The organism is Salinispirillum marinum, assembly GCF_042650105.1.
Classification (GTDB): domain Bacteria; phylum Pseudomonadota; class Gammaproteobacteria; order Pseudomonadales; family Natronospirillaceae; genus Salinispirillum; species Salinispirillum marinum.
The window spans coordinates 115344-173014 of record NZ_JBHSAL010000002.1 but is presented as its reverse complement, the minus strand read 5'-3'; the positions used below and the strand labels follow the sequence as shown (position 1 = coordinate 173014).

General features: G+C 52.5%; 43 protein-coding genes (1 of these 43 only partly in view). 12 read left to right on the top strand and 31 right to left on the bottom strand.

Translation table 11 applies throughout. The features are described from left to right. From rfbC to ACFOSD_RS07840, 13 genes are all read right to left on the bottom strand, one after another. Positions 1 to 237, bottom strand: partial view of a dTDP-4-dehydrorhamnose 3,5-epimerase gene (gene rfbC / locus ACFOSD_RS07900; protein WP_380695262.1) — the beginning only. It extends 300 nt beyond the left edge of the window; 237 of the gene's 537 nt are visible here — the first part of the coding sequence; it begins with the start codon at positions 235 to 237; its stop codon lies beyond the left edge, outside the window. Between the two features lie 2 nt (positions 238 to 239). After that, entirely contained in the window at positions 240 to 1115 is an 876-nt protein-coding gene (rfbA, locus tag ACFOSD_RS07895) for a glucose-1-phosphate thymidylyltransferase RfbA (RefSeq protein WP_380695260.1), read from the bottom strand. Further along, on the bottom strand, positions 1112 to 2185 hold the full coding sequence (rfbB, locus tag ACFOSD_RS07890; protein ID WP_380695258.1) for a dTDP-glucose 4,6-dehydratase: 1074 nt from the start codon (positions 2183 to 2185) through the stop codon (positions 1112 to 1114). Before rfbB ends, rfbA begins: the two co-directional genes overlap by 4 nt. A gap of 52 nt (positions 2186 to 2237) precedes the next feature. After that, positions 2238 to 2561: a MarR family EPS-associated transcriptional regulator gene (locus tag ACFOSD_RS07885; RefSeq protein WP_380695257.1), complete on the bottom strand. Its 324-nt coding sequence runs from the start codon at positions 2559 to 2561 to the stop codon at positions 2238 to 2240. A 286-nt stretch (positions 2562 to 2847) separates the two neighbouring features. Beyond that, positions 2848 to 3843, bottom strand: coding sequence for an NAD-dependent epimerase (locus tag ACFOSD_RS07880; RefSeq protein ID WP_380695256.1), 996 nt, complete (start codon positions 3841 to 3843; stop codon positions 2848 to 2850). A gap of 104 nt (positions 3844 to 3947) precedes the next feature. Next, on the bottom strand, positions 3948 to 4103 hold the full coding sequence (locus ACFOSD_RS07875) for a HepT-like ribonuclease domain-containing protein (RefSeq protein ID WP_380697244.1): 156 nt from the start codon (positions 4101 to 4103) through the stop codon (positions 3948 to 3950). Positions 4104 to 4117: 14 nt separating this feature from the next. Beyond that, positions 4118 to 4507 (bottom strand): type VII toxin-antitoxin system MntA family adenylyltransferase antitoxin, encoded by a 390-nt coding sequence (gene mntA, locus ACFOSD_RS07870; RefSeq protein ID WP_380695254.1) that lies wholly within the window; start codon positions 4505 to 4507, stop codon positions 4118 to 4120. Positions 4508 to 4593: 86 nt separating this feature from the next. Continuing rightward, positions 4594 to 4923 (bottom strand): nucleotidyltransferase domain-containing protein, encoded by a 330-nt coding sequence (locus ACFOSD_RS07865; protein ID WP_380695252.1) that lies wholly within the window; start codon positions 4921 to 4923, stop codon positions 4594 to 4596. Further along, positions 4920 to 5324, bottom strand: coding sequence for a nucleotidyltransferase substrate binding protein (locus ACFOSD_RS07860; RefSeq protein WP_380695250.1), 405 nt, complete (start codon positions 5322 to 5324; stop codon positions 4920 to 4922). Before ACFOSD_RS07860 ends, ACFOSD_RS07865 begins: the two co-directional genes overlap by 4 nt. A 139-nt stretch (positions 5325 to 5463) precedes the next feature. Continuing rightward, positions 5464 to 6630: a nucleotide sugar dehydrogenase gene (locus tag ACFOSD_RS07855; RefSeq protein ID WP_380695248.1), complete on the bottom strand. Its 1167-nt coding sequence runs from the start codon at positions 6628 to 6630 to the stop codon at positions 5464 to 5466. Between the two features lie 241 nt (positions 6631 to 6871). Beyond that, positions 6872 to 8551, bottom strand: a complete 1680-nt coding sequence (locus ACFOSD_RS07850; RefSeq protein ID WP_380695246.1) for a hypothetical protein — start codon at positions 8549 to 8551, stop codon at positions 6872 to 6874. A gap of 22 nt (positions 8552 to 8573) precedes the next feature. Continuing rightward, positions 8574 to 10019, bottom strand: coding sequence for a conjugal transfer protein TraF (traF, locus tag ACFOSD_RS07845; protein ID WP_380695244.1), 1446 nt, complete (start codon positions 10017 to 10019; stop codon positions 8574 to 8576). A gap of 119 nt (positions 10020 to 10138) precedes the next feature. Further along, positions 10139 to 10789 carry a response regulator gene (locus ACFOSD_RS07840; RefSeq protein ID WP_380695242.1) on the bottom strand — a complete coding sequence of 217 codons (651 nt, stop codon included), beginning with the start codon at positions 10787 to 10789 and terminating at the stop codon, positions 10139 to 10141. 79 nt (positions 10790 to 10868) lie between these two features. On the opposite strand from ACFOSD_RS07840, the gene ACFOSD_RS07835 reads away from it, so the two are divergent. Next, positions 10869 to 12968, top strand: a complete 2100-nt coding sequence (locus ACFOSD_RS07835; RefSeq protein ID WP_380695241.1) for a sensor histidine kinase — start codon at positions 10869 to 10871, stop codon at positions 12966 to 12968. A 67-nt stretch (positions 12969 to 13035) separates the two neighbouring features. Here ACFOSD_RS07835 and ACFOSD_RS07830 read toward each other — a convergent pair whose 3' ends face one another. The 5 genes from ACFOSD_RS07830 to ACFOSD_RS07810 form a co-directional block, all read right to left on the bottom strand. Next, a complete protein-coding gene (locus tag ACFOSD_RS07830) occupies positions 13036 to 14118 on the bottom strand; it encodes a Wzz/FepE/Etk N-terminal domain-containing protein (protein ID WP_380695239.1) in 1083 nt (360 codons plus the stop codon). A gap of 80 nt (positions 14119 to 14198) precedes the next feature. After that, positions 14199 to 15590 carry a mannose-1-phosphate guanylyltransferase/mannose-6-phosphate isomerase gene (locus ACFOSD_RS07825; protein ID WP_380695237.1) on the bottom strand — a complete coding sequence of 464 codons (1392 nt, stop codon included), beginning with the start codon at positions 15588 to 15590 and terminating at the stop codon, positions 14199 to 14201. Next, positions 15587 to 16138, bottom strand: coding sequence for a transcription/translation regulatory transformer protein RfaH (rfaH, locus tag ACFOSD_RS07820; protein WP_380695235.1), 552 nt, complete (start codon positions 16136 to 16138; stop codon positions 15587 to 15589). The genes ACFOSD_RS07825 and rfaH overlap by 4 nt, the downstream gene beginning before the upstream one ends. 102 nt (positions 16139 to 16240) lie before the next feature. Next, entirely contained in the window at positions 16241 to 17794 is a 1554-nt protein-coding gene (locus ACFOSD_RS07815) for a hypothetical protein (RefSeq protein ID WP_380695233.1), read from the bottom strand. 170 nt (positions 17795 to 17964) lie between these two features. Next, complete coding sequence (locus ACFOSD_RS07810; RefSeq protein ID WP_380695231.1) at positions 17965 to 19503, bottom strand: hypothetical protein; 1539 nt, start codon at positions 19501 to 19503, stop codon at positions 17965 to 17967. 234 nt (positions 19504 to 19737) lie between these two features. Here ACFOSD_RS07810 and ACFOSD_RS07805 point away from each other — a divergent pair, with 234 nt between their 5' ends. From ACFOSD_RS07805 to ACFOSD_RS07790, 4 genes are read left to right on the top strand one after another with little or no spacing between them, the layout of a single operon-like run. Continuing rightward, positions 19738 to 21111, top strand: coding sequence for a tetratricopeptide repeat protein (locus tag ACFOSD_RS07805; protein ID WP_380695229.1), 1374 nt, complete (start codon positions 19738 to 19740; stop codon positions 21109 to 21111). Next, the gene (locus ACFOSD_RS07800) at positions 21105 to 22574 is read left to right on the top strand and encodes a FecR family protein (protein WP_380695225.1); all 1470 of its coding nucleotides are present in this window, start codon (positions 21105 to 21107) and stop codon (positions 22572 to 22574) included. Before ACFOSD_RS07805 ends, ACFOSD_RS07800 begins: the two co-directional genes overlap by 7 nt. Positions 22575 to 22576: 2 nt before the next feature. Next, entirely contained in the window at positions 22577 to 27352 is a 4776-nt protein-coding gene (locus ACFOSD_RS07795; protein ID WP_380695223.1) for a hypothetical protein, read from the top strand. An 11-nt stretch (positions 27353 to 27363) separates the two neighbouring features. After that, entirely contained in the window at positions 27364 to 34149 is a 6786-nt protein-coding gene (locus ACFOSD_RS07790; protein WP_380695221.1) for an Ig-like domain-containing protein, read from the top strand. 98 nt (positions 34150 to 34247) lie between these two features. Here the strand turns inward: ACFOSD_RS07790 and ACFOSD_RS07785 are convergent, their stop codons facing one another. Genes ACFOSD_RS07785 through ACFOSD_RS07775 form a run of 3 tightly spaced genes read right to left on the bottom strand, consistent with a single transcriptional unit; the run spans position 34248 to position 36914 of the window. After that, on the bottom strand, positions 34248 to 35156 hold the full coding sequence (locus ACFOSD_RS07785; RefSeq protein WP_380695219.1) for a pseudouridine-5'-phosphate glycosidase: 909 nt from the start codon (positions 35154 to 35156) through the stop codon (positions 34248 to 34250). Between the two features lies 1 nt (position 35157). Further along, positions 35158 to 36093 (bottom strand): PfkB family carbohydrate kinase, encoded by a 936-nt coding sequence (locus ACFOSD_RS07780; RefSeq protein WP_380695217.1) that lies wholly within the window; start codon positions 36091 to 36093, stop codon positions 35158 to 35160. Continuing rightward, the gene (locus ACFOSD_RS07775) at positions 36090 to 36914 is read right to left on the bottom strand and encodes an RluA family pseudouridine synthase (RefSeq protein ID WP_380695215.1); all 825 of its coding nucleotides are present in this window, start codon (positions 36912 to 36914) and stop codon (positions 36090 to 36092) included. Before ACFOSD_RS07775 ends, ACFOSD_RS07780 begins: the two co-directional genes overlap by 4 nt. A gap of 215 nt (positions 36915 to 37129) precedes the next feature. Between ACFOSD_RS07775 and ACFOSD_RS07770 the strand changes: the two genes are divergently transcribed. After that, positions 37130 to 38461, top strand: a complete 1332-nt coding sequence (locus ACFOSD_RS07770; RefSeq protein ID WP_380697242.1) for an efflux RND transporter periplasmic adaptor subunit — start codon at positions 37130 to 37132, stop codon at positions 38459 to 38461. Positions 38462 to 38465: 4 nt separating this feature from the next. After that, positions 38466 to 41552, top strand: coding sequence for an efflux RND transporter permease subunit (locus ACFOSD_RS07765; RefSeq protein WP_380695213.1), 3087 nt, complete (start codon positions 38466 to 38468; stop codon positions 41550 to 41552). A 149-nt stretch (positions 41553 to 41701) separates the two neighbouring features. On the opposite strand, the gene ACFOSD_RS07760 is transcribed toward ACFOSD_RS07765, so the two are convergent. The 4 genes from ACFOSD_RS07760 to ACFOSD_RS07745 form a co-directional block, all read right to left on the bottom strand. Beyond that, positions 41702 to 42211, bottom strand: a complete 510-nt coding sequence (locus tag ACFOSD_RS07760) for a DUF1850 domain-containing protein (protein WP_380695211.1) — start codon at positions 42209 to 42211, stop codon at positions 41702 to 41704. Next, a complete protein-coding gene (locus ACFOSD_RS07755; RefSeq protein ID WP_380695209.1) occupies positions 42198 to 44123 on the bottom strand; it encodes an Lnb N-terminal periplasmic domain-containing protein in 1926 nt (641 codons plus the stop codon). Before ACFOSD_RS07755 ends, ACFOSD_RS07760 begins: the two co-directional genes overlap by 14 nt. Then, a complete protein-coding gene (locus tag ACFOSD_RS07750) occupies positions 44110 to 44694 on the bottom strand; it encodes a hypothetical protein (RefSeq protein ID WP_380695207.1) in 585 nt (194 codons plus the stop codon). The genes ACFOSD_RS07755 and ACFOSD_RS07750 overlap by 14 nt, the downstream gene beginning before the upstream one ends. Positions 44695 to 44885: 191 nt before the next feature. After that, positions 44886 to 45320, bottom strand: a complete 435-nt coding sequence (locus ACFOSD_RS07745; RefSeq protein ID WP_380695205.1) for an REP-associated tyrosine transposase — start codon at positions 45318 to 45320, stop codon at positions 44886 to 44888. A gap of 443 nt (positions 45321 to 45763) precedes the next feature. Here ACFOSD_RS07745 and ACFOSD_RS07740 point away from each other — a divergent pair, with 443 nt between their 5' ends. Continuing rightward, positions 45764 to 47671, top strand: coding sequence for a propionyl-CoA synthetase (locus tag ACFOSD_RS07740; RefSeq protein ID WP_380695203.1), 1908 nt, complete (start codon positions 45764 to 45766; stop codon positions 47669 to 47671). On the opposite strand, the gene ACFOSD_RS07735 is transcribed toward ACFOSD_RS07740, so the two are convergent. After that, the gene (locus ACFOSD_RS07735; protein WP_380695201.1) at positions 47646 to 48035 is read right to left on the bottom strand and encodes a GFA family protein; all 390 of its coding nucleotides are present in this window, start codon (positions 48033 to 48035) and stop codon (positions 47646 to 47648) included. The two genes, ACFOSD_RS07740 and ACFOSD_RS07735, sit on opposite strands and share 26 nt — an antisense overlap. A 97-nt stretch (positions 48036 to 48132) precedes the next feature. On the opposite strand from ACFOSD_RS07735, the gene ACFOSD_RS07730 reads away from it, so the two are divergent. Both ACFOSD_RS07730 and ACFOSD_RS07725 read left to right on the top strand, forming a co-directional pair. Then, positions 48133 to 48753: a LysE family translocator gene (locus ACFOSD_RS07730; RefSeq protein WP_380695199.1), complete on the top strand. Its 621-nt coding sequence runs from the start codon at positions 48133 to 48135 to the stop codon at positions 48751 to 48753. 85 nt (positions 48754 to 48838) lie between these two features. Further along, positions 48839 to 49672: an ATP-grasp domain-containing protein gene (locus ACFOSD_RS07725; RefSeq protein ID WP_380695197.1), complete on the top strand. Its 834-nt coding sequence runs from the start codon at positions 48839 to 48841 to the stop codon at positions 49670 to 49672. A 105-nt stretch (positions 49673 to 49777) separates the two neighbouring features. On the opposite strand, the gene uvrC is transcribed toward ACFOSD_RS07725, so the two are convergent. The 4 genes from uvrC to ACFOSD_RS07705 all read right to left on the bottom strand — a co-directional run bounded on the left by uvrC (position 49778) and on the right by ACFOSD_RS07705 (position 54476). Next, positions 49778 to 51619, bottom strand: a complete 1842-nt coding sequence (gene uvrC / locus ACFOSD_RS07720; RefSeq protein WP_380695195.1) for an excinuclease ABC subunit UvrC — start codon at positions 51617 to 51619, stop codon at positions 49778 to 49780. Positions 51620 to 51623: 4 nt separating this feature from the next. Further along, positions 51624 to 52283, bottom strand: coding sequence for a UvrY/SirA/GacA family response regulator transcription factor (uvrY, locus tag ACFOSD_RS07715; RefSeq protein WP_380695193.1), 660 nt, complete (start codon positions 52281 to 52283; stop codon positions 51624 to 51626). Positions 52284 to 52396: 113 nt separating this feature from the next. Further along, positions 52397 to 53779: a PhoH family protein gene (locus tag ACFOSD_RS07710; RefSeq protein ID WP_380695191.1), complete on the bottom strand. Its 1383-nt coding sequence runs from the start codon at positions 53777 to 53779 to the stop codon at positions 52397 to 52399. Between the two features lie 79 nt (positions 53780 to 53858). Beyond that, positions 53859 to 54476, bottom strand: coding sequence for a hypothetical protein (locus ACFOSD_RS07705; RefSeq protein ID WP_380695189.1), 618 nt, complete (start codon positions 54474 to 54476; stop codon positions 53859 to 53861). Positions 54477 to 54756: 280 nt separating this feature from the next. On the opposite strand from ACFOSD_RS07705, the gene pabB reads away from it, so the two are divergent. Beyond that, positions 54757 to 56139, top strand: coding sequence for an aminodeoxychorismate synthase component I (gene pabB / locus ACFOSD_RS07700; RefSeq protein WP_380695187.1), 1383 nt, complete (start codon positions 54757 to 54759; stop codon positions 56137 to 56139). A gap of 17 nt (positions 56140 to 56156) precedes the next feature. Here pabB and thrH read toward each other — a convergent pair whose 3' ends face one another. Next, a complete protein-coding gene (gene thrH / locus ACFOSD_RS07695) occupies positions 56157 to 56774 on the bottom strand; it encodes a bifunctional phosphoserine phosphatase/homoserine phosphotransferase ThrH (protein WP_380695185.1) in 618 nt (205 codons plus the stop codon). Between the two features lie 175 nt (positions 56775 to 56949). Between thrH and ACFOSD_RS07690 the strand changes: the two genes are divergently transcribed. Next, positions 56950 to 57663: a phosphoadenylyl-sulfate reductase gene (locus tag ACFOSD_RS07690; RefSeq protein ID WP_380695183.1), complete on the top strand. Its 714-nt coding sequence runs from the start codon at positions 56950 to 56952 to the stop codon at positions 57661 to 57663. Positions 57664 to 57671: the final 8 nt, after the last annotated feature.

Genomic DNA, 57671 nt, shown 5'->3' with positions numbered 1-57671 from the left:
GGCACCACTCACGACGCTAACCAGCTTACCTTGTGGTTTGGTTTTTTGAAAATGCAGGCCGCGCAGTACGCCTTTGCGGGAACGCGAGTGATTGTCTTGTACAAAGGACAATTCAATACCCGCTTCATCTCGGTATCGTTGTGCACTGAACGTTTCTTTAAAGAAGCCACGCGCATCACCAAACACATTTGGTTCAATAATTTTTACGCCAGATAACGCTGTATCAATAACTTTCATGCTTATTCCTTATGCTCTTCAGCCAATCGCAGCAAGTATTGACCATAGCCGGTCTTCGCCAACTTGTTGCCTTGCTCTAGAATCGCTTCACGACTAAGCCAGCCATGGTGGAAACCAATTTCTTCTAAACAGGCAATTTTTAAACCCTGGCGATGCTCTACCGTTTGGACAAACATGCCCGCTTCCAACAAGCTTTCATGGGTTCCTGTATCCAGCCATGCGAAACCACGGCCCAACAGCTCTACATTTAAGTCGCCACGTTCTAAGTATGCTTGATTAACACTCGTGATCTCTAATTCACCACGAGAGGAAGGTTTAACGGCTTTAGCAATTTTTACAACATCATTGTCGTAAAAATATAACCCGGTCACAGCATAACTGGACTTGGGACTTGCGGGTTTTTCTTCAATACTTAATGCACGACCATTCGCATCAAATTCTACGACACCAAATCTCTCCGGGTCATTCACCAAGTAACCAAATACCGTCGCCCCGCTGGTGCGGCTCGCTGCGGTTTTGAGCTGCTGGGAAAAGTGCTGACCATAGAAAATATTATCGCCCAGTACCAAACATACAGAATCGTCACCGATAAACTCTTCACCGATAACAAAAGCTTGAGCCAAACCATCCGGTGAAGGTTGTTCGGCGTAGCTCAGTTTAATACCGTAATCATGGCCATCGCCCAGCAGCTTCCTAAAATTGGGCAAGTCTTCAGGCGTTGAAATAACGAGAATTTCCTGGATACCGGCGAGCATAAGGACCGACAACGGATAATAGATCATCGGTTTATCATAAATAGGCAGTAGCTGTTTCGATACGCCTTTGGTAATAGGGTACAACCGAGTGCCAGAACCGCCTGCTAGAATAATCCCTTTCATGCCTTTTCTCCCAATCGACCAAGTTGATAATCACCGCTCAATACACGCTGCCACCATTGTTCGTTGTCTAAATACCATTTAACGGTTTTTCGCATGCCTGTCTCGAAGGTTTCCTTTGGCTTCCAGCCCAGCTCACGTTCAATTTTGCTTGCATCGATAGCGTAACGACGATCATGTCCTGGGCGGTCTTTCACAAAGGTGATGAGGTCGCGGTAGGATTTCGACTGCGGTTTCAGCTCTTGCATGATGTCGCATAGCAGCTCTACCACTTCAATGTTCTTCTTCTCGTTGTGACCACCGATATTGTACGTTTCACCAATTTCTCCCGTGGTTATAACGTGATAGAGCGCTCTTGCGTGGTCTTCAACGTACAGCCAGTCTCGAATCTGGTCTCCCTTGCCATACACGGGCAATGGTTTGCCATGCAATGCATTAAGGATGATGTGCGGAACAAGCTTTTCTGGGAAATGATACGGACCATAGTTATTGGAGCAGTTGGTGACCAGTGTTGGTAAGCCATAGGTTCTGCGCCATGCTCTTACTAAATGGTCAGAGCTGGCTTTACTGGCGGAGTAAGGGCTGCTAGGGGCGTAGGCTGTTGTTTCTATAAAAAGGTGCTCAACCGCATCACTGCTCTCATCTGGGTGTGGTAGGTCCCCGTATACCTCATCAGTGCTAATGTGATGGAAACGGAACTGTTGTTTTTTGCTTTCTGGCAGTCCAGTCCAATAATTGCGGGCAGATTCCAACAAGGTGTAAGTACCAACAATGTTGGTTTCTATGAACGCTGCGGGGCCGTCTATAGACCGGTCTACATGACTTTCTGCAGCTAAGTGCATGACAGCATCGGGCTGGTGTTGAGCAAACACCCCATCTAGCTCTGCACGGTTACAAATGTCTACCTGCTCAAACGCATAGCGCTCATTGTTACTGACTTCTACCAGATTTTCTAAGTTACCTGCGTAGGTGAGTTTATCGACATTTACTACGCTGTCTGGGGTGTTTTGTATAATGTGACGAACTACGGCAGAGCCGATGAAGCCTGCACCGCCTGTTACAAGTATTTTCATTTATCTTCTTTCCTTTTTTGAGAGTTCATCGCCCTGCACCTCTAATAATGCTTTAACTTTGCTGAATATCGTTCTTCAAGCTTTCAATTTCAGCCTTTAGTGCATCGTACTCTTCCATCTTCCGTTTCAAAAACCGCGCCGTAACTTTGGCTTTTTCCTCAATACCAGCAGGCGTGAGCAAGTAAAGGTATTGCGTTTTTTGCTGGCTGTTTTTGAAGTTGCCGGCTTTTACCTGGCCGACGTCTATCAGGGCTTTGAGGCAAAAGTTGACTTTGCCGAGGCTGATGTCGAGTTCGCGGGCAAGCTCGCGCTGACTAATCTGAGGATTGGCATCGATGAGTTTCATGATTTTGTAGCGAAATTCGTCGGTGAGCATGCGGTCGATAGCACTCGGGCGTTAACAATGGCCTGTTGGCTCGGGCTGTTTGGAGTTGCTTGGCGCGGAGAATGAGAATAGCGATTTAAATGCGCTACCGCCCTACCTTGTAACGAGGGCATTCCCAATAGATGTGTTCAGATGTTGAACGCATGGTACGGGGAGATGTAGGGTTTCGCAAGTTTTTTTTGTGCTCAATTCGCGCAGGGGTTGCGATGGTACGAGCATGGGTTCGCGCAGAGGGCTGCGCTCCTACCGGCATGGATTCGCGCAGGGGGCTGCGCTCCTACGTATAATAATTTTTGTACCAGGTGACGGTGTTGTTCACGCCGGTGACGATGTCGGTATCCGGTTGGTAGCCAGTAGCTTGTTGCAGCCGGGTGGTGTCGGCATAGGTGATGGGGACGTCGCCGGGTTGCATGTCCATGAATATCTTTTCGGCGGGTTTACCGGCGGCCTGTTCTATGGCGGCAATGAAGTCCATGAGTTTTACGGGTTTTGAGTTGCCGATGTTGAACACTTGGTACGGTGCGGTACTGCTGGCGGGTGTGTTGGCGGCTTGTTCCGTTTTCACCGGTGGTACGTCGGCGCATTGCAGTACACCGGTGACGATGTCGTCTATGTAGGTGAAGTCCCGTTGCATGTTGCCGTGGTTGAAAACCTTGATGGGGTCGCCGTTGAGAATGGCTTTGGTGAACAGAAACGGTGCCATGTCAGGCCTTCCCCACGGGCCGTAAACGGTGAAAAACCGTAAGCCCGTGGTGGGTAAGTTATATAGATGGCTGTAGGCGTGCGCCATGACTTCGTTGGCTTTCTTGGTGGCGGCATAGAGCGAAACGGGGTGGTCTACCGGGTCATCTTCCGAGAACGGTTGTTTTTCGTTTTCGCCGTATACCGAGCTGGAGGATGCATAAACAAGGTGTTCTACCTGCTGTTGCCGGGCCAGTTCAAGAATGTTTACGAAACCGACGAGGTTGGCGTCCACGTAGGCGTTGGGGTTTTCGATGGAGTAGCGGACACCGGCTTGGGCGGCTAGGTGCAAGATGCGGCTGAACTGGTGGTTTTGTGCCAGTTCTGCCATGGCCGTACGGTCTTCTACACCCATTTTAATGAAGGTGAAGTTGCTGCGATCCTTCAGGCGTGCCAGTCGGTCTTTTTTTAACTGAACGTCATAGTAGTCGTTGAGGTTGTCAATGCCGACGACGGTGTGGCCTTCATCCGTCAGGCGCAAAGCGAGTTCGTTGCCGATAAAGCCGGCGGCGCCGGTGACGAGGATGTTCATGGGTGTTCCGTTGGTTTGTGTTGGGTTAGGGGTTCACGTAGGGGGCTGCGCTCTTGCGGGTGTGTGGGTCGGTTCGCGCAGGGGGCTGCGCTCCTACGGTGATTCTAGGTGGTTAAGTATTGAATTGCTTTGGTACTGAACTCATCTAGACGCTGATAATGAGCTTCTTTGATGATTTTTTCGAGTATCAGAAGATCAATCTTAAGGTAGTCATGCACTAGGCCATTACGTAGGCCGATAATTTTCTTCCATTCGAGCAGTTCGTCGCTTGAATTTACCCACCAGCAAGTCGTCTCTCAACCTGTTGGTACTCGAATTGGCTGTAAATTCTATCCTGCTCCCGAAACACTCTTGACGTCTCCTGACTGTACAGCACTGTGCCCGTTTCTACGATGTTGTAGGCGAGGTAGATAGGGGCGAGGTTGATGTCGACGATACTTAACGTGTCACTTGGCAAGCCTAAGCTTGTGCTCCAATCTATGGCTAGCTCGTTGGGCCGCAGGTATTTTTCGAGTGAGCTGAGCTGAAAGTTGTTAAAAGCCACGGCTACATCATAATCACTGTGTGGCTGTACATTCCCTTTAGCGCGCGAACCATAAAGCCATACGGCGGCTATGTCGTCGTTGGCAGCCGCGAGTTGGCGGATTTGTTCGAGGATGTTCATGGGTGTTCCGTTGGTTTGCGTTGGGTTATGGGTTCGCGCAGAGGGCTGTGCTCGTACGGGTAGGTTTCGCGCAGGGGGCTGTGCTCCTACGGTGATCTCAGGCGGGAGTAAATTTCGATACCTACCCTGTCTATATGCGCTTTCAAGTCTGGCTCTTGCAGTGTGTCGTAATGCAATACATCGAAAAAATACGGCATAGGTGATGTTTCATTCAGTTCAACGGCAAGTTGGACAACGCTTTCGTAGGTGACTGAAGGACCCTTTATTGCTAAGTCTACGTCTGAGCCTTTTCGAAAGTTACCTTTGGCTCGGGAGCCGAACAAAACCAAAGCTTCCAGGTTGTTAATACGCGATGCCGCATGGCTGATGTCAATTACGTCTTGCTGTTTTAGGCCAGTGTTTTGTTCGCTGATCATGCTTTTACTTTTTCGGCAAACGCTTTCTGCAATGCTTGCAGCAAGGGAAAATACTGCTGGCGGATTTTCTCCTCAACCAGTTTCGCCGTTACTTCATTATAGGTGTGCGTGGTTAAGTTGCGGTCTTCTAAGGCCTGTATCCACAAATGCCCTTCTTCCAACAACCCTGACTGAAAGGCTTGCTTGATGGCTGTGCGAGGGCTGTTGATTTCAAACCCTTCTGCCTGTTGGTAGTCTTTCAAAAGTTTCCACGCCAGTTCAAATGCCATTTCAAAAAACTGAATCAACCCGGCCCGTTCCACGACGGAGGGCTGTTGAATGGCTATGCCTTGGGTTAATAGAGCAAAGGCATTGCTGAACTGTTCGAAGCGCTGTTTCCAGCGGATATCTTGTTCTGACATTTTTCTGCCTGAGTGCTGAGTAGGGGTTCGCGCAGGGGGCTGCGCTCCTACGGATAGGTTTCGCGCAGAGGGTTGTGCTCCTACGGGTAGGGGTTCGCGCAGGGGGCTGCGCTCCTACGCGAATATAGGGTTCGTGCGGTCAATCGCTGCCGAACAGGTCGCGGGTGTACACTTTGTGCTCGACGTCACGGATAGCATCAGAAAGCCGGTTGGCGACGATGACGTCGGACATACGCTTGAATTCGTCAAGACTACGAATGACCCGCGAGTTAAAGAAGGTGTCTTCCTGGAAAACGGGTTCGTAAATCACCACTTCAACACCTTTGGCTTTCAACCGTTTCATCACACCCTGGATAGCGGACGCACGGAAGTTGTCGGAGCCGGTTTTCATGACTAGCCGGTACACCCCCACCACTTTGGGGTTACGTTTCAAAATACTGCTGGCGATGAAGTCTTTCCGGGTGGTGTTGGCGTCTACAATGGCGCGAATGATGTTACTGGGTACGTCCTGGTAGTTGGCGAGTAGCTGTTTGGTGTCTTTTGGCAGGCAGTAGCCGCCGTAGCCAAACGAGGGGTTGTTGTAGTGGCTACCAATACGTGGGTCTAGCCCTACCCCCTCGATGATTTGTTTGGTGCTGAGGCCGTGCGTTTCAGCGTATGAATCCAACTCGTTAAAATACGCGACCCGCATGGCGAGGTAGGTGTTAGAAAATAATTTTATGGCTTCGGCTTCCGTGCTGTCGGTGAACAGCGTGGGCACGTCTTGTTTGATGGCACCCTGTTTCAAGAGGTTCGCAAAAGTAGCGGCGCGCTCGGTGCGCTCACCGACAATGATGCGCGAAGGGTACAGGTTGTCGTACAGCGCTTTGCCTTCGCGCAGGAATTCGGGTGAAAACATGAGGTTTTCGGTGCCGAGTTCAGCACGCATTTCTTTGGTGTAGCCGACGGGTACGGTGGATTTTATGACCATCACCGCGTTGGGGTTAATCGCGATAACATCTTTGATGACGGCTTCTACGCTGCGGGTGTTGAAGTAGTTGGTTTCGGGGTCGTAATCGGTCGGTGTTGCGATGATGACGAAGTCTGCCCCTTTGTACGCTTCTTCCTTGTTCAGGGTGGCCCGAAAATTCAGTGCTTTGTTTTTCAGGAAGTCTTCAATTTCTGTGTCGACAATGGGTGAACGCTTATTGTTCAAGAGTTCAATTTTTTCGGGCACGATGTCCAGTGCCACCACTTCATTATGTTGGGCCAACAACATGGCGTTTGAAAGGCCGACATAGCCGGTTCCTGCAACGGCAATTTTCATGGAAGCGTTCCTGTGCGTGGTTTGCCTGAGTGGTTGAGAAGCATTGGCGAGCGCCAGAGAAGTGTTAGCGCGTTAGATGCGCTACCGCCCTACCTTGTAACGAGGGCATCCCCAAAAGTGTTCAAATGATGAACGGATGTTACGGCGACACGACAGAATTCGCAAGATTTTTTTCTGGTGTTCAGCGGGGTACAAAAAAGGCGACCCGTAGGTCGCCTTTTGGTCGATCTGCTAGGCTCTATTAGGTAGCAGCAGGGAACAATACGTTGTGTATTGCCTCACAGCCTTCGTTGTTCAAAGGCACTGTGTCTTGGTCGTTCAGGCGAGATGTCAGCGTGGTATCCAACAACACTGTTTCTTTGATGCTGCCTTCAGCGTCATCACCATCATGTGATAATTGGAAAACATCAAAGTTGCCTGTTTGTGGCGCCGTATTTCGAGCCTGATTGCCCAGATAAACCATTTGACCATCACGAGTGAATTTCGACCAAGTCAATTCAATCGCCAAGCGGGCATCTGAAATTTTGTCCCAGTTACCGCTGACAAACTGCTTGTTCAAATCAAAGTCGTTATCCGCCTCAACACCTTCTTTATAAACGACATTGAAACAGGCTCTAATCGGGCCTCCGTTTTCATCACCACCTAAATAGAAGGCGAAATAGCTGTCGTCTAAATTAATATCGTCACCATCTCCTTCTTCGATGGTTGAGCGATCTACTTCGAAGACACGCCATGTATCGTTCCATTCTGCCTCATCAGGCAATGCACTCAATGCAGCACTTTGGCGGGCAGCAGCAAAATCCGCAGTACCCAAGTTTTGTGATTTAATGGTGTCAGTAAAGCCTTGCACGTCTAAATCTTGGCCACTTCCTAAATTCCCAATTTCAGTTGTGATCGTGTTCAGTACTGTATCGTCAATTTCACCAATTCGAGTTGTTGCATCAGCATCATTGCTTACGGCTGACCGACGCGCCAGTTGAAATACAACCTCTGCAGTACGAATGCGTGCCGCCATATTGGTGCTATCCGGTGCGTCTTCAATCTTCTTCAATGCAGTACGTACAGCGTTAGCACTGGCTTGCGCTCGGGTTATTTGAGCTGAATCAACACCCGTACCGGTTAATTGATTCGTCATAAATGTATTCAATGCGGTAGGGTTATCCAGCAAGTTGTCACCTGAGGCTATACTCTGAGCTATAGCTTTAGCAACGTCTTGTTGGCGCTGAGCAGGCGTTCTATCGTCCGAACCCTCCCCTTTCACATCGTTAACCAAATTTTGTAACGACACGATGATTACAGCATTCGCGAGCATACGACGTTGATTTGCATCGCTGGCGGTCGAGAAGTCAGTTCGCAGAACATCATTTTCGTTGGCACCACTACCGGCAATAGCTTCCAATATGGCTTCACGGTCACTGGCCGATGTAACAGCATTCAACAACGTGCTGATGGGCGATATGCGCTTCATTTCAGTCGCACTCGTAGCACGGGCATCCGTTAGAGAGGTGCCTAACGCCATAGCCGCCTTTAGACGCTCACCGGTCGAAATATCGACACCACCGGTAATGATGATTTGCGCGCTGCTGCTGTTTGTTGAATATTCCAAGCAGTGACGGGTTAAGGGATCACTGTTCGGCAAAGAACAGTAATCAACAGCGGGCACGGCAGGTGTAGCTTCTGGATCACCGGGATTAAAACTGAAAAAACCTTGTGAATCTGTCCGGGCAGAAGCTTCAATCGCCGGGTCCCACTTTCCGTTCCCGTTGCGATCCACAAACACCAAGCCATTGGCGATACGACCATCCACCGCTTGGCCGTTCATATTTTGGGCTTTATTGCCGCCGCCGTCTTGTTCGGCGTTACAGGCCACCAGTGTGGCTGCAGCAATTACCATGGGTAATGTTTTCATTAAAGCGTTCATAATATTCTCCTCAATCGGCCACTTAGAACGAAACGTTCAACGCTATGTTGGTTTTGAAGCCACGCAGGGCGTTCATTTGGTCTACCGTTTCGTCGGCGAACAAGTCGCCAAAGGTAGCGGTGACCGACTGGTCTATTTGCAATACGTTAAAGAAGCTCAGGCCCAGCGCTACAGTTGTTGGGTCCATGTCTTCCAGATCTTTCGAGAAACCTAAACGGGCGCGTGGCCAGTACCAGGCATTGGGCTGCAACAAGACCGCCGCACCCACGTTCTGGCTGTTGTCACCGAATAAGTCTGTACCGGGCAATACGTCCACTGAACCACCGATGGCGATGTTGTTATTCAGGAACTGGTATCCGGCATCTACCGTTACCCGTGGTGCCATGACGTGTTCTTCCGTTGCCGCAATTTTACCGCTTGAGGTAAAGAAGTCGGCGTGGTAGCAGCCGTTTCGTTCACGCTCGGTGGGTAAATCGGCACAATCAAAACCAATGGTGTTGTAGGTGACGCTGGGCGAATTGATGTTGGCGACGGCTAGGCCAACGTGTGCATCGGCCCACTGAACGATAAGACCCGCGTCCAAACCAAAACTCATGGTCAGGTCACCTTCGGACAATCCTTCCATGGCGTCATCTTGCACCATTTGAATGTAGGCATCGACATCGCCATCGTCACTGGTGGCTTCGCTGATCAGCTCAGATAATGGGTACATCTGTTTGTGTAAGTTAGCCATGATTAGATTACCACGACCACCTATCACCAACTCGGCACCGCCGAGGTTAATGAATGGAACAGGTTGGGCATAACCCAAGCTGAAATTCCACGCGCGACCGGTTTTCATGTACAACGATGACGCGGTTGAAATGAAATCACCGGGTTCAATTTCCGCATCTGAGTCTGTTAGTGCGTCTTCGTCAATGTTGAATTCAACATTGCTGTGTAAAATGCTGCCTCGTCCACCGGCCAGGAAAGAAACACCGACCGATACCGGCCCGTCCAACCAAGGGGTATTCAACTGCAAGGGCAATAGAGGCATTGAGGCCAACAGCGCAGGGGTAAACGAGAACTGTTCTTCTAGTCGCTGGATGCCATTGTTCAGAGTAGATTCAAGATCGTCTACGGAATCCAACACCAAGTTGATGTCTGGGCTGTCATTGTTATCGTCTTGAAATTCGTCTAACCGATCTTGAAACCGGTCTACGCTGTCGCCTAAGTCCTCACCCAGTTGCAGAAAACTGCCCAGGCCACGCAAATCAAGACCACCAGTGACATCGGCCACTTGGAAACGTACGGTATTGGTGTTGATGTAAGTTGCAGCAGGGTTGTAGTAACCAGAGCTGCTGATTTTGGAATTGGACAATCCACCTACTGTGGTAGCGGGGCCACCGGGCATGTAATGTGGGTTGGATGCGAAAGCCTGACTGCATAACACGGCGACGGTAACGCCACTTAACAAGGCACGGTACATGGATTTGCTCCTTTTTTACTGGTGCTTTTACTATAGACCAATTGCATGAATTTACCAGAGCAAAAAATCGACAATTTACACCTGGTACTTGGTAAATTACTTTCTTGAAATAACAACCTCTAGCGCAACAACCCGCGCCGCATCGCTTCTGCGGTGGCTTCAGCGCGATTATTGATGTGCAACTTCCGATACACCGACTTCACATAGTCCGCCACGGTATGGGCCGATACCGCGAGCGCTTGCGCCGCTTCGCGTGCACTGTAGCCCCGGCTGATGAGAATCAGCACTTCTTCTTCACGCGGCGACAACATGTGTTGCGTCGGCTTGGGCGCAAAAGACTGCAAAATGCGTTTGGCGATGCTGGGTGACAACGGCGGTCGCCCGGCCAGAATACCTTGCAAGGCTTCGACCATGTCGGTGCCGGTGTCGTCCTTCAGAAGATAGCCTAGCGCCCCCAAACGCAGGGCCTCGAACAGGTGCTCATCGTCATCGAATAAGGTAGTAACGACCACGGTGGTCTGTTCCGGCACGCCAGGTTTGCGCAGAACTTCCGTGCCTTCACCATCCGGAAGGCCGATGTCCAGTAAGATGAGGTCGAAGGTGCTGTGGGCGCACAAGGTTTGGGCTTTTTGCAAAGTTTCAGCGGTAAGAATGTGGCATCCGGGGAAGGCGATTCGGCTGTCGGCACGTAAAGTTTGACACACCTCGGGGTGGTCTTCCACGATCAATATGTGGTGCGGGATGGCTGGCGGTGTCACAGATTCCGTCATAATTCTGCCTACTTAAGCACTGACAATGTCGGTTGGAATTGCCATTATAGGCACAATAAGAAAAACAAGGCACTGCAAGATGACCATGCGATTACGAATCCAACTCTGTTTGATGGGTGTGGTGGCCCTCGGCGGCTTTATGCTGTGGCTGGCATTATCCTTACCCATAACCCAAGCGCAGTGGCGCGCTGACCACCGGCTATTATGGCTTTCGCCCAATCAACCACCGACTGAGGTCACCGCGTTCCAGACGGACACTCAACGCTGGTTGGCCCGCCCGGAATGGGTGATAGAAGAGCCCGATTTAATGGGCACCTTTACGCGCTACAACGCACTGATTGCCGAAGTCGGCGCATTGCACGATGTACTCCAACAGACCGGTATCCGGGTAGTACTGACCTCCGGTGAAAAGGTAGAACTGGCACCCGAAACACGACAATTGACCGACCTGCCCTGGCTGTTCTGGCTGCAATGGAGTTGCGCGTTGATTGCACTGGCCATTTGTGGGGTGGTGTGGTCGGTCAAACCCAGTGACTTAGCCTTGCGGCTGTTCACTGCCACTGGCATCGGCTACGCCATGTCGGCGATTGCTGCTTCTGTCTACAGTACCCGTGAATTGTTTATCGACGGCACGCTGTGGCGCGTGCTGTCGTTCTTCAACCATACCGGGGCAATGATCTTTGTGGTGGCTTTGTCCGGGCTGTTGTGGGTCTACCCGAAACGCTTACCGAAACACACCACCATGGTTCGGGTGTTTGTGTTGATTGGTGGCCTGAGTGTGATCAACAACATCGGCCAATGGATCAATAACATTGGCATTGCCTTCCACGCATGGATTTTGCTGATTTTTACCGCGGGCTTAGTAGGCACCATCTGGCAATGGTTTCGTACGCGTCAGTCGCCCGCCGAACGCGCTATTTTGCGTTGGCTGCAACTCTCGTTGATAGCCGGTACGGTGTTTTTTACTGCTTTTATGCTGGTGCCAATGGCTTACGGTGAGACGCCAACGACATCACAGGGGTTGCTGCTCTCTACTTTTTTATTTTTGTACATCGGCGTGGCGTTTGGGGTATTGCGCTACCGGTTGTTCGCACTGGAACAGTGGAGTTTGTACTTGTGGTCATGGACGCTGGGCGGTTTGGCGGTGATCGCCCTGGACTTGGTGCTCATTTGGCTACTGTCGCTTACCCCCAGCGCTTCATTGGCGGTGTCGGCGGCGGTGATTGGCTGGTTGTATTTCCCGGCGCGCCAATGGGTGTGGCGGCGCTTGGGGCTGAATGGCGCGCAGCTAAAAGCCGACTGGATGAACAAAGCCTTGCCTGAATTGCTGCGTGCCGAAGCCCCAACCCAACTCGAACCTGCGTTAGTTGCCGCCTTGCAGCAGGTTTTTGTGCCCCTGGAGCAGCAACGGGGTGATGCGGAACTGGCGCAGGAAATCGGTGCAGCGGGCACCATCATTAAAGCATCGGGCGAGTGGCTCTGGGTGCACGATGCACGCCTAACCCAGCCTATTGGGATGCGCCTGCCCAACCGGGGTGCACGTTTGTTTAACCAGGATGACGTGCGTGCTGCGCACTATATATTGCGTTTGTTCGATTTGGTCTATCAAGCTCATGAAGCGCGTGATCATGGTGCGGCGGGTGAGCGGCAACGCATTCGGCGGGATTTACATGATGATTTAGGGGCTCGCTTGCTGACGCTATTACACGCCACCGAAGGCGAAACCCGCACGCTGGTGCGCGATACCATGCAGGACATGCGGGCACTGATTCGAGCGATGGACCCGGAACCGCATTCGCTCACTGAAAGTGCTGACGAGTGGGAACGTGAAGCCCGGCAACGCTGCCAGGAACGAGGCATTCAACTGGATTGGGTGGCTGATATGGCCGAGCATGCCATGGAGTTGTCGCCCTTGATGTACAGCCATTTAGGCCGGGTGTTGCGAGAGGCCGTGAATAATGCCTTGAAGCATGCGCAAACGCGCACGCTGGCGGTGAAGATTTCCGGCGCAGCGAAGGGCCTTGATATTCAGATAGATAATGATGGTGTGGCCGAAGCTGAAACTGAGAGAACCGGCAGAGGCTTGTCAATCATGCGCGAGCGCGTGGCGGCCTTGGGGGGCACGTTTACCGCGCAGTGTGAGGGGGATTTATGGCGGGTTCATGTCAGCGTACCGTAGGAGCTCGGCCCCCCGAGCGAATGTTCGGCCCCCCGAGCGAATGTTCGGCCAGAGGGCTGGCCTCCTACTATTGTTGTTCTGCGTATTCCCGCACGCTGCGCGCAAAGCGGGCCAACAAGGCCAGCATTAGACCAAAGAACCCACCGAGCAACGTCGAGGCCACCAATATGAGCGCTTTGTTCGATTCATTCGGACGTACCGGCTGTGCCGCATATTCCAGCACAGTGACTAAACGTTCGGTATGCGGCAAGCCTGCCATGCCCGTTCGGGCATCAAAGGTATTGGCTTCAAGGTGCTGCTGCAGTTGCTGTAGCTGGCGCAACTGTTCTTCAGTCGCAATGATGTCGCTGTTGAGCAGGCCTTCGTCAAAGTTTTCCAGTATGGACTGCCGCTCGGCGTCTAAGGCGCGATAACCCAAAAAGTAGAGCGGTAGTGAATTATTCTCTGTACCCACATTGGCATACAGCACTTCGTTTCCGGTACGTTGACGCCCGTAGTCTTGTGGTGTGGTTGGGGTTTCAATACCCAATTCCTGCGCTATTTCTATTGCCTGGATAAGGGTTTGTACACGCTCATCCCGCCGGACTCTCAATGTTGCTTGCAACAACTGTAGTTGTTCTTCTAGTCCTTGAATAGATGCGACGTTTTGCGTATTCAAGCGCTCTATGTATTGCTGCCACAAGCCTTCAGCAGTTAACGCGACGTATTGATTAACAGCGACTGCACCCTCTTCGTCTTCCCCATAGGTATAGGCTACGGACAGTTCATTGCTATCACTGGTATTACTGACTTGCCATTGTGCATTGAAATACTCTTGTGCCGTCGTATTTTCTGGCAGCGAAAAAATATCCGGGTGATCACCGACGATGGCAACAAAGTGCTGTGTGCTGGACAGCCGGTTTTTCAAATCTTGCATGACCTGTTCCGGGTCAAGCCGCATGCCTGGAATACTGTTAAGCAGTTGGTATTGTTGGCTGACGACAGGCAAAGACGAGAATTCAGCGGTATAGGATGGCTTTTGCGTGAGCAGCCAGCCAAAAGCCAAGACGATGGCAAGCACAGTGCTGCCCACCCACCAACGCCAACCTTGCAGAATGATGAGTACAAGGTGACGTAAATCAATTTCGTCCGTATCGTGCGTATTGTGCATGTATTTAAGGTTCCTGTGGTCTAACAGTGGGCTATTCTTGCATTGCCCATACGGTATTTACGCTGGCGCGTGCATCGCCCCTAAAGCCTTATGATGTCGTCTTCACCGAGGTAACTGCCGGTTTGAATCTCGATCAATTCCAGCGGCAGTTTACCGGGGTTTTCCAATGAATGAACCTGCCCCACCGGGATAAACGCCGATTCATTTTCCGTCAACAAGCGCGTTTCATGCTCGCCAATTAACTTGGCTGTACCGCGCACCACGACCCAATGCTCAGCACGATGCATGTGCTTTTGTGCACTGATGCGATGCCCCGGTTGTACCAGAATTTTATTAACGATGTGCCGGTCACCACTGGTAATTCGCTTGAACCACCCCCACGGGCGATAAAGCGTAAGGTGTTTTTCGTATTCAGGCCGGTGCTGCTGCTTCAATGCTTCGACAATCTGTTTGACGTCTTGGGTATCGTTCGTATGTGCCACCAAGATAGCATCATCGGTTTGCACCACCACCACGTCATCCATTCCCACCACGGCGGTGAGTACGCTGTCGGCATGTATGTAGGAATTTCGTGTGTTGCGTAGGATCACATCGCCATGAGTGACGTTGTGGTTTTCATCGTGCGGCAGTACGTCCTTTAACGATGACCAGCTACCCACGTCACTCCAACCGGCTGACAGGGGAATGACCCAACCGTTGTCGATATATTCCATTACCGCATAGTCAATGCTGTTCGATGGACACTGTGCCCAGATTTCAGCATCTATGCGCACAAAGTCCATATCTTGCTTGTGTTGTTGATACGCCGCTTTTACAGCGGCACTGATGTCCGGAGCGTGACGTTCGAGGGCGTTTAAATAGGCCCGCGCGGACATAACGAACAGACCGGCGTTCCACAGATACTCGCCACTGGCCAGATAAGCGGTGGCTTTCGCCGGGGTCGGCTTCTCGGTAAACGCTCCTATACGGCTACCCTCCGCGGCAAGCGGATACTCGGTTTTGATGTAACCATAGCCCGTTTCGGCACGATCCGGCGTAACACCCAAGGTAACGATATGGCCTTGCTGTGCTTTATAGATGGCGTGCTGCAACGGCTCCTTTAGCGCCTCGGGCTGCGTGAGCACATGGTCTGCCGGGCTGACCACCATAATGCTATCATCGCCCCACTCTGCGGCTACTTGAAGTGCCGCTAAAGCAATCGCCGGTGCGGTATTTTTGCCACTGGGTTCCAACAAAATGCGTCCATGGATTCCCATGTCATGCAGTTGCTGCGCCATCAGAAAACGATGTTCCTCGCCACAGACGATCACCGGTGCGGCCATATCAGCAACCGCTTGGAAACGTTGCACGGTGTTTTGAAACAGACTGGTGCTTGGTGTGACCAGCGGCAAGCACTGCTTTGGAAACTGCTCGCGCGACAGTGGCCACAGTCGTGACCCCACGCCACCGGCGAGAATAACCGGTACGATCATACCGCGGCCACGGCTTGCACAGGCACTTCAACGTATTGTGGGCGGTTGAGCATATTGAGCAACAAGACGACACGCTCATCACCTTTCGTTGCCGACACCACAGCCTTGAGGTCCTTGAAGCAGCCATCAATAATGGTCACGGTTTCACCGGGTTTGAACATAAGATCCGGTACTTCATTGTTCAAAATGGCGCATTGAAAGCGCAAGCCATGGACAATGGCGTCCGCTACCGGCGTGGGGTGCCCATTGAATGAAATGATACGTGCCACACCGCGCGTGGACCGAATGGTGACCCAGTTGACATCTTTGTGCAGACGCACGAAAACATAATAAGGAAACAGGGATTCTATCAGGACAACCGGCTTTCCACGCTGGGTTTTGCGCACCGGGTGAGTCGGGTGGAAGGTGCTGAACCCCTGGTTTTGCAGATGTTCATCGGCCCGAAAGCCATCGCGCGGTTTACACTGCAACAGATACCAGGCCATTTCTGGCTGCGCGGTTAAGTCTTTCGGATTCGCCATTTTGGACGTTGGTTTCTTTGGTTGCATCGCCTCGTACTCAATGTTCTACCGTGGCCGCTTGAGCTGCGTTTAGCAGCATACCCTCAGTAAACGTGTTTTTGAGGGTATGCTGAATCATCCATATTCCTTTCAGGCGCCAGCCATTTTGCGGCGCTTCATCATGTCCGCAATCAAACTGATGACCATGGCGGCAAACCCGGTAACAACCATCAAGGCCACCAAAATCAGCAGTGTCCGCTGCGGCAATATGCTCGGGGTGGCAATATTGAACGATCCACCTTGAGGGATGATCAACTGGCTGATATTGCCAGTCAGCTGCTCTCCAAGGCGTTCATGCAATCGACCGACCACCCGTGTATAGTCGCGCAGCGTGTTAAGAACACTGGGTAATTTTTCCTGCACTTCCTGAATGTAGAGTTCTCTTAGCTCGTTTTCCGAGTTCGCCCCAGTGTTACTTATAGCGTTTAATGTTAATTGAATCTCGGCCATTTCTTGATTGATATCAAGGGCTTCGTTTTCGTACTCTAGGACCAATTCCGTTAAGCTTTGGCGAAACTCCACATCACTGCCTTGGCGTGATACTTCTAACAATCGATCCAAGAAGCCATCACCCAGCTGTAAACTGCCCTGCCCCTGCCCGTTGCTACCGGGTTGTGACTGACTACTGTCTTGTGCGAACTGCTGCATAACCGAACGCGTTACTTCGGCTCGCTGTTCCCACAAATTCAGTTGAAGTTCCAGCTCTTGCAAGCGGCGAGTGTAATACAGACGCACCACCGCTTCATTTCGGGTTAAGCCCAATTCTTTTACCGGGTCAATCAATTGCCGCAAATCATAGTCGGCTACATCCATAATGGCTTTTTCGAGATCTTCCAAATTGTAGCCGGTTTCGTCGTCTACGATGCTGGTCGAGCCAGGCACTTCTTTCAAGGCCTCAACGTTACCGGTAATCAACGATATGTTTTCCAGCAGCAACTCAATGCCCAGCAGATAATCCAGGTTCTCAAAGCGTTGCTCGTCGAAAATACGTTCAGAATAGATAGGAATGTTAAGTTTAAGCACGCCTCGTTCATTAATGGCACGATCCGCCCACACGCTGGCAACATCCAAGAGCAATTTGCTGGCTAAGGTTTCAGATATAGCAGTTTGCTCGGGCAAACTCATGCTGATGCGGACGCCGCCACTGTTCGCTAACGACAATTCCTCGGTTAATCGGTCTTGCAGGGCCTGCAATTCCGCCGCAGAGAGGTTTTGGCTGTCCGCTTCAGCGCGATAGCGCTGCTGGATAAGAAAATATTCTGGAGAAAAAGGTTCGATGGTGAAGGCGCGACGAAACTGGTCCAGTGACATATCCTGTTGTTCAAGATTATTCCGGTTATACACCCGGGTTAACACGGTAGGACTGATGATGTCACTCAACACAAACTCTGAACCATCAGGGAATTCCCCGTCGCTCAATCCTTCAAAAGTCAGATCGAATTCTTGGCTGTAGCGCACCGTCGACGAATCACGCAAAAATGACACCGCCTGCAATACGACAAACAACGTTGCAACCACTGTTACCGAAACCAGCACTCGCCATTTGGTTGCCCACACACTGCTGATTAACTCGCCGATGTCGATTTCATCGTCCCGAACATCATGGCTATGACGAGGGTTAGACGTAATACTTTGATCTGTCACCAATCCAGCTCCTTACCATTCATTTTGCTGCGGCTGAATTAGCCCCAACGAACATTGAGCAGAAGTGTAGCGGGTGATTGTGACAATGCCTAGACCTAATACCGATGTTTGAGGGGTGGAGCAGGTTGGCTTCCCTGCTTTGCCAGCACCCCTACTCATAAACTAAATTCTCAATCCCACCGATGCAAAGCAATAGGCGCGGTATAGTTCTGCAATTGCGTAGAGCTTGAGTTCCGGTTCGCCGCCACACCCAGCAGGCTGCCATCCTGCAATGCAATCACCGCGGTTTGTGTGCGGCCGGTTTGCGAGTTGGATGCCCAAATATAGCCCGCACCAATGCTTTGCGCTTGCAGACGTTTATCCACCGGCCCGAAGGTGGTGTCTAAATCACCATTGGTCAGTAAGCGAATCATGCTGATGCCTCTGGGAGGTGGCGAGCCGGTGCCGCTGTTGGAGTGACCCACCACAACCAGCTTTCCATTCTCCTGTTCGTAAACCTTGTAGGCATAATCATTAATGGTTTGTGTTTGCACATTACTGTATCCAAAATCCACTTTCACCAAACCGGCGGTACCAAACCCTGTATCCGCAACGCCAGCACTGGTATAGCGATATATATGATAGGCCCAACCAGAATCAGCACTAAGAACATTGGTGTCTTGACCTGGACCACTACCCACCACAACTAATCGGCCCTGGCTATCGACCAGAACATCACTAATGTAAGCGTCCGTTTCCGTTATAACGGATACCACGCCATCGGTGCCGAAGGTGTCGTCAATCGTCCAATCCGACGTATTAATGCGCATAACGATGTGTTTGTCATCGTCACCTACACCCCACGCATAGAGATGGCTGCCATGCACATAGAGCCCTTGCAGAACCGTATCGTTATTGGCGCCATCAATGTTGTAGACTTTTGGCTCACTGTCCGGGTGGACTGTTGCGTCTAGTTCACCAGCTTCGGTGACCACTCGAAGTGTCCAGTTGCGGGTAACCGGATACCCACTGCCGACGGTACCTCCGATGACAATTCGGTCATCCGACAGTACCGTTAATGCGGTTGTGCGCTGCCCCGTGGACACCGCTTGCGTGGGCAGTAAGAACTGATTGCTGTTACCAAAGGTAGTGTCGATGTCGCCATTGCTGGCGTAGCGTTCTACATAAGAAGCTATTCGCTCTCCTGTGGCATTTCTCGGGTGGCTAAGAACGACCAAACGCTCTTCGCTGTCCCACGCATAGGCGCGTGAGGCGTAGTAGTCAACAAAATCGCCACCGGGCATAATTTTGACGCCGTTGTCGGCGAAGTCGGTGTCTAACCCGTTCAGTTCTTCATTGAGTTGCACCCAATGCCATTCTCGAAGAGCGTATCCCGCTTTTGTGCGATTAAAACTGGTAAGAATCATCACCCGACCATCGGCCAATTGGTGTGCTCCTGCTACGCGGAGTTGGCAGAACGTGGTTGAGGTGCAGTCAATCGACATACCGGTGATGGCAGTAGCCGTTGAGGACCGCAGAGTGCCGGTAGGCTCATCACCGGATGATGCCGTGTCATCATCGTTTGAATCTGAACTCGTTTCATCGTTCGTGGAATCATTTTGCGAACTTTCGTCATCACTGCCTGTGCTATCTTCCGTCGACTCCGCATTACACCCAACAAGGGCCAACACGAAAAAGGGCATTAACAACCATTTAAACCACGGTTTCATGAGCTAACTCCTTCCAAGCAATAACGTTAGCGACCAGTGTAAGGATTTTGGCTTTTGGCGAATCCCCCTGAACAAGGGGGTCAATCAGACTGCGCTAAATAAGAAAAACACAGGCAAACCAAGGATTCCAGCGCGAACATTGTTCGGACTGACATCATGAAAAATGTCATTTGCTTTTCCTGTACATTCAGGCTAAAAACTAACCTATAAGGATGACCAACAGCTGAGCTTTTTATGCCAACCACTTTAACGTTACCGTTCAAACGGCGTTCGACGTATTTCTTTTTTACACTGGTGTTTCTGCTTGTGCCTATGTCCGTGTGGGCGACCTCTTCATCACCCTCACCTTTGCCCATGGGCTCCTTCGACATTGCACAAATGGTCATACGTAGCGTAGAGACGGAAACCCAGTCGGCCTTGCAGCGCTTGATAGATTTGGTAGACCAACAACGCTGGGATGAAGCCTTTACCGAAGGCAATCGGTTGGCACCAGACTACGAAGGTGAACCGCTGTTTGACCTGTATTATGGCAGGGCGGCACTGCAAGTGGGTGAAACCGATCTCGGTCTGTTTGCGCTAGAACGGGTGAACTTGGTAGAGCCGCGTAACGCGGAAGCGCGGTTACTGCGTACGCAAGGCTATTTGATCAACCAAAACACCGCCTTTGCCCGTCGCCAGCTCACTTTATTAGAAGCCTACAACCTCAGTGCTGCGCAAACCGAGCGCCGCTTGCGTTTGTTGTTTGAACTTGAAGCCTTAGAAGCGGCGCAACGTACCTCCAATACCTTCACGCTGTCTGCCGAAGCGCAATTCCACACGAACATCAACACCGGGACGTATTATGACGAAATTGACCTGCCTGATGGCGGTAGTTTTGAACCCGGCAGTGAATTTCAGTCCGAAGCCGCCCCTGCGCTAGCTCTGCAAGCGGCCTATCAGCGCCGTGAACAGCGCACCCAGCAACTTACACGAACGCTGCAAGCCGGTGTGACCTCACGGTTAAGTACCTTTGGCGATGCCAACAACGTTGGCGGTGTATTGGCGGGGAACTGGCAGTATGAAGATGGTCGACGTTTTGGTGGACAACTTTTGCCGTTTATCAATGCAGATTCTTCCGGTCTAAACGCCGTTGGCTCTATTGGGCGCGCGGACATACTAGGCACCCTAGACGCCGATGCCGCACTGATTCTTAGCCTGGGCGACAGCAACTCCTACAGCTTACAAGGTGGCGTTTCAGATGTACTGAGTTTCGGCCAAGGAGCCGTTAACGTTCTATGGCAAACGGCCAGCACCTTGGCGCTGGCGGACGATTTTGCGCCATCGAGCATTAATGTCAGTGGCACATTGGTTCCGCAGTTTATGTGGGGTGAGCATTATTTGGTACAGGGTCTCTTTGGTTCACAGGTCACCTATGACTTTGAAGAAAATGCCACCTTTGGCACCAACCAACAGGCCAATTTAATCAATTCTCAACTGATGGTGTCGCGCGCTTATGGCGACATGGGCACCGTCAGTGCGCGGGTGCGAGCGTTCACTAACTTGAGCAATCAAGACCTGAACGACTATCGCGGGCTTGAACTGGCAGTGGGGTATCAACACCAATGGTAACCAAATTTCAGAAAAACAGCCTGGCATGCCTGATCGCCGCCACTAGCCTTGCCCTGACGGCGCACGCGCAAGAGAAAGAACTGGCAGGGACCGTGCTGGCCACCCGCGGCGATGTTAATGCAACGGACCTCGTGCTGTTGGAAGAACGGGCCTTGGCCCGCCGTTCGCAGGTCTTTAATGTAGACCGTGTACTCACGGGCGCAGGCGCACAAACCCAATTGAGGATGACCGACAACGCCCTACTGTCGCTCACCGAAAACAGCGAACTCGTCATCGCTGAATACCAGTTCAACCCTGCCACTGGCGAAGGCAAGGTTGCCATGGAATTGATTTCCGGCGGCTTACGTACGATCACTGGTTTGGTCTCTCCGGCCTCCGAGGGCAACGAATACGAGCTGCGCACTGGCGCGGCCACCATTGGTATTCGTGGCACCACCTATGAAGTGCGCCGTGTGGGTGGCGAAACCTTTATGGCCGTATGGGACGGCGAAATTGAAATTCGTGTGGGCAGCGACACTGGCCCCGGCTTTGTGTTGGGTGGCGAGCAAGAATTTGCCTACGCTTCGGTGAATGAAGAAGGCGAAGTAACCTTCTACGCCACAGCGCCCAGTGTTTTTGCCGACGAAGAAGACGACAGCGAAGAAGAAACCGACGAGTCGGATGAAGAGGAGTCTGAAGAAGACGAATCGGAAGAAGATTCAGAAGAAGAAAGCTCGGAAGAAGAGAGCGATGAATCCGATGAGGGAGATTCAGAAGACAGCGATTCTGAAGGGTCGGACGGAGAAGGCGATGGCTCTGAGGGGTCGGACGCCGAAGGCGATGGCTCGGAACAAGGTGCTAACGATAACAGCGGTGACGACGGCAACGACACTGGCGACAACAACAGTGAATCCGGCCAAGGCGGTACAGGACAAGGTGGCGGCCAAGGCGGTGGGCAACAAAATACCCCCACCACAGTGACGACTGCCGTTGGTGTAGACTTCAGCAATACCGTTAACACCCCAACACGCCCGGTCGTTGTGATACCAAACCCTCAGCTGGGCTTACCTACCCCGCCGGATGTCATCGCCGCGAAAACCGGCACGGTGACCTATAACAACCTATTGAACTTCAGCATAGACCAAGGCTTTGACTATGTAATGAGCCTGTCGTTTCAGGTGAATTTTACCGAAGGTACGGTGAACAGTGGTGAGTTGATTTTGGATTCCGCTGGGTCAGACAGCTATTGGCGCGCATTATTTAACGGCGGTATTGAAGGCAATATCATACAAGGCGGCAGCTTGCTGAACACACAATTGGAGTTTAATGAGGCTTTCCATTCCAACGGCAGCACAGAATTTGACGCCACCGGCCATATTACCGGCACCTTTCACGGCAATAACGCCCAGCAGGTACGTGGTGGCTTTAGCCTGACCGACAGCCAAGAAACCACGGTATCCGGCAGCTACCAAGTGGGGCAATGATCATGAACGTACGATTATTAACCTCTACCCTTCTTGCCCTTTTTTTGGTTGGCTGTAACAACACAGACCTAGGCGAAACACTGACCTCAAACCCCGATGACGTGAGCTTCTCGGTTCGTAGCATAGAACCGAAGCAAGCCGTTCAGGTAGGCGATGCCACAGCATCCGGCGAATTGTTGTACGTCGCCGACGACTACGGCATCGACAACTGGCGTTTTCGGATATCTGCGGCGCACACGGACGGGCTTCAAGACATTCAACTGCGTTTTATAGCCGGTGGCGAACTTATCGGTACGGTTTCGCTCTGTCCGGAATCCGGGTGTGCCTTCAGCGGCACTTCCGTGTCTGGCTGGGTATCCGGCATTAACCCGTATGACCAGGACTTTTATCTGGGTGAAAACACGAGTTTTACCGTGCAACTGTTGGTGCAAGGCACAGGTGGGCCAGCCACCCAGGTTGCCTCAGATACTTTTACCTACTCAGCTTTAGGTTTTTTCGGCGGCGACCTAACCACAACCTTTGTTGATGGCACGCTAACCCTTGCCTGGCCCGCACAAACTGGTGTGACAAGCTATCGTGTTATCGTTCGAGACTACGGTGGCGGTAGCCAACGTTGGACCAACCTGAATTACCGCCCCTCCGGTGCAGCCAACCTGCAATTTACGGGTGTTGACGTCGGCAGTGTCGACATCGACATCAAGGCCTACAACAGCTCCGGTGAAGTGGGTTATGCCTATGCAAGTGCGTTTAATTCAAATACGCCCGGCGAAATCATTGATGAAACACCCATTGATGGTAATACGTTCGCTGGTATCGACGCCTGCTTGTTTGTGCCTGCCCAGTTGTATTTGTCGGAAGTATCAGGGCTTGAGCCTTTTACCTGGGATATTGACCCCACCAATTCATTGTCAGGTTTAAACCTAGAGATGAATTATGTTAGTGCGAATGGAATAGATATTACGGGATTCGATACTCTCAACATTCAATCCTCAAGTACTGGCCTGTCTGGTGAAATAAACTTCACAGTGACAGATCCAGAAGATGCAAATCGTACCGCCTCGTATGGCCCCTATACGGTAGAAATTCTTGCCGATTATTACAGCGATGTTATATCCGTAGCATCCCCTACCACTTTCCGGCAAAGTCTCATCAAAGCCGATGCACTCAACCGAGTGCTAATGATGGGTGACAACCCATTTGTTTCGTCCACATCACCTACATTGTCCCTAGTTCGGCTTCTAGACAACGGTCAGCCAGACCTTACATTCGGCGACAGTGGGCGGACAGACATCAGCCTAGGCATATCTGTACCCGGTGGTAACAACAGCCGTTTGATTCCCGTTACAGCCCAACAAGTAGGGGATGACTGGCTGATCGGTGGACGGCTTGAGTTAGTTGATCTTAACGGCGATATCACACGATTCGACGCGTTCATGGTTCGTATTGACAGTTTCGGCACTGCAGTTACCGACTTCGGTACTAACGGCATTTGGAGTTTAAGCGGCAGCGTGAACAGTGGTTTTGAGATAGGAGCCATTACTGTACGCAACAACCAAGAGATTTTTGCTGCACTGAACTCGCTGAACTATGCAGACCCCAATACAGCACCGTCTACTGGCTCAAGAATTTTCAATGTGGATGTACTGGCGCCTTTTTCAACACCGTCTCCGAGTTTGATTGAATTTAATTCTCCAGCGGTTCGTATTCACGACCTCTTCGACCTGCAAAAAGACGACCAGTTCGGTGTTCTGGTGACTACATCTAATGAACTAGGCATAGGTCGCTATGTATGGCAAAACGACACCTCTTTAATTGCTGATCCAGCTTTTGATGCTGACGCGAACGGTATCGTTTATGCACCCTTTAATCCCTCTTTCCCTGCCATCGTCGATTCGCTGATTACAGAAGAAGGTGTTGTCTGGGCGACAGGTTATCTACAACCCAACGGCGGCAGCAAACAACCGTTTTATTATTTTCGGAATATAGGCAATGGCATAGCCGGCTCAGGTGGATTTTTAAGCCCAACGGCCAGCGGCACGGTAATGCCATTAGCTTTGCAGCAAGGGCTTGACCACTACGTCAATTTTATTTTTGCAGAAAACGATCAATTGTCGCATCAAGTTGTTGCCCGCACTTACCCAATTGAAATGGGACAAACTGATAAGATTCTCGCTAACTTTCTCGACGGCTTAGCCGATGCCGAAACGGGTGCAGTATCCCTCATTGGCAACCGTATCGTTCATAGCCGGGTTCATGAATCTGCGCGCCAGATGGCACAGTACCTACCCTATAGCGTCGATAGCAGCTTTGCCTTCGCAGAACAAGGCTTGAGTTGTGGCCGGGTGGAGCTGTATGAAGTGTCTAATCCCAGTAATAATACCGCGACACCCATAAGTTCTGTTACGTTATCTGGGACTGACGGTGATACCTTCATCCTTATGGAAGAAGTTGATCCCTATATGGGAGTAGCTTATTCGGACCGTAACGTAGAACGACTCATTGATAATGATCAATGGGATGCACTTAAAACATCGTTTTTCAATTTAAGTATTCTTGAAAGCTATGGCATCTATCAAGTTCTCCAAATCGCTCATGATACCTATAACAATCGAGTGATTGCTTCGGTTGAAATTGATACATTGGACATCAACCATTTTGATCTGCCCAGTACGGTTAGTTATGGCATTATTGCTATTGACACGGTTAGTCAAACCCCTCAATGGCTGTTTGCAACCAATGGTCCTGCCTATGATCTTTTATGGTCGGACTCATACCAAGCTGTTTTTGCTGTGGTAGGTGAGTTCCCGGCGGTTGAAATCTATTCGACAAGTTCTCTGACTCCCTCAACAGCCATCATTACGGCGGATATTGAGTCTTCCGTAAAAGCGACATTATTGGACAACGGAAACGGCCTTGTTATTGCTTACGACACCGTTGGCTCTGTGAGCCCCTATCACATTCCTATCGAGCGCAGGCATCCTGATACCGGTTTTGCTGTTCAAGGGAACTGGAATCTCGCATTAGAGTATAACGAACCTCGGAAAGTTGTCAGCTTGGGTACGGGTTTTGAGGTTGGTATCCTGGTTTTAACCTCTGATGATATGGGGGGAAATCTGTTGCTAGGCCGTTATACGCCCACAGGCGGTGACCCTGTTTCTACTTTCGGTACAGATGGTGTGGTTACATTGGATGCACAATGGACATCGGCTGTTAATGATCCGTTTACGACGGCCAGCAATACGCTCGTGGCAACATCGACTTTTATCTACACCCCAGTCGCCACAGCTAACGGCGTAGGAATTGTTCGTTTGAACACATTTAATGGCACCGTTGATACCGCTTGGGGCGAGAACGGTGTTTTCATGTTAGAGCAAGCGGCAGAAACCGTGTCGCATCTGCATTTCAACTCAGGTAACGGCGACTTAAAAGTGTATTGGCGTAATGAGCAATACAATGCTGTTACCCTGATTGATACATTGGGCAACGGAGCGCTTGATACGGCATTCGGCATCGCCGGTACAATACGATTTGGTGTTGGGCCTATCGAAGAACCCATACAGCTCGTTACGACGCCGAGTGGCCGTTTATTTCCTTTAGTTGAAGTTGAATATAACGATATTGAAGACGTCACTCAGACGCGCGCAGCGCTCTGGGGCTTACACCCTTCAGGTGGTAGGCTACCTAATTTTGGTAACCCTACCCCTTCTATGACGCGAGATGGTGGCTCTGTGAGCTTACCAACCAATAGCGTATTTGGCATATTCAGTAACGGCTACAACGATATTCTTGCTATTGGCGATGCCGACAGTAGTGTGGTGTCTTACCGATACAACCTCCCAGAAGGTGGTGAATCTCTATCGAACCCCAATCTATACACACTAACCGATAGGCTGTACAGCACCGGCACGAACTACAGCGATGATTTTGTGATGTCTGAATTAACAGCCGGTCGTGCCATTATTTCAGGGATTGCAAACAGCTCTGGTGACCCATTGTTACCCAACTTGCAGCCCTTTATTGCCGCGCTGGACAAGAATGGTGATCCGGCGCCGTTACCCTACAGCTCAACTACCGAGCACTTCATGACTCAATTTCCACCTTTTGGAGTAAATGGTGTTGAAGCGGTTCAAGAAGATGGTAATGGAAATGTATTTGTATTGACGCGTTTGATCGACTTTGATTACAGCTTACCTTACTGGGAATTGCATCGAGTGTCGGATGACAGTGGTTCGTCGTCGGTGGTGGCGGCCGGAGGCCCTGATATTCTGTCTGAGGCATTAATTTTTCCAGATACTTTTGCCTTAGATCATTCAGGTTACGTTTACATTGCCTCCTCACAAATTCAAAACTCCGGACTGACGTTATCAACCGTAGAGAAATATGATGCAGCAGGCAGTCTTTCTGCAATTACTTCTTGGGGCGCCAATGGGTTTTTTAACTTGTCTGACACTGGCGATGCTTTCCTTGAAATCACCAAACTACTGCCACTGTCTGATGGAAGCCTCTTAGTGGGTGGAATTACTCAAAATACCGAGCCTGTCGTCGTTCGCCTTGATGCCAATGGCAACGAACGCCAACGTTGGCAAGGTAACATGCTGGCAACGGGTGACGTTGCCGGTGTATTTGATATGAGCTTAGACCCGCGCGGCCATTTAAATGTGATGATGTCGGTGTTCAAAAATGGGCAATGGAAAACGCAGATTACTCGTTTACCAGGCGTGTACCGTGGGATATCTGGCTCCGCAGATTCAGAATATGTATACAACCCCTATCTGTAAGGAAGTATAGAATGACCCGCCGCTTGTCGTTATGTGTTGTGATGTTGTCGGCGGTTCTTACAGCCTGTTCACAGGAGCCACCGGCTTCTGCACAGGTTGACGTGGATTTGGGTACCGCTTCCTTTGCTGGGCTTGCACCAGCCAGCCGTAATTTCGTGCTGGCAGATGCTGAGGCCGACCTGGGGCTTTCCGGTGCCTTCTTATATGTGGATGCAGACGAAGAAAACACCACAGCCAACAACTGGCGGTTTCGTTTAGCCGTTACATCTACTGACCTACCGATAGAACAGGTTTATCTGGATGTTCGAAATGCCGGTGATGAAGAATCGTACGGTGTTTTCCAATTGTGTGATACCGAAACGGGCTGCAACACCAACAGCATGCAGGGCTGGGTGTCGGGCTTAAACCCTCGCACACTGGGGCTGGAAGAAGGTGCCGATTTTACCCTGCGCTTGGTGGCAGAAAACACCGAACAACAGGCCCATATCGTAGCGACTCAACCTTTAACATGGGCACCGCTCAGCCTTTCCGCCCCTGCCCTTTCACTCTCGGACACAACGCTAACAGCCGAATGGGAGGGTATTTCGCAGACGGAGCCAGACCAACTGCTGCGCTATAACCTGTTCGTGGTAGATGGCTTGTACGCGACTCGTAGCGCCGCCATTGCAGCGGAAACCAACCGCTGGCAACGTCGAGCCATTGAAGGCACCAGCACCAACCTAACGGTGGACGCAGTCGACCTTACCGCGTGGGTGACTGCCGTCAATGCCAGTGGCGAGGTGGCGTTTAGCCCAGTGGTGCAGTTGGACGTTACCCCGCCTCCGGCACCTTCCATTTCACTGAATAGTGACACCGGCAGCGTGGCGGGTGTTACCAGCAATGGCGCATTCACTGTAACCGGCCTAGAAGACGGTGCAACGCTTGAATACAGCACAGACGGCGGTGACACATGGAGTACTACCGTACCCACGGCGGTTGAAGGCATAAACAGTATCCGCGTGCGGCAGACTGACAACGCAGGCAATGTTTCAGCCAGCAACGAACTCCAATTCACACTGGATACCATCCCACCCTCGGCCACAGTTACCATCAACCCGGTTACGGCAGACAACATAATCAATGCCAATGAATCCGCTAGCAACATCGCCATTACTGGCGTGCTTTCAGGCGAAGCCTCGGAAGGCGATGAGGTGCGTGTGATCGTGAACGGCAATACCTTCACGGGCACGGTCGATAGTAGTCAAGAATTTTCCGTAACTGTGACTGGCTCCATATTAGCGGGTAGCACCTCGTTATCTGTCCAAGCCGATATAACCGATGGTGCTGGCAATACGAACACCGTATCAGCGACCAGAAATTACAACATCGACACCATAGCCCCAACAGTCACCTTCGACGCCGAAACCTTTTACGGCGGCGGCATCGCTCAAGGTGATATCGTCGTCAACCCGGTCATTTCCGGTATGGCGAGCGAAGCCAACACGACAGTGACCGTCACAGTGAATGGGCAAGATTATCCGGCCAACGTTAGCGTTATGAACTGGAGTGTGGAAATGACCGAGCCGCTCAGTAACGGTAACTTTGCAATTTCTGTTTCAGCCACCGATGTGGCCGGTAATGTGGGTGCAGGCGCGACCGCGGACCTCAGCATCAACAACGCTGACCCTGTGCTCACTTTCGACGACATGATCATCAGCGCAGCGACAACCTACCCGTTTGATTTTCCGGTGTCGCTGGACTTGGCCGAGGATGAAGTGGCCTTGTTGAATGTCATTGTGTTTCCTGGGTCAGGCGAAAACATGCGGGTCTTCAGCACGGCGACACCGATGGGCAGTGGCTTGTGGTACGTCCCTATCGATTTAACCACCCTTTCGTTATCGGACGATATCTACAGTGGGCAGGTTGAAGTCTATGTAGAAAACGTTTGGGATACTGAGTTCGCGGCGTACAGTGATTTGGTAGTAAAAACCACACCGCCCAATGCGAGCACGGTAAACATAGCTGTCGACAACATAACTGCCGATAACATCATCAATTACAGCGAAAGCTTGGATCAATTTTTAACGCTTTCCGGGACCATTACCGGCGATGTGACCATCGGCGACAACATTACGGTTTCCGTCGGCATGAACGAGCCTAAAACCACCACGCTAAATGGTGACTTTACGTTCTCTATCGATGTAGAAGCGACCGAACTCGTGGCAAACACTGAGGTAACCGTTGTCATCAGCGCCAATGACGGAATTAATCCCCCAGTGAACATAGCGCAAAACCATGCTTATACGGTCGACACCGATGCACCCATCATTACCCTAGAAACCACCACCGCGAATACACTGTCGCCCCTCATCAGTGGCACTTCGAACGAGTTTGCTGATTTAACGCTGACTTTAAATGAGGTTGAGGGCAGCGGGGTCTTCACCTTACCTACGCAAACGGTAAGTTCAGCCTGGACCTTTGATCTTTCCATGCTAGGCGTCACCCTGACCCCAGGCGACTGGGAAATATCGGCGTCGGCCATCGATGATGCCGGGAATGGTAGCAATTTGATTGAACCGGCGGTGCTTACCATCACCTTGCCGCCGGTAGTAAGCGATGACAACTATATCAGAATCTGGGACGGAGTCTCAGTAGTATCCATCAGCCCTACCAATGGCGTGCTGAGCAATGACAGTGACCCGAACGGATTGCCATTAACGGTATCTTCAATGTCGCTTTTGCAGGGCAGTGGCTCTTTAACCTATTTCACCGATGGCGCCTTTGATTACTCGCCCAGCTCAACGGACCAAGTAGTCACTTTGGAATATATTGCGTCCAATGGCATAGAAGCCAGTAGCACAGCTCAAGTGACATTAACGCTGCGCCGTGAAGATGCCAGCGAGTTGCAGGCCTGTTTATTTTTACCTGCGCAAATTGCGGCGGGTGAGGATCTCACCTGGGACCTAGACCCCTTTAATTCACTGGATTCCGGTAGCAGCCTATCGGTGTTGTCCTCACCGTCTCCGTCTGGTTTGAACTTTGCAATTTCTGGTACTCAGGCAACGTTTACGTCACCTCAAGCAGGTTTGTACAGCGGCCTCACCTTGGAAGCCACCAATGCTTATGGCGAAACCGATGTGCTTGGCCCGTACAGTATCAATGTGGAAGACCCTTATACGTCTTCCGCACATACGGCACTTAACACCAACCAAATGTCCATTAGCCATACCGCCGCCGATGCGCAAGGTCGTTTAATGGTGATGGGCGGTGCGACGAATTTTGCCGATGAAACGATTACTGAATTGCGGTTGGTGCGTTTGGATCGTAACGGCAACCTTGATGCCACGTTTGGTACCAATGGTGTGGTGACGCACGTATTACCCGCGTCCACACGCAGTGGTGTGACCGTTCAGACCGCTACCGCCAACGTCCAGACTTCTCTGCGTTTGGGCGATGAGTGGCTGATCGGTGGTTATATTCACTACACGGCAGATGCGGGTGCAACGGAATGGACGGCCGCGTTCCTACTTCGGACCAGCGCCGATGGCAGCCTGAGTCCGTTATTTGTTGATGGTCAAAATAACCCGGGGATCTGGGTGCGGGAGGGAGCAACGGAGAACTACGAAGTGGGCGCCCTGTTATTGCAGGGTACCGAGGATTTATACGTCGCCGTGAATACCCTCCTCTTTGACACGGGTCGCGTACGCCCCTCGTCATCAACCGTGTACATCACAACACCGCTGGACTGGCCCAACAGCGAATTCAGCGTGCTGTTTGGTGAAACGGACTATCGTATTCGCGTGATGGCAACCGTTCCCGACTCCAGAGATGTCATGGTGGCTGCCCAGTTTTATAGCGGTTCAGAAAACGACTACCTCCATTTCGCCCGCTACATCAACAACGCAAGTTCATGGAGTGGGGATTTATCGCTTAATAGCGATTTTAACTATTTGGCGGCTCTAGATTCAGCAGGGGATACCACCACCAACTTCCCGGACATTCGCCATGCGGTTGTCACAGAAGCAGGTCAACTCTGGATATCCGGGCAAAAAGATACCCAGTCCAGCACCAATACCACCTATTATGTTGCAGTGATTGATCTCGATTACAACTACGTTGACCCCGGCGTATTCGAGGTCGATGCGCCGGGCTTCAATAACCAGCAATACTCCCTCGGTTTGATCGCGGGTTACGATAACGCGGTATACCACCTGCGCAGTGACGTAACCAGCACCTCGATGCAGCGTTATCTAACCAACGGCTCAATAGACACCACCTACGGTATTACGGGCTCTAAATCCGTTACCGGCCTGGTGGCTGATGTGACGAGTCTGTCCCGTGCCAAAGGCTCCGCAATTATCCAGGGTACTCAACTGCTGATCGTTCAGCCCGATGCTGCAGATCTCACACAGTATCGGAGCCAACAAATCGATGTATATGAACCGAACGAGCATGCCTTCTTCGCCACGGTGGATGTGTGCGGCGTTGTCGCACGGACCAGTGAAGAGGTTTCGGGAAGCCCGATCCCAAGAGGCATGGTCGCCAGTGGAACGGACCTCTATGTTGCCTTCGAGGCCGCCGGTTGGAACATTGGTAAGCTGATTAACGGTACGCAATGGGTGTTGGGAGACGAGCGTGGTGGTTATTACACCGACGCACCGAACTTCAATTATAACGAGTTAATGGGCCTGAGTGTCGACAACCTGGGCCGTACTGTTACTGTGGGTTTTGCATATGCTAGCAATGTCGTCCGCCGCTTCAATACGGATGGCACGCCGGACACCACCTTTTTACCAGAAGCACTGTCGTTCAGCCCACAATTTGTCGCCGTCGATTCACTCGATCGGGTCATTGTTGCAGGCATTGACCCGTATTCTCAAACACCGATAATCAATCTGCTGCGTTTTAACAGTGACGGCAGTTTGGATGACACGTTTAATACGACGTTTGCAGCGAATGACCCTGACATTCCTATCAGTGGTTTGGAATTGTCCGATCTCGCCGTGGATGCCAACGATAATCTTCTGCTGTTGTTTTTTGCATCTGACCTCAGCTCGGAAACCCATTTAGCACGAGTCAATGCAGACGGCACCCTCGACGCCGCATTCGGGAACGAGGTGGGTGCTGAAGATAACGACGCACGCTGGAGCAGCACAGCGATCGGCACCGGATACTCGCTTCTCGTTGCAGATTCAGGCCGCCTATACATTTGGGCATACGAAGAAGATCTGCAGATCGCCTTCGGAAATGTCCATGTACAGGCCCTGACCACATCAGGACAACCTGATAGCAGTTTTGGTAGCAACGGCGTGGTGACGCTCAACGGGTATGAATCACCGTTGGATAGCTTTTACTTGTTCAACAGTCGCACCAAGTTTCATTGGTTAACAGAAGACCTCGAAGGCCGGCTCTATGTCGCGGCACGCGAGTTTAATGCAGGTCGTACGGTCGTTTTTCGCTTGGAAGCAAATGGAGACTACTCCAGCAATTGGGGTAATGAAGGCATTGTGCCAATGACGGGCGCTGCGCAATTCTCCGACACCTTGCACTCGTTGGCTCTGGTAAACGACCAATTGCGTGTACTCTGGTCAGACCTTGAATCCAGTGGTGTGTTAACGCTTGATGCCAACGGTATGGCCGACTTTACCGTCGGGCTGGATGGCTCAGTCGGCATTTCAAGCCCCCTGGGCATAGAAGCTAAGAACCTAACCTTGTCACCCAGCGGGGAAATGTATCTGGTCGCGCGCAATACAACCTATCCGGAATCCTTTGCCGTTGAAAGTGTGTTCTGGGGGCTAACTTCCTCCGGTGCCAACATCACGGATTTTGGTGATAGCAGTATCCGACTTGGTGAAGTCTGGGCGTCAAATACCTCACCGATTGCGTTACGAAATAATGAACAAGGTACTCTGTTATTGGCAAACAATCCTATTGGCGGCGAACAACAAGAGGGTGCTGGCATTGGCGTCTATGCCCTCGAAATACTCCGTCTGGGCGGTCCTGGTGATTCATTGGCCGAACAAGACATCAATATATCCAGCCCGGGGTCGCCCAGTGTTCGAAGTTTAAATAGCTTCGTTGATGATCTAGCGCTGGGCACTTTGGTTGACGGCCCTTTAAGTTCAATCTTCGCTGTGTCGCGAAATGGCACCCTGGTGACCCCACCCTTTGGTGGCGCTGCAACCCAATTGTGGAGCCCAACCGCGCCGACGGGCTTGAACGGCGGTTATTCCTATGCTCAAGTCCTAGATGCTGGCAATGGAAAGGTCTATGTGCTGGCTCAAGATTTTGGCGACGTTGAGTCGGATATACCGATGTCTTGGTTCGTCAGTGCTTATGACCGTAACGCTTTAACGGATGATTGGGTTGAGCAAACGGCCACAGCCGACAGCAAGTTAGTACGAGACATGGCATTGGACAGCGCGGGTAACCTGTTGGTGCTGGATATGGAATACGGCGACGAACAAGGTCGCATCGTAAGGCTGAACACTGACACCTTTGCTTTCGACACCGCGTGGGGAAATTTGGGTGAAGCTGACTTCACCCAACCGATTTTTGCCATGAGCGCTCTTTTGGTAGCCCCTGACGGCAGTATTTGGACGGGAGGCGCGGACGCGAACAGTCGGCCTGTTGTCGTGCGTCTTGATGCAGATGGAACGGAAATTCAACGCTGGACAGGTCCCCAGCTCACACGCGCTTCGCTCAGTCGTGTGGTCGATCTGGAAATCGATAACGCGGGCCACATCAATGTGCTGTTCGACAGTTTGAGAAGTGGCGAGTGGCGGGCAGAAATTGTGCGGATTCCACGGGCGCACTAGTGCGGTAGAATTGCCTGCCCGGAAATGACGGGGCTGCGTGGAAATGCCAAGTATAAGCATTCGCGCGGAGGGCCGCGCTCCTACGTTTTATGCAGCGGTTAGCCGAGTGCTACAGCGATATCTGCTCCCAAGCGGGCGTTGTTCAACACCAGTTGAATGTTGGCGGCCAGTGAATTTCCGCCGGTCAATTCGGCGACGCGCGCCAACAAAAACGGGGTGGATTCTTTACCCTGCACACCTTGTTCAGCCATTTCCCGCAAGGCGGTTTCAATGGCGGCATCAATGGTTTCTTGCGGCATAGCGTATTCGGCGGGAATTGGGTTGGCGACCACCACGCCGCCGTGCAAGCCCATATTCCATTTGATGTTCAAAGCTTTAGCAATGTCGGCAGCGCTGTCGAGCCGGTAGTCCACGACATAGCCGGATGTTTGAGTATAGAAAGCAGGCAGGTCATCTGTACCGTAGCCAATCACCGGCACGCCTTGGGTTTCGAGGTATTCCCGGGTCAGGCCAATGTCGAGTATAGATTTGGCACCGGCGCACACTACGGCGACGTTAGTGTGTGCTAACTCCTGCAAGTCGGCGGAGACATCAAAGCTGGTTTCTGCGCCGCGATGTACCCCCCCTATTCCGCCGGTTGCGAACACACGAATACCGGCCATGGCGGCGATGATCATGGTACCCGCCACCGTAGTCGCACCCAGCTTCCCCGCTGCCAGGACAAAAGGCATATCACGGCGGCTGCATTTGATAACACTCAGTCCGGCTTGCCCCAGACGGGTAATTTCGGCTTCGGTTAAACCGACTTTTAATTGGCCATCCATAATGGCGATGGTGGCAGGCACTGCGCCGCGCTCGCGAATTACGGCTTCTACGTGCAGAGCGGTGTCGACATTCTGCGGATACGGCATGCCGTGCGAAATGATGGTGCTTTCCAGCGCAACAACGGGTTTACCGGCCGCTAGGGCCGCTTGTACATCCGGGTGAATATTAAGAAAGGCCTGCATATTATTTCTCCAACAACGACTGCACGGCAGTCACTGAAAAATTCGGGACGATGGTATGGGTGCTGGTGGCGGTTAAGGCACCGGCGGCCATGGCAAAACGGGCGCTGTACTCGGCTGACCACTCTTTGAGCTGCGCGTGCGTCAACGCGGCTAACGCGGCATCACCGGCTCCGGTGACGTTTTCAATCTTGACCGGTAGCGCAGGATACCACGCTTGATGCGTTGCGTCGCAATACCAAGCGCCCTGCCCGCCCAAGGTCAGTAAAACCCGCTGTACACCCAGCGCTCGCAAGGCGGCAGATGCTTTTTGGGCACTGGCGATGTCCTGTACGGCGATACCCGTGAGCACCTCGGCTTCCAACGCATTGGGTTTTAAGGTGTGGATGTGTGTTAAAAAAGGCTTTAGGCGTGCCACTTTGGCGGCGGAAACCGTATCAACTACGATCGGTTGGGTGAGGGCCTGTTGTTGATGCAATAGAAACAGCGCCTGAAGTGTTTCCGGGGCGAGGTTCGCGTCCAATACCCACAGCGCGGCCTGGCACAATACCTCTGCGCGCCCGCGAATTTCATCGGCCGAGAGATACAGCAACGCCGCCATATCATTGAGCGCCAACTGCATTTCACCTTGATGGTCCAGCACCGAAAGGTACGTTGATGTACTGACCTCCGCACTCCGCAGAACATGCTGCACACCTACCCCTGCTTGTGTGCAGGCGGCCAATAGCTGGTCTCCCCACGGGTCTTGCCCCACCACGCTGATAAATTCAACGGCCGTGCCCAAACGCGCCAAATTCTCCGCGATATTGCGCCCTACGCCACCGGGGCTCATGGACAAGGCGCCCGGGTTGGAGTCGTGCCAACGCAGCGCTTGCGAACTACGGCCACAGAGGTCCATGTTCGCCCCGCCCACCACAACGGCAAAGGTGGGTGGCGTCATGCCATATCCGCTTTATTGAACGTGCGTTTTTCACCGGTGAAGGGGCAGTCAAACACCAATCCGACGGCTTCCAGCATGAGGCCGGAACGCTGTTTGTTGCCTTCGCCGTAGGCGGGATCACCCATGACAGGGTGGCCTATGTCGGCAAAATGCCGCCGGATTTGGTGCTTGCGGCCGGTATCCAGCCACACGTTCAACGTGGAAGTGTTCGTGGGTTCGTTGTATTTTTCCAACTGATAACGGGTGGTGCAGGGTTTATCATCAAGCGGTGCGTCTAGGGTGCCTTTGGGTTTGTCCCGCAAATCCCCCAGCACTTCAATGCGGTATTCTTTTTGAATTTTGTTCTCGCGGAACATTTCGCTGAACGCGGCCGCTGCACGTTTTTGGTGGGCGATGATCATTAAGCCCTTGGCTTCGCGGTCCAGGCGATGTACGAGGAACACTTCACGTTGCAGTTTGTAGTGCAATTCAACCTGGCGCATCACCGAATGGTGGTCGCCCCAATCGGTGCCTTGCGACAGTAAACCGGCTGGCTTGTACCAGATGGAATACCATTCGAAATCAGCCACCTCAATGGGCGGACGCACTTTAAGGTCCAGCAGCGTTTCGTCATAGTAGATGTGCAGGATGTCGCCGACCTTCAGGTCGGTCATGGCGCGCCGTAAACGCCGCCGTGTCTCACCTTGACGTTCAATCCATACGGCGCCTGCATTCATGGTTTTTTTTAACCGCGATTTGGACACATTGACGTTATCGACAAGGAAATCTATCGCAACGAGGGAGTCTGTGGACTCAACTTCTAAGGCAACATCAATTTTCATGGGTACACCAATCGGCCAAATAGAGAACATCGCGGGGGTGTGATTATCGGGTGTGTTGGGCAGGGTTACAAGGGGAGGGTTACAAGGGCATGGCCAAAGCTAAAGCGGCTCTTTGAAACAATACAGTCAATGCACTCGACATATGGCCCTGCATCCATTTTCATTGCAGCACTCGATAATACTGTATTGTTGTGAAGGATATCCTGCCTGTGATCATGTCGCGTTCGCTGTTCGTTACCTTGCTGTCCGCCCTCTTGCTGGCTGGCGGCGCGCTGGGGTACTTCCAACTGACCAAAACGCCAGAAGAAGCCACGCGCCCGCAAGGTCGGGGTGGTGCCGGCGCCATGATGGGCCGGGGTGGTCCTGCCGGTGCGGGAACCTTAAACACCACAGTGCCGACCGTGCGTACCCAGGTCGCTGAGTTCAGCACCCGTCAGCCCGCCATTACGCTGTTCGGGCAAACGCAATTTGCGCAAACCTACCAAATCGCCAGCCCGTTCAGCAGCACCATAGAACGACTGGACGTTCGTCGCGGTGATCCCGTCGTACGAAATCAGGTGTTGTTGCAGCTCGATACTCGCACCTTAGAACGCAACCTCGCGCAGCAACATGGCCAAATTCTGGATATGCAGGCCCGCATACGGCAGCAGGTTCTGCAAGGTGAGGCCGACATCGCCGCACTGACGTTAGAGCGTGAAGCCCTTTCTCTGGCGCAAGACAATTTGCGTCGGGTGCAGGATTTACAAGCGCGCAATCTGGCGTCCAGTGCCGATGTGGAGAATGCACGCCGCTCGGTGATCAGCCAACAGCAAAGCGTCCAATCCCGGGAACTGGCGGTAGCCCGGCAGGACGACACGCTGCTGCAACTGAACGCACAGCTTGACGGGCTGGAGCAACAACGCAATGCCATCGAAGAAGACATCGCCGCCGCTACCATTCGGGCACAGGTGAACGGACTGGTGGATACAGTCACCGTTCAGGTCGGGCAAAATGTGAACAACGGCAGCGCCTTATTGACGGTACAGAGCACCGAGCCTTTTCAAATTCGTACCACCCTACCCAGCCAATACTTGGCTTTACTGGACCGTGAGAACCCGCTGCGCGGTCGGGTGGACTGGCAGGGCAACAGCACCGAGTTGGTGCTGACCTCCTGGGGGTTGAACGCCAATCAGGGCGGTGTCTCCGTCACGCTGGATTTGATTGACCCCCGTGGGCCGCTGATAGCCAGCACCTTTGTGCCCTTGAGTCTCTATTTGCCTGCCGTTGAGCAGGTGATGTCCGTTCCCACCAATGCCTTGTACGGTAACAATCGTCTTTACGAAGTGGCGGATGGGAGGCTCGTTGAGCGTACCGCAGACATCGTGGGTGAGGATCCGGACCGGCCAGGCCAAGCCTATTTAGTGCGCTCGGACATGCCCGCGAATGCGGATATCTTGATTACCCGCTTGGAGCGTCCTGAAACCGGTTTGCGCGTACAACGGCTGAACCAACAGGCCGCTCAGGGCGACCGTCCCAGTCAGCGCCCCACATTGGCGGTAGAGGATTAACAACATGAGCGGGTTAATTCACTATTTTGCCGGGCACCGCGTCGCCGCTAACATCCTGATGTTTCTGACCATTTTGGCCGGTGCTTGGGGCTTGCAGCAGGTGAATTTCCAACTGTTGCCTACCTTTGAATTCCAGAGTGTGAACGTCAATGCGCGCTGGGAAGGCGCCAGTACTGAAGACGTACAAAACGCCATCACCATTCCCTTAGAGGCCACCTTGCTGGGCTTGCCAGAAGTCGCGCGCATTAACAGCACCAGTACGGAAGGCAGTGCATCGCTGCGCATTTCGGTGACCGAAGGCTACAGCACCGACGAAGCGATCACCGCACTGGAAGATGCCATTGCTGGCGTTGGCCTGCCAGACGGCGTCGATACGCCCAGTGTGCGGCAATTTGCGTTCCGCGAAACCGTGGGTAGCGTGTTGGTCTATGGCGATGCGCCACCGACGCAACTGAGTGACCTGGCTCGTGAATACGCCGCCGAACTGCGTGGCCGGGGCATTGCCGAAGTGAGCATCAACGGTACCACCAACGAATTCATGACCATTGAAGTACCCAGCGACCGTCTATTGCAATTGGACATGACGCTGAACGAATTAGCACAAATCATTCGCCAGCAAAACGCCAACGCACCCGCTGGCACTCTCACCACCGACGGCCTGACGCTGCAATTGCGTGCGCAAGGTGAGTCGCGTTTAGTCACCGATTTAGCGCGCATACCCATACGTACCCATGCTGACGGGGGCATCACCACCTTGGGCGATGTGGCCCGTTTTACCTCGACCATCGAACGCGGTCAGGAAGTGTATTACCAGGGTTACCCGGCGGTGGTGCTGAACTTATCGCGTCAAGACAGCGACAACTCGTTGGCCGTCGCCCGCATCATGAACGAATGGCTGGATGACACTCGGCCAGAATTGCCCGCCGGTGTGGCTTTGCATACCTACCGGGAAAGCTGGAAAACATTGATGTCGCGGCTGAATATGGTGTTGGAAAACGGCATCATGGGCATGTTTTTGGTGATCGGTGTGCTGTTCTTGTTTCTCAACACGCGCCTTGCGTTCTGGGTGGCGGCTGGCATTCCCATTTCGTTTCTGGCGACCTTCTTGGTGATGGGTGTTAGCAACATCACCGTTAACATCATTTCGTTGTTCGGTTTTATGATGGCGCTGGGCATTATTGTGGACGATGCCATTGTTGTGGCAGAGGACACCCAAGCACAGCGTGACCAAGGCGCAAACAGCCACAACGCGGCCTATAATGCAGCGCGGCGCATGTTCCCGCCAGTACTGGCGTCATCCCTCACAACCATCGCCGCTTTTTTGCCGTTAATGTTGGTGGGTGGGCGATTCGGCAGCTTAATGGCCGATATTCCCTTGGTGGTGATCTGCGCTATTCTGGCGTCGCTGATTGAATGCTTTTTGATTTTGCCTGCTCACCTGCATCATGCCTTAAAGAACAGCGACCAGAAAAAGCCCAGCCGTTTCCGCCAAACCATTGACCGTGGGTTCCTCCATTTTCGTGATCGGATTTTTCGCCCCTTGGTGACCTTTTGTGTGAATCATGGTGCGGTGACCATTTGCGCCATGGTGGCGGCGGGCATGATCAGCTTTGGTTTAGTACGTGGCGGCCATGTGCCCTGGACACCGTTTCCATCTTTGGAGGGTTCTAATCTCAGTGCCAGCGTGAACTTTACGCCGGACTCGGATCCCCAGCAGGTTACGGATTATTTGAACGGCATGGAGCGCGCACTGAGTGCGGCGGCCAATGCGTTAAATTATGAGTTTGTGGAAACGGCGGTGGTCACCGTGCGGCCCGAAAACTTGAGCGGTAGCATTTCGGTGGAAATGGTGAATGACGTAGACCGCCCCTATACCAGCTTGGAAATCATGAACGCCTGGAAGGATGAATTGACCATGGTGCCGGGCCTGCAAAACGTGCTGTTCACCCGGGCACGCCAGGGTTTGGGTGCGTCGGATGTGTCCATCAATCTCACCGGTAACGACATCGAAGTGCTGAAAGACGCGTCCTTGGAACTGCAACAACGGCTCGTCAGTCAGGCCGGTATGACCGACCCTCAAGACGACTTGCCATTAGGCAGTGAACAACTGCGTTTCTCGTTGTCCTTACAAGCGCAAGCACTCGGGCTGACCCTCACCCAAGTCAGCAGTTATTTAAGCAGCCAACTGCAGGGGGTTGGCATACAGGACTTTATTGTTGGCGGGCAGACGGTCCCTCTGCGATTGCAACTCCCCGAAAGCGAAACCAGCAATGTGCGCGCGTGGGAGTCACTGCCCTATCCTCTGCCCGGTGGTGGCTGGGCAAATATGGGCGACCTGTTGAACAGCGAATACCGTTTGGGTATCGACCGTTTGCAACGCAGCAACGGCAGCATGGGTATCATGGTTTCAGCCGATGCTGCGAATGCGGATGAGCTGCCGGTGATTTTGGCGTATTTAGAAAACGAACTGTTGCCGGAGTTGGCCGCCGACTTCGGTATCACCGTGGCGTTGGCAGGTGAGCAAGAAGATGCCGCAGAAACCGCCCGGGCTTTCCAACTGGCCTTGGTGATTGCGTTGGCGCTGATGTATATGATTCTAACCTGGGTGTTCAGTTCCTGGACTTGGCCCTTTGTGGTGTTGGTGACCATTCCCTTCGGGTTAACGGGCGCCATCGTGGGACACTGGATCATGGATATGCAGTTGTCTTTCTTATCGCTGTTTGGCTTATTCGGTTTGGCGGGTATTGTGGTGAATGACTCTATCGTCCTGGTGACGTTCTATCGTCGCCTGCGCGAAGAAGGCATGGCGCTGCGCGATGCAGTGATTGAAGCCGCGTGCCAGCGTTTGCGGGCGGTATTGTTGACTTCGATCACTACCATTGCCGGGTTAACGCCTATTCTGTTCGCTACCTCACTGGATGCGCAGTTCTTGCAACCTATGGCAGCGGGCATTGTGTTTGGTTTGCTGTTCAGCACCTTGTTGATTCTGTTGTTGGTGCCAACCTTACTGTTGTGGATGGAACGCGCGACTACTTGGGTAACGGAGTGGTCTTTGCGGCGGCATCGGGTGCATCCTGGTGAGACGTTTTAGGGCATCTCTCCTTCTCATCATAGTCCTGTTGTTCGGAGATTGTGCAACGGCGTTGCAAAGGGCGTAGGGCGTATGCCTAAAAGCGCGACTCCCGGCCTGCCGTGGAGCGCTGTAGGCATACCCCGAAAGCCCTAGACGGTTATTTATGCCTATTCCGAACGCACCAACCGAATCAACACCCGTTCACCGGCGGCCCGTTCACTGAGGCTATAAACTTGGTCTTCTAGCAAAATACGATGATTGACGGCCAGAGCACCCACGCGCAAAAAATACGCGTTGCCGGGCACGGGTTCGTTGATATCCACAATGTTGTACCCGCCAGCCCCATCGGATTCCATGCGCCCACGCCCCTCGATATGCCCTAAACCGGCGGCAAAATCCGGCTGATGACTGTTCTCCAAACGCAATTGTCCTTCATGGACACCGTAGCAGTCGGTAACCGGGAACCCTGCCACGGAGTGATTCCATCCCATGCACCACTGCCCATCGGCAGGTAAGTCCAAGCGGTAAACCACACTGTTATCTCGGCGCCGGATTTCGAGCTGCCAAGCGTCGTCGGCCATGGCGACAATGGGTTTTGTATCACCGTCTTGCGACACTGCCGCACAGGCCGCTAGCGCTAAACAGGCCAAAACCGAGATCCACTTACCAATGTGCACTGAATGCCACCTTCATTTCTCTTGCTTGATGTTCTTCTGCGCTGAGTACGACATCCCAGCGCCGTCCGGTACCCAACCGCAACCGCCCGGCGAGCATGGGTTCTGCATCTACATCGGCAGCAACGTGGTAGCGATATCCAGCATCCAGATGCAATTTCCACCAGGACTGCACACCCACTATCGCGCCCAAACGGGCCGTGCCGGAAACGGGGCCTTTGTCACCATTGTTGATACGCCCTTCAAACATTGAATAAACCGCGCTATCGCTGCCCATTGCCAAACCCTTGCCCAAGCCACCTTCCGCAAACCCTTGCAAGCAATCGTTGCAGCTTAGGTCCGCTTGTTCGGCACCCAATCGTACCTTCCAAGCTAAACCACCGTCTCCCGGCTGCCCGGTTCGGGACAGGTTCAGGGCCTCGATATGCACCAAGTCAAAACGTTTTAACCAAATGTCATTTTCCGTGGCGGCGACGGACAGATCGAACATGGCCATGTGCATGAAAGGTAGGCGTCCCTGTGCGGGGGCAAGATGGTCGAAGTACGACAGCCGGAAGCGCCCGGTCACGCCGGTACCGATGACATCATTGCCGAACACAGCCGCCTGCAACAGGCTGGGGAATTGTCCGGCATGAGGCGGTTGTTGATCGCGCAGAAATTGCCGGGGCGGCGACGGTGCGAAGGCTAACCGTTGCTGTACCAACGGGCGACGCACCTCACTCAGTTCTTCTGGCGTGCCGTGCAGCGCATAATAGAACCCGTAGTATTCAAGCAAGGTATCTAAAACGTCGATGTGTTCTGCATCGGTAGGTCGGGTGATCATCGGTTTGTTACGCACCGGCGCGGCAATATGTTGGGCTACAGCGCGTTGTTGCTCTTTTGACAGCGCTTCGTACAGTTCGGTAAAACGCGATTGTCCGGCTGGAATATAACGGACGGCTTGCACAACCGGCTCGCCATTCAGGCGCTGGTCCATCAAATTATTGAAGATATCGTGTGGCAGCGTCCAAGGTTTTATCTGGTTGCCCAGTGGCTCGTCCAAGACCAAATCCAACACCTGTGCCGTGCGATAAGCACAGTTCTCACTGGCAAAATAGTATACGAACTCTTGGCCTAGCAGCTCCCATGTGTGGGCCACAATAAAATCCACTTTATCTTGCGGAAAATTCAAACGGTATTCCCACAGATCACGTTGCTGCATTTCGCCGTACAACAAGCTGTTTTGATGAAACCGCGAATACGCAAAAACCGCGTTGTATTTGCCCACCAGCCCGCGCCATACAAATACGGCAGGTGTTTCGTTGTTGGGTAAATCAACACCGAAGTTTACTGTGGTGCCTAAGATGCTGTCCGGGTCGGAACTCGCATAATTCAGTTTCAACAACACATGACCATAAAACGACGATGGGTTGCCCAAGTAGCCATTGGCCCATATCAGGCTGACCGAATCTATTTGTTCGTTTACGCGCCAGGCGGCGTAGTCTTCACACGCCGGGGTCGGTAAGGTTACCGTTGAGAAATCGAGCTGTTGCTGCAACCACGTAAAGCGCGCGGGGAAGCGACATTGGGCGTGCTGTTCCGGTTGAAAACCGTCGACGGGCGCAAGAACACCCGCGATTAACGCCTGCAGTTCGGCCGCAGGGTCATGTTCGCCTTGCGGGGAAAGAAAGAACCCGGCGGAATTGATGTCGCTGCTGTAGCCCCGACCAAAACCCTGGGGTTGGTAATACACCAACTTGTGCCACATGGGGGTGTGAAAGAGTTCTGCCCGTTGGGCCTCTTGCCAAAACCGCTCTACTGTGGCGTTCTGTGCGGCCTGCGGGCTAGAAATAATGACCAGACCCAAACAAACAAACCACCCTATTGCGCCAGTAAGACGTTTGATTGCCACCTGATTCACGCTATGAATACTCACATTGCGCACTGAATGGTTCGGAAATTTGGCGCAGAACCACGCTGAATAATTGAGCAGATTTGTTAGCAGCGGGTAGCTCAGCGTAGTCGTCAGCCAGCATGATCGGTGCGAAGTCACGCCGTACCGCCGACAAAATTTCGCGCTGCGCTGCTGGCTCGCACGACAATATATTCAATAGATCAGCGCTGTAGCGCCCGAAACCGGTTGCCAATTCGGCTTCTAGCGTGTCATAGGTTTCATGTACAAAGCGCAAGGCAGCGATGTCTGCCGCATGACATAACAAAGTGTCCGGTACGACTTGTGTGCCATCAATGCTCATGAAATCCCAGTAAATCCGCGACATGGGCGAATTGAGTTCCGTGAATTTAAACACTGGTGCACCAACCCGACAGGCCGAGATCGAGGGGTTCGCAACACTGGCATAGGTCTCTTGGGGTGTTTGCGCTTGGGCCACGCCGAACAACAACACAGTATGAAACACCAAGAACGATACATATTGAACACTGCGATATGGCATCGAGAGCAGCCTACGATGAAAATCTTGCAGCGATGTTAACAAACTGTAAGTCATGCCGAAACACCTGTAGGAGGCCAGCCCTCTGGCCGATTGTTCGCGCGGAAGACCGCGCTCCTACGACTACGACTCGCTGTAGGAGACCAGCCCCCTGGCCGATTATTCGCGCGGAGGGCCGCGCTCCTACGACTAAGATTCGCTGTAGGAGGCCAGCCCTCTGGCCGATTGTTCGCGCGAGAAAAGTGATATTACAACCAAATACAATCCCAATGCGGATAGTCGCCTATTTGCTCAACTAACTTCGACCTAAGAGCGTTGGCCACAATATAACGTGCGGTGCCTATCAAGTCTTCTTCTGCACGAATAGCGTGGTCATAGAAGCCATTCTGCCAGATAGCAACGCCTAGCTTTTTCGACGTCACTGACTTTACTCGCCGAACTATGTTTGATAGCTCCCCATTTTGGAGCACAAACAACCAATGCAGATGGTCAGGCATGACGACAAATGACAGTGTTAATGTGCTGGACAACACATCTTCCTGCTTTAACGTCTGAATGATCGTGCGAGCGGCATAAAAATCTGAAAAAACAGGATTACGATTCTTGGTCGTTGCTGTAACGTGATATATGTAATTAGGCGCGGAGAAACGGCCTTTACGCAGATTTCGTCCATGGAATTGCATGACTTTTTTCCATAACTTTAAATAGGTTATTTTGCTGCAAAGGTGCTATTGATGGTACTCACCACAGGGGTAGTCCTTCGCGCGGAGGGCCGCGCTCCTACGGATCGGATACACTTTTGAAAGAGGCCAGCCCCCTGGCCGATTGTTCGCGCGGTGGGCCGTGCTCCTACGGATCGGATACACTTTTGTAGGAGGCCAGCCCTCTGGCCGAATCCTTCGCACGGAGGGCCGCGCTCCTAGGACCACGACATCCGCATAAAAGGGGATCTGACTCCAAAACGTAAAAGCACAATATTGTCGACATTAGACAATTGTCGTAGAGAAAAAACACCAACCAAAGCCTAGAATAGACCTCAATTACAGACTAGCCGCCCAAAGATTGTCGACAATAACAACAACGACCATCCATTGGGGCCTGTTACGCACTCAACTAGGCGCTTACCATGAAAACTTACACCGACCAATATGACCTGTCGCAACAGCAACCTGAACTGTTCTGGGACGCTCAAGCTGCTCACCTTGCATGGTTCAAAACACCACAACGCGTTCTGACCAAAGATGAACATGGCATAGACCGATGGTTTGCCGATGGGGAATTAAATACTTGTTATCTCGCCTTAGATCATCATGTAGGGCAAGGGCACGGTGACCGAGTTGCCATTTACTATGACTCCCCTGTCACACAACAAAAATGCGCTATTACTTATCACGAATTGTTGGACGATACAGCCCGCTTTGCCGGTGTATTGTCGGATCTGGGCGTGGAAAAAGGCGATACCGTCGTCTTGTATATGCCGATGATTCCAGAAGCGGTGGTCGCCATGTTGGCGGTCGCACGTTTGGGTGCCATCCACTCTGTGGTGTTTGGTGGCTTCGCGCCACATGAACTCGCGGTCAGGATTGATGATGCCAAGCCCAAGGTCGTGGTGAGCGCATCTTGTGGAATCGAAGTCGACAAGATCATTCCCTACAAGCCGTTACTGGATGAGGCTCTGGAGCAAAGCCACCATGTGCCGAACCATTGCGTCGTGGTCCAACGCCCGCAATGTGCCGCTACGCTTCAACCACAAAGGGATATCGACTGGCATCAGGCCGTTAAACAAGCAAAGCCCGTACCCTGCACTGCGGTTAACGGCACAGACCCGCTATATATTCTGTATACCTCCGGCACTACGGGCAAACCCAAGGGCGTACAGCGCGACCATGGTGGGCACGCGGTGGCGTTGAATTATGCCATGCGGGCGGTATATGACATGGCCCCCGGCGAGGTGTTCTGGGCGGCGTCCGATATCGGCTGGGTGGTGGGGCATTCCTTCATCGTCTATGGGCCATTGATTGCCGGATGCAGTACGGTGCTGTATGAAGGCAAGCCGATTCGTACACCGGATGCCAGCGCCTTCTGGCGGGTGTGCGCTGAATACCGCGTTAAAGTTCTGTTTGCCGCACCCACCGCCTTTCGTGCCATCAAGAAAGAAGACCCGCACGCCACCGGTATGGCGCATTATGATTTATCAGCCCTGGCGTATGTGTTTGTGGCGGGCGAGCGTTTGGACCCGGCCACCTATGAGTGGTTAAAAGACCGCACGCAAAAGCCAGTGATTGACCATTGGTGGCAAACTGAAACCGGCTGGCCGGTATGCGCTAACCTAATGGGACTGGAAGCCAAGCCCACCAAGCCGGGCTCATCAACGCTACCCGTACCCGGTTACGCGGTGACGATTTTGGACGAAGCAGGTCAGCCCGTCGCCAACGGTCAGCAAGGTGCTATTGCCTTAAAGCTCCCCTTACCACCGGGCTGTTTGGCAACCTTATGGCAAGACCACGAACGTTTTGTACGAGGCTATTTAAATACCTACCCCGGCTATTATCTTACCGGTGATGGCGGTTACGTCGACAACGACGGCTATGTGTTCATCATGGGCCGCATTGATGATGTGATCAATGTGGCGGGGCATCGCTTATCCACTGGCGAGATGGAAGAAATTGTGGCGGCCAACCCCAACGTGGCGGAATGCGCGGTGATTGGTATACCAGACGACCTCAAAGGCCAAAAACCCCTAGGTTTGGTGGTTCTGAAAGACGGCGTGGACGCCTCGGAGGCCTCTCTCACGGCGGAAATCGTGGCGCAAATTCGCCATGACATCGGTGCTGTAGCCTGCTTTCACGATGCCATGGTGGTACAGCGGTTGCCGAAAACCCGGTCAGGCAAAATATTACGCGCCCTACTGCGACAGATGGCCGCCGGAGAAGCGTACAAAATTCCTTCTACCATTGACGACCCCGGTTGCCTAAACGAACTTGAACAAGCGATGCGGGAACGTGGCATTACGCCGACGGCACCTTGTAGCTGACGGCGTTCTGAAACCACTGTACAGCAGAGTCTAAATGCAAGGTTCTGACCTGCGGTAAACTGGGTTCGATGTCTAAGGTTGCAACGCGCAGGCGCACCTTATCAGGGCTTTTGTCCATGCGCGAAAACAGATGGGTGCCACAGTTTGCACAAAAATAACGCCGTTTGCCGGGTGAGGATTCGAAAAAGCGCAAAAGGTCGTCACCCGTGTTCACCTGAAGCGCTGTCGCCGACAGGGTAGAGCCCGCAGACAACACCGAGCCATGCGCTTTGCGACACACGGAGCAATGGCATAAATCGATTTGGGTGGGTTCTTCCTGCAGGTGATACGTCACTTGGCCGCAAAGACAACTGCCCGTCAACATTTGGATACTCCTCAGTCTTAACAGATTGGCTTAGCTCTGGCGAGGTAAGCAATGTTTTGCGACTATAGTCCAACCACTCACTCGCGGAAATAATAACGTGTCGATTGAAAGTGCGATCACCTATTTTGTCGCTATTTTTATATTTGCCATCACCCCCGGACCGGGGATATTCGCATTGCTGGCGCGTGGCATGACGGCGGGAATACCCTCGTGCGTGCCGCTGGCATTTGGTATGACGGTGAGCGACATCATATACTTGCTTCTGGCCTGTTTTGGTTTGGCCGCCATTGCGGAAAACTGGAGTGAAGTATTTACGGTGATTCGCTTCGTGGGTGCCGCTTACTTGATTTACCTGGGCTACAAGATGTGGACAACACCGATCAAGGTGCAAAGCCTTTCGAAGGATGGGGAGGCCGTGCCCGGTGCCTTGATGAGCTTTGTTCAGGGGTTTCTGATTTCCGCTTCGAACCCGAAAGTGATTCTGTTCTATATCGCATTTTTACCGACCTTCATCGACCTGACCCGGTTATCACGGGCCGACATTGGCTTGGTGGTGGTCTTGACCATGCTAGGGCTCATGGCCGGGTTGATGTTGATCGCGGCCGGAATTTCCGGTGCACGCCGGTTTTTTCAATCCGAAAAAGCCATGCGAGCCATGAACCGAGGTGCCGGATCGTTGATGATAGCCGCCGGGTTGTTTTTGGTGGGTAAGAGCTAGGGAACCTAGCGAATTTTTGTGCCTCGCCTCTACCTGTTTCATCCGGACACGAGTAGAATTCGCGCGTCACTTTTGATGGCGCATCATGAAGCTCATTTCTTTCGATTCATTCCGTACTTTGCATATTCCGGGCGTTCAATACGTCAAAGCCGAACATTTTTTACGCCACGAGGCCGATATTCGAGCGGCAGACTGGGTACTCTTTCCCGAGTTTTGGCAACTTAACACCTTAATCTATGCTTGGGGTTGTCGGGTCTTCCCAAGTCCGGCGACCTATGTGCTGGGTCATGACAAAATCGAGATGACCCGCGTATTCCAGGCCGTCATTCCCAAACACACCCCGGATACCTGGATTGCCGCCAATACTGAGCGCGAACAGGAACGCCTATGGGACCTTATGGACCTGCCCTTTGTCGCTAAGATTCCAAAAGCCAGCATGGGTGAAGGCGTATTTTTGATTGAAGAACGCCGCCAATGGCGCGACTACTGTAACCTCACACCAATACTCTATGTACAGGAATACCTCCCCATTGACCGTGATATGCGCATTATCGTCGCCGGAAAACAAATTTTGGGTGGGTACTGGCGTTTGCAGTCAGACAACGGCTTCCACAACAACGTCAGCCAAGGCGGCACTGTAGACCATTCACCATTGCACCCGGCGGCAACGGAACTGGTTATTACCCTGGCTCAAACCCTGAACATTGACCATGCCGGTTTTGACATTGCCATGGTGGGGCAACACCCCTATGTGTTTGAGTTTAACCGGTTATTTGGTAACAAGGGCCTGCCAGGCTTGGATTATGCTTTGGCGGCCGCCATCACACCCTATTTGGCGAATCAATTACCGGGCCATTTAGGTGAGCAATTCGAAAACCTTACCGCCCCCGGGGATAAGCCGCCCACGCAGGTAGCATAACTCGGCTTAGATTCTGTGTATCTCAACCATTCAAGCGCAGGGCGTATGCCTTAAGGCGCGACTTCCGACCTGCCGACGAACGTTACGAGAGGGTTTTAACCACCCTTACGCCGAATGCAGAAAATCGTAAATGGATTGCGCCAAGCCCCGACTAACACCCTTCACCTTGGCGATTTCATCAACACTGGCACTCTTTACCGCCATGCCACTGCCAAAGTGCCGCACCAAGGCTTTGCGCCGTTCATTGCCAATGCCGGGAATGTCATCCAACAGCGAACGGGTGCGCGTTTTATCACGTCGTGCTCGATGTCCGGCAATGGCAAACCGGTGCGACTCATCCCGAATGTGTTGCAACAGATGCAGGCCCGGTGAATGCTTGGCAATAACGATCTCATGCTCGGCATCGTCCAGATACAGCGTTTCCATACCGGCTTTACGGGTTACCCCTTTGGCGATACCCAGCAGTCTGGGCTGTATGCCCAATTCGGCCATCACTTCTTGCGCGATGCCCAATTGACCTTTGCCACCATCAATAATGATGAGATCAGGCAGTGGCGTTTCTTCCTTCAATAACCGACTGTAGCGCCGCGTCAGCGCTTGCCGCATGGCCGCATAATCATCTCCGCCGGTAATGCCCTCAATATTGAAGCGCCGATACATACGCTTCGCCGGGCCTTGGCGGTCGAACACCACGCAACTGGCTACCGTGGCTTCACCATGGCTGTGTGAAATATCGAAACACTCCAAACGTTGAATGGGCTCCGGCAATTTCAGGCTGTCTTCGAGTGCTTTAAAACGAGCTTCTGTGCTGTCCTTCCCGGCAATGTGCATCGCCAGTTGTTCACTGGCATTGGTCAGCGCCAAGTCCCGCCACTTGGCGCGATCGCCTCGGACATCACTCTTAATCGCTACTTTACGCCCGGCTACTTCCGCCAAAGCGGTTTCCAACAGGGCCGCCGTCGGCCGATTGAGCGACGGTACAACCAATAGTTCGGCCGGTATTTCACGCCCGGTGGCGCCTAAATAATGTTGACCGATATAAGCTTCAATCAAATCATCAGCTGATTCGGCCAACCCCGGTTTAGGGTGATGCGTTTTGCTGCCGATAAGACGCCCGTTGCGCACCAACAATTGATGCACACAACAGCCGCGCCCTTCAAACACGGCCGCGATAACGTCCACATTGCCTTGCTTCCCTGCGACATGTTGTTGCTCTTGAATTTTGCGCAGTAACAAGACTTGATCGCGATATTCGGCCGCCTTCTCAAATTCCAGCGCGGCCGCAGCCTGGTCCATCTGTTGCTCGATATCATGCAACAAATCCTGATTTTTTCCGGTGAGAAAGCGCTCCGTTTTATTCAAATCGGCGGCGTATTCTTCGGCGCTGACGTAGCCGACGCAGGGCGCCTTGCAGCGCTTAATCTGATACTGCAGGCATGGCCGCGAGCGGCCCGAAAATACCGTGTCTTCGCATTGCCGCACTTTGAAGGCTTTCTGCAGCGTGGCTAAGCTTTCACGCACTGCACCAGCGCTCGGAAACGGGCCGAAATACCGACCTTTCTTTTTCTGTGCACCGCGGTGCAAATGCAGGCCCGGCCAGTCTTGCTCACTTGACAGGAAAATGTAGGGATAGCCTTTATCGTCCACCAACATGATGTTGTACGGCGGCCGATGGGATTTAATCAGGGTTTGTTCCAACAGCAGTGCTTCAGTTTCGCTGTGTGTGACCGTGATATCGATGCGCGCAATGCGTTGCACGAGAGCAACGGTTTTATTGGTCAGGCCGCGGGCCCGAAAATAACTGCCTACCCGGTTTTTTAGATTCTTGGCTTTGCCGACGTACAGCAAGTCGCCGTCCTCGCCGTACATGCGATAAACGCCCGGTTTGGGCGTTAGCGACGAGACAAAGGCTTTGGCATCGAACTCGGAAGGTGAAGACGCGGACATACCGTTAAGACAGCCGCTCCAAATCACTCATTTCGACCAGACCATGACGCAAGGCGAGGTGAGTCAATTCAACATCACTGGCAATATTTAGTTTTTCAAAAATGCGGTAACGGTAGGTATTTACCGTTTTTGGGCTGAGACACAGTTTATCGGAAATAGCCTGCACCTTGTGACAGTTCACAATCATCATGGTGATCTGCATTTCGCGTTCCGACAGGGCATCCAAAGGGTTTTCACTACTTTCGCCGGCAAAACTGCTCAGCGCCATTCGCTGGGCGATTTCGGGGCTTAAATAGCGCTGCCCACGCGCTACCGAGTTGATCGCTAAGACCATTTCTTCAATACCCGCGCCTTTGGTCAAATAACCGGCAGCTCCGGCTTTCAGAAGCCGACTGGGGAAGGGGTCTTCGGTGCAGGATGTCACGACAATAATCTTGGTTTGCGGTTGGGCAGCGTGGAGGCGACGTGTCGCTTCCAGACCACCGATACCGGGCATTTTCACGTCCATCAGCATGACTTGAGGTTTAAGCTCACGCGCCATAATCAGCGCCTGCTCGCCACTGCTGGCTTCGCCAACGATTTTGATGGTGTCAATGTCTTCTAACAGCCGTTTAATACCGGTGCGAACGAGATCATGATCATCGACCAACATCACAGTAACCATCTTATTCCACTCGTACAGCCGATTGTAGGTCGAGTCTAACGCAGAGTCCCGGTTCTGCAAAGCTCGCCGTTATTGGCTCGTGGAGTGCCGGGTGGCACTCCACGCTGGACGATTTACAAATATTGCTCGGCATAGGCCGCCAATCGAGACCTGGCCACCCCCAACAAACTCAACGAACCGCCAAACTCAAAGCTCTTAAAGCGCTCGGTCATGTAGGTCAATCCGGAACTCGTTGGCCCCAAGTAGGGGGTGTCTATTTGCGCGAGATTGCCCAAGCACACAACTTTTGTGCCCTCCCCAGCTCGGGTGATGATGGTTTTAATTTGGTGCGGGGTCAGGTTTTGCGCTTCATCCACAATCAACAGCGTGTGTTGGAAACTGCGCCCTCGGACAAAGTTCATCGACTTGAAGTGCAACGGCATGTTGGCGCCAACGTAATGTTCACTGCTGTTGGGGTCGTAGTCTTCGGCGTGTAACGCTTCCAGATTGTCCGTAAAGGCGCCCAGCCACGGGGCCATTTTGTCGGTTTCAGTACCGGGCAAAAAGCCGATATCTTCATCGAGGCCACGCGTGCTGCGGGTCGCCACAATACGTTTATACAATTTGGTTTCAACGGTTTGCTCCAGCGCACAGGCTAACGCCAGAATGGTCTTACCGGAACCGGCTGGTCCGTTCAGTGATACAAGGTCCACATTGGGGTCAAGCAACAGACGCATGGCCATCGCTTGAAAGGCATCGCGCGGATTCAAACCCCACGCTTTCTGGCGCATTAAAATGCCTTCATTCGACAATTCCAAGGTCACGGTATCTTCTTCGACCGCCAAAATGCGACCAATGAAATCACGCTCATCGCGAATGAATTGGCACGGAAAATATTCCGGGCCAATCAGGTTGTCCAAATGCGCGCGCGGTATCTTTTGTTCTTTCTGTCCGTCGATTTCCAAGTGCCCTTGCGCTTCCATGGCGTCCCAAAAATCGCCTTCTACTTGAATGTAACCCTTGTTCAAGCGATCAATGTCGGTAATCAATTGGTCATTGTGATAGTCCTCGGCATCGAGGCCGCAACCCCGCGCTTTTAGGCGCATATTGATGTCTTTCGTGACCAACACCACTTTGCTGCCCGCGTACTTGCGTTGCAGGTGCAGCAAATCATTAATGATTTTATTGTCGTTAATGTGGGCTTGTAATGTGCCCGAGGTGGGCGATTCGCCGTAAGGCATTAAAATGGACAGGCGCCCTAAATAGCTGCCATCGGCACGGGGTATCGGCACACCTTTAATAACATCGGCGGGTGCAGCGTCGGCAATGATGCGATCTATGGTGCGAACGGCTTGGCGACAATCGGCGGCCAGTGGCGTGGTGCCGACTTTGAGTTTGTCTAACTCCTCCAATACCACCATGGGGATGAGTACGGCGTGTTCTTCAAAATTAAACAGAGCGTTAGGGTCATGAATTAATACGTTGGTGTCGAGCGCGTAAATCTTCATTTCACTCATTCAACAGTCCTTAGCCATTGTTGGGCATGGTTGAATTAGGTTCGCCCCGCACCGGCGTACGGGGCACCAGCACGGCAGTTTAGTGTCGGGTTTCTCCTTCGTTAGGTAGCACATGAGCAAAGGTATCGGGCAACAGGTCAGCCTTGTATACGCGAATGCGTTCATGCAAACGGGCAGCACATTCACCCGACTGACCATCGACTTGCTGCATCAGCACCACTTCACCTTCCACGGCATCCAGGGTTACCAACACCCCTAAACAGAAGCCCTCTTCCGTTGCCAGCGATACCATATCGCCCACTTCGTACGAGCGCTGAATGGTGTTCCAAGGGCGCTGTGACAGCCAATCTGCGCCGTCTTGCGCGTCACCAAAGCGCGCGGCAGCGATCACCGCCAGCGTATCGATGATGGCGTCGTCCGAAAGATCAAGACGCATGCTGTTTTCAGCATCAAAACGTTCAGGGAATTGCTTTTGTAACAAAATGGACAGTAGCTCCGAGTCCTCCGTGGTCCATTCCACATCAATGTGGGAACGTCCAACACACGACAAGAACTCAGCTGTGACAATATCGGTTTCCAATTGCAGGTTACCGTGGGTATCACTGGGCGTTTGAAACACCAACGTCACAGAATCTGGTCCTGTGCCGCTTTCATCAACGATACGCCAAAAAACACCGGATTGCGCTTGTACAGTCATAAACACCTCCAGGTGGCTGGGGCGGTGCAGGGCCATGAAAACGCACTAACGGGCCCTGACGGCTCCACGTAGATTAACAAGGAATACGATCGTGTTACCGTTACCTCTTCATAACAGACCTTAAAGCCGTCACTGTCAACTAATTTTTCACTTTGGCCTCGTTTTGCATTCGGCAAGCATCATTGACGAAAAAGTCGGTCTGAAAACCGCTAGGCCGTTGATTTAACGTTGAAATTGACTAAGCTCACCTCTCACGATTCTGCGAGCCCTCGTATTTCTCATGGTGGATACTCCGTTCGATCCATTAAATCCCGTGCATTGGTTGGCTGGCCTGCAACATTTACCCTTCACTGTGGCCCTCGACAGTTGCCAACCCGGCGCTCCATTCGGACGATTTTCGGTGGTCGCGGCATTGCCTGCGCGCTATTTTGTCGCTCATCATGCTCAGGCATTGGAAGAGTGGGTACGCCAGCCTGATGGCACCTATCACTGTACTCGTACCCATCGGGGTTCGGTGGCGGCCACTTTGGCCAATTTGCAGAGTCAGGTCGAACCGACCGACGAATCCCTATTCGACAAGTCTGGATTTTGCGGTGGTTTGATCGGTTTCCTCAGTTACGAACTGGGTCAATTGATGCAGGGGGTCTCCATAGCGGACCCACGGCGCCAGACTATAGCCGAGGTTTTTGACAGTCCGCTGGCTTGGGTAGGTGACTTTGACCACGCCGTGGTACTGGATCACGAGACACAGCAGACTTACTTCTTGGGCATGGCTCAGCAGTGGCAACCGCAACCTTTGACCGTTCCGCTCGCGCTCTTAGCCAAACCGGGACACCGCACCATGAACACCAGTCTATCGGCCAGCCAATACCAAGCACGCATGGCACGACTGAAAGACTACATTGCGGCGGGCGACTGCTATCAGGTGAATTTAACCCGGCAGTTCGATGCGCCTTGGCCCCATGCTGCCCTGACGACCTATGCGCACTTGAGAGCCGCTACACCCATGCCATTTGCGGCCTATGTGGACTTGGGCGATACCCAGTTGCTGAGCCTGTCACCAGAACGCTTTCTGCACATTGCGCAAGGCGTCATGGAAACCAAACCGATTAAAGGTACCCGACCACGCAGTGCCGACCCAAAGATCGATCAAGCGCTGCGCGACGCGTTATTGCACAGCACCAAAGACCGGGCCGAAAATGTGATGATCGTTGACTTGCTGCGCAACGATATAGGGCGCAGCGCGGTGCCGGGCAGTGTTCAAGTGCCGAAGCTCTTTGATTTGGAGAGCTTCGCTAATGTGCATCAATTGGTCAGTACCGTCACGGCGCAACTGCAACCCGAGCAATCGCCCTTGGGTGCGCTGTTGCAGGCCTTTCCGGGCGGTTCAATTACTGGCGCACCGAAACGTCGGGCGATGGAAATTATTGCCGAACTCGAACCGCACCGTCGGGGGCCTTATTGCGGCAGTATTTTTTATCAATCGGCAAACGGAACCCTCGACAGCAACATAATGATTCGTACTTTGGGTTTGCAAAATGGGCACTTATGGGCTTGGGCGGGCGGCGGCATCGTGTGGGATTCGGATGCCACCGCAGAGTTCGAAGAAACGCACGACAAGATACGGCATCTGGTCGAGGCCTTAGGCTTAACGTTACCCTGATTTTCGGGCCGAGTGGACTACAATGTCAGCTCGCGTTGACTCGCCTTCATGAATTCCTGCTTCAAATCGGCGTAAGTGTGCACGGCTGGAAATTGCGGAAATTCGGCAATGACGTTGGCGGGCGCATGAAACAGAATGCCCGCGTCGGCCTCGGCCAGCATGGTGGTGTCGTTGTACGAATCCCCGGCCGCGATGCACCGATAGTTCAAGCTGTGAAACGCTTTTACGGACTGCCGCTTAGGGTCTTTTTGACGCAAATGATAATTCACGACCCGGCCGTTCGCGTCGGTCTCCAAACGGTGGCAGAGTAACGTCGGAAAACCCAACTGGCGCATCAAGGGCTGCGAAAACTCGTAAAAAGTATCCGACAGAATGACCACCTGAAAGCGCTCCCGGAGCCAGTCAACAAACTCGACTGCGCCATCCAATGGCTTTAATGTGGCAATGACTTCTTGGATTTGTGGCAACCCTAAGCCATGCTGATCCAGAATCGTTAAGCGCTGACGCATCAACACATCGTAGTCAGGAATATCACGAGTCGTCGCCTTCAATTCATCAATGCCTGTTTTTTCGGCAAACGCGATCCAGATTTCCGGTACCAATACCCCTTCCAGGTCAAGGCATGCTATTTCCACGGGTAGACTCCTCTGCTGATATTTTAATCGTTGGTGATGCATCGTGCGGCGCACATTATGCCCTGCACGGCCAACTAGAACCAGTGACATATCCATAGTCAGAATTGGTATTTTGGCTTGCACGGCGCCTTTGCTATGCTGCGTTACACATAAACCAAGTGAACCCTACAGCCCAATGATCACCCCAGAACAGATTGAACAATGGCAAGACAATTTGGTCAGCAAGACACCCAAAGACATTTTACGCTTTGCGCACGAGCAGTTTGACAGTATCGCCATCTCTTTCAGTGGTGCCGAAGACGTCGTGTTAATTGACTTAGCAAAGAAAGTCAGCAAACAGGTGCAGGTATTTACCTTGGATACAGGCCGTTTGCACGCCGACACCTACCGTTTTATTGATCAGGTGCGCAAACACTACGCATTAGATTTAGAGATCTTAAGCCCCGATCAGGCCAAGCTGGAGCCTTTTGTCCAAGCCAAAGGTTTATTCAGCTTTTACGATGACGACCACAAAGAATGCTGCGGAATTCGCAAAGTAGACAGTCTCAAGCGAAAACTCCCCACCGTGGATGCGTGGATAACGGGTCAACGTAAAGACCAAAGCCCGAGTACTCGTTCGGCGGTGGCGACCGTCGAGCTGGACGGTGTTTTCGGGCGCCCGGATAAGCCCTTGGTAAAGTTCAACCCGCTGGCGAATTGGACTTCTGCACAGGTCTGGGAATACATTCGAATGTTTGATGTGCCCTTCAATCCATTACATGAGCGCGGCTTTGTCAGCATTGGGTGTGAGCCCTGCACCCGCCCCGTACTGCCAGGACAGCACGAGCGTGAGGGGCGGTGGTGGTGGGAGGAGGCGACGCAGAAAGAGTGCGGCTTGCATCAAGCGTAAAACCACTT

Excerpts from the sequence above, each read along its gene's own strand:
- rfbA (WP_380695260.1), bottom strand. The coding sequence starts at position 1,115 with ATGAAAGGGATTATTCTAGCAGGCGGTTCTGGCACTCGGTTGTACCCT.
- rfbB (WP_380695258.1), bottom strand. The coding sequence starts at position 2,185 with ATGAAAATACTTGTAACAGGCGGTGCAGGCTTCATCGGCTCTGCCGTA.
- ACFOSD_RS07885 (WP_380695257.1), bottom strand. The coding sequence starts at position 2,561 with ATGCTCACCGACGAATTTCGCTACAAAATCATGAAACTCATCGATGCC.
- ACFOSD_RS07880 (WP_380695256.1), bottom strand. The coding sequence starts at position 3,843 with ATGAACATCCTCGTCACCGGCGCCGCCGGCTTTATCGGCAACGAACTC.
- mntA (WP_380695254.1), bottom strand. The coding sequence starts at position 4,507 with ATGAACATCCTCGAACAAATCCGCCAACTCGCGGCTGCCAACGACGAC.
- ACFOSD_RS07865 (WP_380695252.1), bottom strand. The coding sequence starts at position 4,923 with ATGATCAGCGAACAAAACACTGGCCTAAAACAGCAAGACGTAATTGAC.
- ACFOSD_RS07860 (WP_380695250.1), bottom strand. The coding sequence starts at position 5,324 with ATGTCAGAACAAGATATCCGCTGGAAACAGCGCTTCGAACAGTTCAGC.
- ACFOSD_RS07855 (WP_380695248.1), bottom strand. The coding sequence starts at position 6,630 with ATGAAAATTGCCGTTGCAGGAACCGGCTATGTCGGCCTTTCAAACGCC.
- ACFOSD_RS07850 (WP_380695246.1), bottom strand. The coding sequence starts at position 8,551 with ATGAACGCTTTAATGAAAACATTACCCATGGTAATTGCTGCAGCCACA.
- traF (WP_380695244.1), bottom strand. The coding sequence starts at position 10,019 with ATGTACCGTGCCTTGTTAAGTGGCGTTACCGTCGCCGTGTTATGCAGT.
- ACFOSD_RS07840 (WP_380695242.1), bottom strand. The coding sequence starts at position 10,789 with ATGACGGAATCTGTGACACCGCCAGCCATCCCGCACCACATATTGATC.
- ACFOSD_RS07835 (WP_380695241.1), top strand. The coding sequence starts at position 10,869 with ATGACCATGCGATTACGAATCCAACTCTGTTTGATGGGTGTGGTGGCC.
- ACFOSD_RS07830 (WP_380695239.1), bottom strand. The coding sequence starts at position 14,118 with ATGCACAATACGCACGATACGGACGAAATTGATTTACGTCACCTTGTA.
- ACFOSD_RS07825 (WP_380695237.1), bottom strand. The coding sequence starts at position 15,590 with ATGATCGTACCGGTTATTCTCGCCGGTGGCGTGGGGTCACGACTGTGG.
- rfaH (WP_380695235.1), bottom strand. The coding sequence starts at position 16,138 with ATGCAACCAAAGAAACCAACGTCCAAAATGGCGAATCCGAAAGACTTA.
- ACFOSD_RS07810 (WP_380695231.1), bottom strand. The coding sequence starts at position 19,503 with ATGAAACCGTGGTTTAAATGGTTGTTAATGCCCTTTTTCGTGTTGGCC.
- ACFOSD_RS07805 (WP_380695229.1), top strand. The coding sequence starts at position 19,738 with ATGCCAACCACTTTAACGTTACCGTTCAAACGGCGTTCGACGTATTTC.
- ACFOSD_RS07800 (WP_380695225.1), top strand. The coding sequence starts at position 21,105 with ATGGTAACCAAATTTCAGAAAAACAGCCTGGCATGCCTGATCGCCGCC.
- ACFOSD_RS07795 (WP_380695223.1), top strand. The coding sequence starts at position 22,577 with ATGAACGTACGATTATTAACCTCTACCCTTCTTGCCCTTTTTTTGGTT.
- ACFOSD_RS07790 (WP_380695221.1), top strand. The coding sequence starts at position 27,364 with ATGACCCGCCGCTTGTCGTTATGTGTTGTGATGTTGTCGGCGGTTCTT.
- ACFOSD_RS07785 (WP_380695219.1), bottom strand. The coding sequence starts at position 35,156 with ATGCAGGCCTTTCTTAATATTCACCCGGATGTACAAGCGGCCCTAGCG.
- ACFOSD_RS07780 (WP_380695217.1), bottom strand. The coding sequence starts at position 36,093 with ATGACGCCACCCACCTTTGCCGTTGTGGTGGGCGGGGCGAACATGGAC.
- ACFOSD_RS07775 (WP_380695215.1), bottom strand. The coding sequence starts at position 36,914 with ATGAAAATTGATGTTGCCTTAGAAGTTGAGTCCACAGACTCCCTCGTT.
- ACFOSD_RS07770 (WP_380697242.1), top strand. The coding sequence starts at position 37,130 with ATGTCGCGTTCGCTGTTCGTTACCTTGCTGTCCGCCCTCTTGCTGGCT.
- ACFOSD_RS07765 (WP_380695213.1), top strand. The coding sequence starts at position 38,466 with ATGAGCGGGTTAATTCACTATTTTGCCGGGCACCGCGTCGCCGCTAAC.
- ACFOSD_RS07750 (WP_380695207.1), bottom strand. The coding sequence starts at position 44,694 with ATGACTTACAGTTTGTTAACATCGCTGCAAGATTTTCATCGTAGGCTG.
- ACFOSD_RS07745 (WP_380695205.1), bottom strand. The coding sequence starts at position 45,320 with ATGCAATTCCATGGACGAAATCTGCGTAAAGGCCGTTTCTCCGCGCCT.
- ACFOSD_RS07740 (WP_380695203.1), top strand. The coding sequence starts at position 45,764 with ATGAAAACTTACACCGACCAATATGACCTGTCGCAACAGCAACCTGAA.
- ACFOSD_RS07735 (WP_380695201.1), bottom strand. The coding sequence starts at position 48,035 with ATGTTGACGGGCAGTTGTCTTTGCGGCCAAGTGACGTATCACCTGCAG.
- ACFOSD_RS07725 (WP_380695197.1), top strand. The coding sequence starts at position 48,839 with ATGAAGCTCATTTCTTTCGATTCATTCCGTACTTTGCATATTCCGGGC.
- uvrC (WP_380695195.1), bottom strand. The coding sequence starts at position 51,619 with ATGTCCGCGTCTTCACCTTCCGAGTTCGATGCCAAAGCCTTTGTCTCG.
- uvrY (WP_380695193.1), bottom strand. The coding sequence starts at position 52,283 with ATGGTTACTGTGATGTTGGTCGATGATCATGATCTCGTTCGCACCGGT.
- ACFOSD_RS07710 (WP_380695191.1), bottom strand. The coding sequence starts at position 53,779 with ATGAGTGAAATGAAGATTTACGCGCTCGACACCAACGTATTAATTCAT.
- ACFOSD_RS07705 (WP_380695189.1), bottom strand. The coding sequence starts at position 54,476 with ATGACTGTACAAGCGCAATCCGGTGTTTTTTGGCGTATCGTTGATGAA.
- pabB (WP_380695187.1), top strand. The coding sequence starts at position 54,757 with ATGGTGGATACTCCGTTCGATCCATTAAATCCCGTGCATTGGTTGGCT.
- ACFOSD_RS07690 (WP_380695183.1), top strand. The coding sequence starts at position 56,950 with ATGATCACCCCAGAACAGATTGAACAATGGCAAGACAATTTGGTCAGC.